Source organism: Pseudomonas sp. MNR3A (genome assembly GCF_009650575.1).
Lineage (GTDB): Bacteria > Pseudomonadota > Gammaproteobacteria > Pseudomonadales > Pseudomonadaceae > Aquipseudomonas > Aquipseudomonas machongensis.
In genome coordinates this window covers 1-57,671 of sequence record NZ_VZZS01000038.1, presented here as the reverse complement: position 1 = coordinate 57,671, position 57,671 = coordinate 1, and the positions used below count along the sequence as shown (strand labels likewise).

The following is a 57,671-nucleotide window of genomic DNA, read 5'->3' as shown; positions in this document are numbered from 1 at the left end:
CCCCGCTGCGCACAGCGGAGCTGATCCATGTGCATGACCGTTACACCCATGAGGTCTACGTGAGCACCTACGAGCGTCGCACGTTGCTCGAAGCTGCCCTGCACAACTTTGCCGATGACATCAGTTTCAACATCAAGAGCGCACTGGCCCTGAAGGGTGATACCGAGATCACCGACATCACGGTGACCGGCACCACCACCCTCGGTGACAGCGAAACCCGAGTGCCCTACCCCCTGGCCTCCAAAGCCTTCAGCATCAAAGCATTGCCGCTTTCACCCGAAGCTTTCGCCAGCACCTGCCGCAATCTCGACCTGGGCCAGCGCTACCAGGAACACCTGCAAGCCAGGTTCAGCACGCCCAATGTCCGCCCTGCCGCGATCAGGCTCTACCAGAGCAACCTGCAACTGGCGGCAGACCTGGCGCGACTACAGCATCGGATCGGCGGCAACGCACGAGATTGCATCCAGCAGTTGCTCGATGACGGATCGGCCTTGCCTTGCCAACAGTTGCAACTGTTCGGCGTGACGTTGCACGAGGCCCTGCTGATCGACGCCGGTGAGGTCGGTCGACTGCTGTATCTCCCAGGTCAGGAAGCCGCCGTCCGTGTCTTCAGCAGTGACCTGGCGCTGGCCGCGCAATTGCAGACCGACCTTTGCGACCCCGCCTTTCGCAAACGCTGCCTGGCGCTGATCGCCAGCGAAGAACGCCTGCAGTTCCTCGATCGTGCCCGGCAGAACCTCAGCAGCGATGCGCACGCGGGCTATGATCAGGCCTGGGCACTGCCTGATGGCGCCGATCTGCACCTGGAGCGGCACGATATCGAAGGGCCGCTGTTCGACTTCCTGTACACCGACCATCTCGCCTGGCTCAAGGCCGAGGCAATGCTGTTCGCGGTGCCCACGGCCCAAGCCGACGAAAAGGCGCGCAAGAAGCGCCTGCAGATGTGGGAGAGCCTGGGCCTGAATGCCCTGATGACCATCGGCATGTTCATCCCCGCAGTGGGCGTACTGATGGTCGCGGTAACGGCCTGCCAACTGCTGCATGAAGTCTACGAGGGCTACGAGGCCTGGGAGGTTGGTGATCGCGACGAGGCGTTCCAGCACCTGAAAGTGGTAGGCCTCAACCTGGCAGTGATCGCCGGGCTGTATGTCGGCGGACAGGTAGTACGCACGCTTACCCGCACACCGTTGCTCGAGAGCCTCGATCCGATCACCCGCGCCGATGGCAGCCAACGCCTCTGGCGCGGCGACTTGACGCCCTACCGTATCCAGGCCTCCGAGACCACGCCGGAGTCCTTGCACATGGACGGCCACCGATATCTGCGGCGCTTCGACGCACAGCTGCAGCGCTGGCGGCTCGTTCATCCTGATGATCCTGACGCCTACCAGCCGCTGCTGGAGCACAATGACGAAGGCGCCTGGCGCGCCGAGCACGAACAACCACGCGACTGGTCACTGGCGACACTGGTGAGGCGCCTGGACAACCGTCTCGAAGCCTTCACCCCGGCGCAACTGGAGCAGGCAGCACGCATCAGCGGCATGGACGAAGCACAACTGCGCCAGGTACACCTGACCCACGCCAAGACCCCACCGCTGCTGGCCGACACCTTGGCACGCCTGCGCGTGCAACGTCAGGTCGCGCAAAACTATCCGACAGCGAGCGCCGCCGAGCGTGACAGGCTGTTCGCCGAAGGCTACGAGGCCAGTGTGCCGGCCCATGTCGACGAAGCGCGGATGCTGCACGACTACCCCAGACTCGGTGCGCCATTGTGCAGGCGCCTGCTCGGCTCGATGACCACGACCGAACAAGCGGCCTGGAGCACAGGGCAAGCCCTCCCCGCACGCCTGGCCAGACTTGCGCAGGGCCTTGAGGCGCAGCTGCCGGTTGTCCGCGGCCTCGAAGGCCTGTACCTGCCCGAGCTGGCCAGCGCGCACAGCGAACGCCTTGCGCTCAAAGCCATGACCGCGCTGAAAGGCTGGCCACAGGATGTGCGCATCGAGCTGCGCGCAGACAGCCCCCATGGGCCTACCCTTGCCGTAGCTGGCAGCCGCTACGCTACGCGCTTGCGGGTCATCATCAAGTCTGCTCAGGGGTACGAGCCCTATCTGGGCGAGCGGCCCGCCCCCACACCCGCCACTGCCGATCTGTGCCAGGCTGCGGTGAAAATACTGTCAGCCACTGAGCGTGCGGCGATGGCGCTTGAGGCCAGCACCGGTGACAGCCTGCGAGCGCGCCTGACAGCCCTGATCGACGCCGACCGCCAGGCCTGGGCCCGGCAACTGCGCCCATTCGGCGACTTCGCCTGGTTACCGCAACAGGGGCTTCGTGGAGGAACGCCGATGGATCCGAACCCTGCACCCGGGATCGAGCCTGAGCCGGCAGTCGTCCCTGCGCCACCTCCCGAACCGATCGACCGGGCGCTTTACCACCAGGTGCAGCAGATCTACCCCGCCATGAACGACGAAGGCGTCGAAGCCTTCTTTGCCGCGAGTCGCGAGCAAGGAGTGAGCCCGGATCAGGCCGTGGCGTCCCTGAACGCGCGGTATCAAGTAGTGACGGCCAACTTCGCTGCCTGGGCCGAGGGCTCACCTGCCCGAACCCAGGCCATGACGCGACTGCTGAACAGCTGGCGCGGCATGAGTCGACAAGCGCTGGGCGAACAGTGGCTGTTTTCGCTGGAGCTGGCCGACCTCGATCTCACCGACGCCGACCTCGCCAGCCTGGAACTACCCCACCACTTCCCGCATGTCCAGCTTCTTGACCTGGCCCGCAATCCGCAAATCAGCACCCTTCCCGCTTCGTTGCTCGAACGCCTGCCCAATCTGCATGCGCTGAGCCTGGAAGCGTGCTCGCTGCAACACTTTCCGCAACTGCGCAACCCGCAAACGCTACGCCTGCTCGACCTGGAGGGAAACAACCTGATCTGGAACGAACAGGCACAGCAAAGGTTGAACGGGATGGTCAACCTCTTGACCCTCGACCTCACCAACAATCCGCTGCAGGCAAGCCCCAACCTGCAGGCTCTGCCCAACCTGGAATCGCTGCTGCTCGGCAATTGCGAACTGACCGAAATGCCCGCTGGCCTGGCGAACATGCGCAACCCGTACATCGTCAATCTGGGCGAAAACCGCTTCACCGAACTGCCGCAGCCACAACCTCTGCCGCGTCCGCTCGCGCAAGTGATGCGGCTGGAAAGCCAATACATGGACGACGGCATGATTGCGCAGCTCAATGCCTACTACGTGCGTTTCGGCGTAGACCTGATGGTCGCCGAGCATGAATACGAAGCCTTGCTGTCCACGGCCAGCGACGAAGACTTCAGCGTCTGGAATCGCCTGCCCCTCCAGTACCGCAGGGACCTGCGGACGCTGATCGAGGATGATCAGTTCAATGCGGCCCCCGAGGCAAACCTCACGGAAATCTGGCGACGCCTTCACCTGATGGATCAGGACGCGATATTGGGCGAGCAAGCGATTGCCGCAGGGGCCGAGCATTTGCTGGAACTGCCTTTCCCACCGGCGCCCGAAGCCGAGCTCGCCGAGTCGCCTGAGCCGCCGTCACCGGAAGAGTAAACACCGTGGCCACCCGTCGGCGCCTGTCGGGCGCCAACGGCTTGGCGATGGCGAATCGTCGCACTTCAACCAGACTGGAATATTTCCGACAGCAGGTGCATGCTCGGCTGAAGCGTTTCACCTGATCAGCTAAAAGTGAGGTGCAGTACCCATGGACCGTCTGCTCGATTCGCTGTTTCCCACCCCAGAAGACATCCCCGAGGCCTGGCGCCTGGGCGAGCCACTGGAGCAACGCGACTATCTGGTGGCAGGGCAGCTCAGGCGCTGGGACGGGCCGCTGGCCACGGTGCGCAGCCCGGTGTGGCTCAAGGAGGGCGATCAGGAACGCCAAGTCGTCCTCGGCAGCGCGCCGCTGCTCGACGCCGACACCGCCCTCACCGCCCTCGATGCCGCGGTGCAAGCCTACGACAAGGGCCGCGGCGTGTGGCCGAACATGCGTGTGGCCGAACGTATCCAGCATGTCGAAGCCTTCCTGGCGCGCATGCGCGAACAACGCAGCGCCGTGGTCAAGCTGCTGATGTGGGAGATCGGCAAGAACCTCAAAGACTCGGAAAAGGAGTTCGACCGCACCTGCGACTACATCGTCGATACCATCAACGCCCTCAAGGACCTGGATCGACGTTCCAGCCGCTTCGAGCTGGAACAGGGCACACTCGGCCAGATCCGCCGCGCACCACTGGGCGTGGCGCTGTGCATGGGGCCGTACAACTATCCGCTCAACGAGACCTTCACCACGCTGATCCCGGCGCTGATCATGGGCAACACCGTGGTATTCAAGCCGGCCAAGTTCGGTGTGCTGCTGATCCGCCCCCTGCTCGAAGCCTTCCGCGACAGCTTCCCGCCAGGAGTGATCAACGTCATCTATGGTCGCGGCCGCGAGACGGTCAGCGCTCTGATGGCCAGCGGCAAGGTCGATGTGTTCGCCTTCATCGGCACGCACAAGGCCGCCAGCGACCTGAAAAAGCTCCATCCGCGCCCACACCGCCTGCGTGCGGCGCTGGGCCTGGATGCCAAGAATCCGGGGATCGTGCTGCCCGAGGTGGACCTGGACAACGCAGTCGATGAAGCCTTGACCGGCGCCCTGTCGTTCAACGGCCAGCGCTGCACGGCACTGAAGATCCTGTTCGTGCACGAGGATGTGGTCGAGCCGTTCCTCGAGAAATTCCAGCGCAAGCTGGCGGCACTCAAGCCAGGCATGCCCTGGGAACCCGGCGTTGCACTGACGCCGCTGCCGGAGCCGGGCAAGGTCGACTACCTCGACGGCCTGGTCGCCGACGCGCAGGCGCACGGCGCGAAAATCCTCAACCCGGGCGGCGGCCAGAGCCGGGGGTCGTTCTTCTACCCCGCCCTGCTGTACCCGGTAGCGCCGTCGATGCGCGTCTATCACGAAGAGCAGTTCGGCCCGCTGGTGCCGGTGGTGCCCTACCGCGACCTGCAGACGGTGATCGACTATGTGCTCGACTCCGACTACGGCCAGCAACTGAGCCTGTTCGGCAACGACCCGCAGACCGTCGGTGCGTTGGTCGACACCTTCGCCAACCAGGTCGGGCGCATCAACCTCAACGCCCAGTGCCAGCGCGGCCCGGACACCTATCCGTTCAACGGCCGCAAGAACAGCGCCGAAGGGACCTTGTCGGTGCATGACGCGCTGCGGGTATTCTCGATCCGTACCCTGGTGGCCACCAAGTTCCAGGAATCCAACAAGACGCTGATCAGCGAGATCATCCGCAATCGCCAGTCCAGCTTCCTGACCACCGACTACATCTTCTAGCCAGCGGCCGCTTAATCGGAAAACGGCATTTGCGCATTCGTCGAAACTGTACAAATATACAGTTTCGACGAATGACCACCTTCCACAGGAGGTATGCGCAATGCCAGCCAAACCCATCCCCGAAGGCCAGCACAGCATCACGCCCTATCTGGGTATCAAGGATGCCGCCAAGGCCATCGCCTTCTACAAGCAAGCCTTTGGCGCCGTCGAGATGTTTCGCCTCGACGGCGCCGACGGTCGCGTCGGTCATGCCGAGCTGAAAATCGGTGACTCCTCGCTGATGCTCGCCGACCCCTGCGACATGGACGGTGGCCTCACCGCCAGCCAGTCGCTGCCAGGGGCTGCCATCGGCTTGCACCTGTATGTCGAGGACTGCGACAAGGTCTATGCACAGGCCGTCGCTGCCGGCGCCACGCCACTGCGAGAGGTGCAGGACCAGTTCTATGGTGATCGCAGCGGCACCTTGAAAGACCCCTTCGGCAACCTCTGGTTCGTGTCCACCCACAAGGAAGACCTGAGCCCCGAAGAGATCCACGCCCGCGCAGCCAAGCTGTTCGGCGGCAACTGAGCGGGCGACGAGTCGCAAGCCGCACGCTTGAAGTTGAAAGCGCCGCGGCTTTGCTTGAAGCTTGAGGCTTGTAGCTCGGAGCTGCTATTGAATGCGAATCATCGAAAAGAACGGCGCGCAGGTGCGCACCCTCACCCCGGCCGAAGAAGAACTGCTGGCCGGGTTTGCCAGTGCCACGCTGGTTGGCCCGCGCCTGCTGCAAGCCAACCAGTGGCTGATGAAGGTGCGCAGTGCCAACCAATGGCTGGCCTGCGATTGCCGCAAGGATGCCCTGCCGGTGCTCAATGTCAGCCTCAACGGCAACACTGGCACCTTGTTCCTGCGCAATAACCCCGACACCCCGGAGCATGCTCCCGGCTGCCCTTTCACCAAGGACGAGCGCGAAGCCATGGAGCGCAGCGAGGACGTACCGCCGCCCGCCGCCTGGCTGCCACCAGACACGCCGCTGCGTCTGCTCGGCGACTTCCACCGCGCCACCACGGGTAACGGAATCGGCGGTGAGGCCGGGGAGCGCCGCGAGCAACAGCGGCTACTGTCGCTGCTGCTGACCTGGATCGAGGCCAGCGGCCTGAACGTCTACGCCACGCACCTGAAAAAGGACCTGACCGCGCAGTTCGCCGAACTGCGCGGCGTCGCTGGCCGCTATCCGCTGCTCGAGCGGGTCCCGGCGAGCAACTACCTGGAAACACGCCTGGACATGAAGCACATGATGATGCTCAAGGCGCGCCTGCGTGAATCCACCGTATTCGGCAACCACCGCCGCCACGGTCTGTTGCTGGACTGCGTCGAGCAGATCAAGGGGCGCAAGCTGCTCAATGCCCGCAGCGAGGACGGTTTCGACTTCCAGGGCCATCACTTGCTCTGGGGCGGCAGCAAGACCGGCGGCCCGCTGCTGGCCCTGGCGCTGTACTCGCCCGCCACTGCCGGCAGCCACTACTACGAACTGATCCATGTCGCCAGCGTACCGGTGCTGTCACGCGTGCACTTGTTCCCGGTATACCGTGACGAGGAGCGCGAACCGCTGAAAGCCCTGGTCTCGCTGATCGACTGGATGGCGGGCAAGGGGGTCAAAGTGCTGATGCGCCGCCCGGTGATCGGCGGCGAGGTGATGGACGAGCTGGTACTGACTTCCGACCAGGACCGCGTGCTGTCGGTGTCGCTGCTGGAAAAGCCGCTCGGCCCGGAGCCCGACACGGAAAACTTCAAGCGCTACGCAGACTTCAAGAGCCCGGAAACCTTCCGCAAGTACGTGGCGGGGTTCTTCATGCGTGAGCGCTGAAGCGCGGCCTTGTGCTGCTTGCCAAGGCCGTCTATTCCTTGAGTCAACTAGAACGCCGCCTCGAAAATCGCTTCGATCTCCCCCTGGCTGGCAGTGCGCGGATTGGTCAGCCCACAGGCATCCTTCAACGCATTGGCCGCCAACACCGGCACATCTTCGCGCTTGGCCCCCAGCTCTGCCAGGCCGGAAGGGATCCCTACCGCCACGGCCAGATGCTCGATCGCCGAAATCGCCGCCCCCGCGCCCTGCTCTGCCGTCAGCCCACACACCTTCACCCCCATGGCCTTGGCCACATCGCGCAGACGCGCGGCGCTGACCTGGGCATTGAAGCGTTGCACATGCGGCAGCAACACCGCGTTGCAGACCCCATGCGGCAGGTCGTAGTAGCCACCGAGCTGATGCGCCATGGCATGTACATAACCCAGCGAAGCATTGTTGAAGGCCATGCCGGCGAGGAACTGGGCGTACGCCATGTTCTCCCGGGCTTGCAAGTCCTGGCCGTCGGCAACCGCCTGGCGCAGGTTGTCGTTGATCAACGTGATGGCCTTGAGTGCACAGGCATCGGTGATCGGGTTGGCGGCCGTGGAGACATACGCCTCGATGGCGTGGGTCAGCGCATCCATGCCGGTGGCGGCGGTCAGGCCCTTGGGCATGCCGACCATCAATGCCGGGTCGTTGACCGACAGGATAGGCGTGACATTGCGGTCGACGATGGCCATTTTCACATGGCGCGATTCGTCGGTGATGATGCAGAAACGGGTCATCTCGCTGGCCGTACCGGCCGTGGTGTTGATGGCGATCAGTGGCAATTGCGGCTTGGCCGAACGGTCCACGCCTTCGTAGTCGCGAATATGCCCGCCGTTGGTTGCGCACAGGGCGATGCCCTTGGCGCAGTCATGGGGCGAGCCGCCACCGAGCGAGATCACACAGTCGCAGCGTTCGCGCTGCAACAGTGCCAGGCCCGCCTCGACGTTGGCGATGCTCGGGTTGGGCTTGGCGCCGTCGAAGATCGCCGAGTCGATGTCGCGCTCGGCCAGTAGCCCGGCGATGCGCTTGGCGACCCCGGCCCTGGACAGGCCTTCGTCAGTCACGATCAACGCCTTGCGCAAGCCGTAGCCGGCAATCGCCGCCATGGCTTCGTCCAGGCAATCGAGGCCCATGATGTTGACGGGTGGAATGAAGAAGGTGCTGCTCATGGCCGAGATCCTCTCAGGTTGTTGTCTGTCTACCCTCGAGGATCTGCCCTAACTGCTGGACGAATGTTGATCCAGGACAAGCCGCCGTGACTGAACGGTCGACATCGCAGGCAAACCGCGATGAGCGGCACTCGTTTACCCCAGAAACAACCGATACGCCGGATTGTCCGTCTCATCCCAGTAGCGATAGCCCATGGCCTGCAGCGCCTGGGGCATGAGGGCCTGCTCGTCGGCTGGCACCTCCAGCGCAGCGAATACCCGTGCCTCGGCAGCGCCATGGTTACGGTAGTGGAACAGGCTGATGTTCCAGTTCTGGCCCAGGCGCTCGAGAAAGCCCAGCAACGCACCTGGGCGTTCGGGGAACTCGAAGCGCAGCACCCGCTCGTCGGCGCTCGGCGCAGCATGGCCGCCGACGGTGTGGCGCACATGCAGCTTGGCCAGTTCGTTGTCGGTCAGGTCGAGTACCTCATAGCCCTGGGCCCGCAAGCTGTCCAGCAGGCCCTCGCGCGGGTCGTGCTGCGGATGGGTTTGCACGCCGACGAACAGCCGGGCTTCCTTGCCAGGGTGGTAGCGGTAGTTGAACTCGGTCACCTGGCGCTTGCCCAGGGCCTGGCAGAACGCGCGAAAGCTCCCCGGCCGCTCAGGGATGGTGACCGCGATCACCGCCTCACGCTGCTCACCGAGTTCGGCACGTTCGGCCACATGGCGCAGGCGGTCGAAATTGATGTTGGCCCCGGAGTCGATGGCGACCAGGGTCTGCCCACGAACGCCGTCTCGCGCCACGTACTTCTTGATCCCGGCCACGGCCAGCGCGCCGGATGGTTCGGTGATCGAGCGGGTATCGTCGTAGATGTCCTTGATCGCCGCGCACAGCTCATCGCTGCTGACGGTGATCACTTCATCGACGAAATGCCGGCACAGCTCGAAACAATGGGCACCGACCTGGGCCACCGCCACGCCGTCGGCAAAGGTGCCGACCTGCGCCAGTACCACTCGCTCGCCAACGGCCAGGGCGGCCTGCAGGCAGTTGGAGTCCTCGGGCTCGACACCGATCACCTTGACCTGCGGACGCAGGTACTTCACGTAGGCGGCGATACCCGCGATCAGGCCACCGCCACCGACCGGGACGAAGATCGCATCCAGGGCGCCCGGGTGCTGGCGCAGGATCTCCATGGCCACGGTGCCCTGCCCGGCGATCACGTCCGGATCGTCGAACGGCGGTACGAAGGTCGCTCCCTGGCGGTCGGCCAGTTGCAGCGCATGGGCCAAGGCATGGGGGAAGCTTTCGCCATGCAGCACCACGTTGCCGCCGCGCGAGCGCACACCGGCGATCTTCAGTTCAGGGGTGGTGGTGGGCATGACGATGGTCGCCGTCATGCCCAGGTGCGCTGCGGCCAGCGCCACGCCCTGGGCATGGTTGCCGGCGGAAGCGGTGATCACGCCACGCTCGCGCTGGACCTGGGACAGGCGCGACAGCCGGGTATAGGCACCGCGGATCTTGAACGAGAAGGTCGGTTGCAGGTCTTCGCGCTTGAGCAACACCTGGTTGCCGAGGCTGGTGGACAGCGCCGGGGCCGCCTGCAGCGGGGTTTCGATGGCCAGGTCGTACACGGGCGCTGCAAGAATGCGCCGCACCTGCTCCGACAGCAGTTGCTGGGGCGTGACGGGGGAACGGGGGCTGACGCTCAGATTGCTCATCGATGACTCCTGGGGTTTGCAGATGCCCAGGAGTCGAGAAGAAAAAACCCGCCTCCAGGGCGGGTTTCGGTGCCAGTGCGCGCTAGCCCGCCAATCCGATAATGGCGGTAATAATAATCAGGCCGAAGGTGCGCACAGGCGAGTAGGTATTCATAGCGTAGGAACTTATCCCGCCAAACCGTAGGAAGTCAACATTCAGCATCGCGCCTGTTGCTGTGCCGACAGCGGCACGTCGAAGACCTTGTCAAAGCCCCACTGGAAGACGAAGGCATAGACGAAGAAGAACACGAACAGGGCCAGGTTGGTGAGCAACGCGCTCCACAGGCTGATATCCAGCCAGAACGCCACCAGCGGCAGCAGGATCAGCACCAGCCCACCCTCGAAGCCCAGCGCATGCAGCAAGCGGCGGAACCAGGTACGGGTACGCTGCGCCTGGCGTGCTTCCCAGCGCTCGAAGGCCCAGTTGTAGCCCATGTTCCAGCTCATGGCGATGCCCGACATCAGGATCGAGAGTATCGTCGAATGAGCCATGCCGGCGTCGAACATCAGCGACAGCGCAGGCGCCACGCACGCCACGGCGATGACTTCGTAGAGAATGGCCTGGACGACCTTGCGGGCCTTGCCTTGCATGGAGCACTCCTTGGCGGAAACGGAAGGAGACGGTACGCCGGTTGAGGCACCGGTTCAAGCACAGGAATCGTGTGGGAAAATCGTTAGGCTGCTTTCTTTTATCCCTCGAGCCAGCCATGATTGCTGCACCGCCCGCCCGCGAACACCGCCATGACCGCCCCAGCCCCAACGCCTGTCAGCACCACCGCCCTGACCCTGCAGATCCTTTCGATCGTCTTCTACACCTTCGTCGCCTTCCTGTGCATCGGCCTGCCCATCGCGGTGCTGCCCGGCCATGTACACGACCAGTTGGGCATGGGTGCGGTAATCGCCGGCCTGACCATCGGCTTGCAGTACCTTGCCACCTTGCTCAGCAGGCCCTTCGCCGGTCGCGTGGCCGATAGCCTGGGCGGCAAGCAGGCGATTCGCTATGGGCTGTATGGCATTGCCGGTTGCGGCGTGCTGACCCTGCTGTCGGCCTGGTCCCTCGCCCTGCCCTCGCTGAGCCTGGCGTTGCTGCTGGCCGGGCGTGTGCTGCTGGGGGTCGCCCAAGGCCTGATCGGCGTCGCCACGCTGAGCTGGGGCATCGGCCAGGTCGGTGCCGAGCACACCGCCCGGGTGATCTCCTGGAATGGCATCGCCTCCTACGGCGCCATCGCCATCGGCGCGCCCGCCGGGGTGGTGATGGTCGGCCAACTGAGCTTCGTCGCCCTCGGCCCGGCCTTGCTGGTGATGGCGCTGCTGGCCCTGTGGGTGCTGCGCGGCCGCCCGGACGTAGTAGTGGTGCGCGGTGAGCGCCTGCCCTTCTGGTCCGCCTTTGGCCGCGTTGCACCCTGCGGCATGGGGCTGACACTGGCGTCGATCGGCTACGGCACCCTGACCACCTTCGTCACCCTCTACTACCTGGAGCAAGGCTGGGTTGGCGCGGCCTGGTGCCTGAGCGCCTTCGGCCTGTGCTTCATCGTCTCGCGGCTGTTGTTCGTCAACGCGGTCAACCGCTTCGGCGGCTACAACGTGGCGATCGCGTGCATGGCCACCGAAGTGCTGGGGCTGACCCTGCTGTGGCTGGCGCCTGCACCGGGATGGGCTTTGGTTGGGGCGGGGCTCACCGGCTTTGGCTTGTCGCTGGTGTATCCAGCGCTGGGCGTGGAGGCGATCAGGCAGGTGCCCAGCGCCAGCCGGGGCGCGGGCCTCGGGGCCTACGCGGTGTTCTTCGACCTGGCATTGGGCCTGGCCGGCCCGGTAATGGGCGCGGTAGCCGTGCACCTGGGGTACGCGTCGATCTTCTGCGTGGCAGCGCTGCTGGCGCTGTCAGGGGTGGGTCTGGTCCTGCTGCTGGCCCGCCGCGCCGACCGCCGCTGAACGCTCGGCGGGCTCCGGGGCTCCCAGCGCCTGGCTGAAGAACGCCGCAGCCTCGCTCTGCAGGCCCCGGTGCACCTGGCGACGGTCGATGCCGTCGGCATCCTTGCACAGCACCGCCATGCGCTGGCGCTGTTCGTCGTCGCAGGGTGCCATGAACACGAAATGCCCAGCGCCAGACAACAGACGGTAGTCGGGCGTGACCGGCAACTTGCGCGCCAGGGCGCTGGCGTTACGGTCGACTGCAAGCAACTGGTCCTGGTCGCCGCTGTAGATCAGTGCGGGCACATGCACGCCGGCCAGGGCATGGCGGCCAAACATCAGGCTCAACGGCGCCATCAGCATCACCGCACCGACACGCGGGTCGGACTGCGGGGTCAACTCGCTGCGGTCGGCGATCAACACACCATGGGTCTTGCAGGCATCGGCATCCATCGGCCGTTCCAGGCAATAGTTGCGCAGTCGCTCAAGGTCTGGCTGGGCGCCCGACAGGATCAATGCGGTCTCCCCGCCTGCCGAGTAGCCGATCACGCCAACCTTGCCCTGGCTGAGGTAGGGGCTGAGCAGGTGATCCGCACGCGCAGCCGTGATCGCGGCGCTGACCTGCAAGGGGCGGCCGTAGAGGTTGCTGAGCTTGCCCAGCCGACTGTGGTCACGAAGGTTGTCGCCCGGGTGGGTGACGGCCACCACCACGAAGCCCTGGCGGGCCAGCGAGGTCGCCAGGTCGTGCAACGCCACCGGGGTGCCGGTATTGCCATGGGAGACCACCAGCAGCGGGAACTGGCCCATGGCGACCGGCGCCTCTTCGGCCACCCGCAGGGTGTAGCCTTCGATGCGCGTAGGCCGCGCCGGGCTGCTGCTGGGATAGAACACCAGGGCCTGCATGGGCTGGGCGTCCACCGGGTCGGCAAGCGTGAGGCGATGCAAGCCGGCCACCCAAGGTGAAGCCTCGGCACGGGCCAGCAGGCCGCCGAGCAGGAGCAACGTCAACAGGGCACGGGTTTTCATCGCGAGCATCTCTCCCCTCGAGGCGGACGAGTAGCATAAGCATAGAAGCTACGCGATGGACGACAGATGAAACATCCATGAAAAAGCCGGCGGTCGCACAAGGCGACAGCCGGCTTTTTCGGGGTTCGATCAGGCTGCGGCGAACAGCTCGTTGGCAATCTGCGCCTGGGCAGCGTCGATGGCCTTGCTGCGATGCTCGGGGCCATACGCCAGGCCGTGGGCGCGGACGATTTCCAGGTCGGTGATGCCGATGAAGCCCAGGAACACCTTGAGGAAGTCTTCATGGCCGACACCGCTTGGCTGGCCCTGGTGCAGGCCACCGGCAGTGGACACCAGCACGACTTTCTTGTCGCCGCACAGGCCTTCCGGGCCCGCTTCGGTGTAGCGGAAGGTCTGACCGGCGACGGCCACGCGATCGATCCAGGCCTTGAGCTGGGTGGGCACGGTGAAGTTGTACATCGGAGCACCGATGACCACGGCGTCGGCGGCGAGGAACTCGGCCAGGGTTTCGGCACTCAGGCGGGCTTCGTGGGCCAGGGCGGCGTCACGGGCTTCTTCGGGGGTGCCGGCGGCGACCAGGGTCGCGGCCGAGAAGTGGCTGATGGCATCGGCAGCGAGGTCGCGGTAGATGACTTCGACGCCAGGATCGGCGGCCTTCCAGGCCTCGACCACTTCGCGGCTCAGCTGGCGGGAGGCGGAATTGTCGCCCAGGATGCTCGAATCGATGTGCAACAGTTTCATGGGACTCTCCTGTGAATGAAGACCGCGACTGTGGGCGATCACGATGGAGAGAATCCTACACAGGCGACGAATAGCTGATTAGTCGGCAAAAATGCGTTAGTTTGTTCCACTGATGGAACAGTGAGATATCCATATGCAAGACCTCAACGACCTCTTCTACTTCGCCCGAGTGGTCGAGGCCGGTGGCTTCGCCGCCGCCGGGCGCCAGTTGGGCATCCCCAAGTCGCGCCTGTCGCGGCGTATCGCGGAACTCGAGGAGCGCCTGGGCACGCGCCTGCTGCAGCGCACGACCCGGCAACTGAAGCTGACCGCCGTCGGTGAACGTTACCTGCACCACTGCCAGGCCATGCTGCTGGAGGCCGAGATGGCCGACGAAGCCGTCGCCAGCATGACCAGCGAGCCGCGTGGACGCCTGCGGGTGTCTAGCCCGGTAGCCCTGGCACATGCCTTTTTACCCGACATCATCAGCCGTTTTCTCGCCCAGTACCCGCTGGTCCAACTGGAGATGGTGCTGCTCAATCGCCGTGTCGACCTGATCGCCGAGGGTATCGATGTGGCGCTGCGGGTGCGCGACCTGGGGGACGAGGACCCGGCCCTGGCCACCCGCCGCCTGCGCCAGGCGCAGATGTACTTGGTGGCAGCACCTGGATTCGCCGACGGGCTCGAGCACCCGTCGCAATTGGTGGGGCTGCCGGTGCTGGGAGCGGCGGATGCCGATCGCCTGGTGCACTTTCGCCTCATCGGGCCTGGCGGTGAGGAGCAGGAGATCGCCCTGGAACCGCGCCTGACCATCGATGACTTCGTTGTGCGCAAGGCCTCGGCCCGCGCAGGCCTGGGCTTCACCGCCCTGCCAAGCAACTATTGCGAAGAAGAACTGCAAAGCGGTGAACTGGTGCACCTGCTGCCGGAGTGGTCACTGCCAGGGGGTTACCTGCAGGCAGTGTATCCGCACCGACGTGGTGTGTTGCCTGCAGTGCGGGTATGGATCGATCACCTGGCGGCCTCGTTCGAGGCCTGTGGAGAGCGTTATGTCTGAACGACGCATGAGCCCCGAGCAGGTGGCAGCGTTCTGCCTGAGCCTGCCCGGCGCGCGGGAGGATTACAAATGGGGCGGAATCCGGGTGTTCTCGGTGGCCGGCAACAAGATGTTCGCCGTGCTTGACCTGCCGGGAGCAGGCTTGATGTTCAAGGTCGCCGACGAGCTGTTTCTCGGTTATTGCGACCGTCCCGGCGTACGGCCGGCGCCTTATCTGGCGAGGGCGCGCTGGATCAGCATGCTGCCTCCCTACCCCATGGGCCGGGAGGAACTGACCGATCTGCTGCAGCGTTCGCACCAGCTGGTGGTGCGACGCTTGCCCAAGCGCTTGCAGGTGGGCTTGTTGGCGGATTGAGGATTGCGTGGCGCTCGCTCAGCCCATCAATCCCAGCCAGCGCCCACCCAGCACCAGGCGATCCAGCCAGAACACCTGGTGCAACGCGACGATTGCCCAGAACACCATCTGGTACGACAGCTTGCGGGTCTTGTGCCGGAACAGTTGCTGCGCGAGCAAGGCCCCCGGCCAACCACCGAGCAGCTCGCTGGCGTGGAGGATTTTCTCGGGCGTACGCCAGGCCTGGGTGCGGGCCTGCCGCTTGTCCTGCCAGTACAACAACAGGCAGATCAGGCTGGCCGCCGGATACAGCGCCAGGGGCAGCCAGGACTGGCCGCTCCAGGCCATCTGCGCCACCCCCACGCCCGGTAGCAGGCACAAGACCAGCAGCACCAGCAACTTCAGGCGCAGGTTGCGCACGCCCTCGCCTGCCTGGCCAGCGTCGCGCCGCCCGGCACTTTGCCCACGTGCCATCAGCCGTGCGCCGTGGCCCAGTCAACCCAGCCGAACTGCCAGGTCGCCAGGATCAGCAGGCCGAAGGCAATGCGGTACCAGGCAAAGACCGCGTAGCTGTGGTTGGCGATGAACTTGAGCAACGCACGCACCGCGATCATGGCGAAGATGAACGACACCACGAAGCCGATGGCGAACACCGGCAGGTCGGCCGGCTGGAACAGGTCGCGGTACTTGTAGCCCGAATACACCGCGGCACCGACCATGGTCGGCATCGCCAGGAAGAACGAGAACTCGGTCGCGGCCTTGCGGGACAGGCCGAACAGCAGGCCGCCGATGATGGTCGAGCCCGAACGCGAGGTCCCCGGGATCATCGCCAGGCACTGCACCAGGCCAACCTTCAGTGCATGGGACCAACGCATGTCATCGACATGGTCGACCTCGATACGGTGATCGCGGCGCTCGGCCCAGAGCATGATGAAGCCCCCCACCACCAATGCCACCGCCACGGTGATCGGATTGAACAGGTACTCATGGATCAGGTCGGCGAACAGTACGCCAAGCACTACCGCCGGCATGAAGGCGATCAGCAGGTTGGCCGTGAAGCGCCGCGCCCTGGGCTGGCTCGACAGGCCGAATACCACTTCGAAAATCTTGCTGCGAAACTCCCACACCACCGCCAGGATCGCGCCCAGCTGAATGATGATGTTGAACGCCATCGCGCGCTCGCCGCCAAAATCGATCAGGTCGGCCACGATGATCTGGTGGCCGGTACTGGAAATCGGCAGGAACTCGGTCAAGCCCTCGACGATACCCAGGATGATTGCCTGGAAGGCACTCCAAAAATCCATCAACTCCCCCAATGGACACTGCTCCTGGCAGCACCCTAGTTCTTTTCGATTACAAATATTCACCGCACGCGCGGCGACGCGTGTTTTACAGCCTTCGTTAGTCACAACACCAGCGAAAAAGTGCGCGGCGGCTAAAGGTTTCATCTTGCGCGGCCGAAATCCTATCAGAGGCCCCGCACGAAGGCTTGCGCGGGATGCAACATGGATTGTCGAGCCCGGCACTTAGCCGTTGGTCGACTGGGTTGCCGGCATCCGGTCATGGTTGGATGCTGCTCATATAAAAAGAACAAGACATGGAGTGACCTTTTGATGAAGACCTTGAGATCGATGTCGATCAGCCGTCGTCTGTGGCTGATCCTGCTCGTGGCCGTCGCCATGCTGTTGGTCCTGGGGCTGCTGATGCTGCGCCAGATCCATGGCGACCTGTACCAGGCCAAGGCGCAGAAGACCCAGCACGTGGTCGAGACTGCCGTGGGCGTGCTCGCCTATTACCAGGGGCTGGAGGCCGCCGGCAGCCTCGATCGGCAAAGCGCCCAGCAGCAGGCGCTGCAGGTGGTGCGCAGCCTGCGCTACGACAAGGATGACTATTTCTGGATCAACGACCTGCAACCGAAGATGGTCATGCATCCGGTCAACGCCAAGCTCGATGGCCAGGACCTGTCGGCGATCCGCGATCCTGACGGCTTTGCCGTGTTCAACGAGATGGTGACCCTGGCCAAGGCCCAGGGCGCAGGTCCGGTCAACTACCGCTGGCCCAAGCCCGGCGCCAGCGAGCCGGTGGCCAAGACGTCCTATATAGAACTGTTCAAACCCTGGGGCTGGATCATCGGCTCGGGAGTCTACGTCGACGACGTCCAGGACGAATTCGCCCGCCAGGTCCGCGAGGCCTCGCTGGTCGGGCTGGTCATTGCCCTGGTGATGGGGCTGGTGGTGTGGCTGATCGCCCGCAGCATCGCCCGTCCGCTGCACGAGGCGGTGCAGGCCATGGGCAACATCGCCAGTGGCGAGAGCGACCTGACCCGCCGCCTGGACACCCACGGACGCGACGAAATCACCCACCTGGGCGAGTACTTCAACCGCTTCAACGGCAAGCTGCAGGGCGTGGTCGGCCAGTTGCAGGGCACAGCCCATGCCTTGGCCCAGTCTGCCGGGCACGTCGGCGACAACGCCGGCAGCGCCCAGCAGCGCAGTGCCCAGCAATCCTTGCAGATGGACCAGGTGGCCACGGCGGTCAACGAGGTCACCTACGCGGTGCAGGATGTGGCGAAGAATGCCGAGCAGGCGGCCGTGGAAATGCGCGCCGCGCAGCAGCAGGTCGGTCAGGGCCAGCAGGCGATCCATGGCAGCCTGCAGCAGATCGACCGGTTGTCGGCGACCATCGATCAGGCCCAGGGGGTGATCCGCGACCTGGCCGGGCACAGCACCAAGATTGGTGGCGTACTGGAAGTGATCCGCTCGATCGCGGAGCAGACCAACCTGCTGGCCCTCAACGCCGCCATCGAGGCCGCCCGCGCTGGCGAGCAGGGCCGCGGCTTTGCCGTAGTCGCCGACGAGGTACGCCTGCTGGCCCAGCGCACGGCGCAGTCCACTGCCGAGATCCAGACCATGATCGAGCATCTGCAGGGCCAGTCGGATGCCGCCGTCCGGGCCATCGACACCAGTAGCGAAGCATCGCGCCAGACCGTCGAACAGGCCCGCGACGCCGGCACCAGCCTTGCAGCCATCGAACAGGCACTGCATACCCTGGCAGCGCTGAACACCTCGATCGCCAGCGCCACCCTGCAGCAGTCCCATGTGGTCGAGGAAATCAACCGCAACGTGCTCGACACCGCGGGCCTTTCGCAACAGACCGCCGAGGCGGCGCGCCAATCCAGCGATGCCGGTGTTGCCCTGGCACGCCTGAGCGAGGAGCTCGAGCAGTTGTTGCGTCAATTCAGAGTCTGACCTCTAGGGGGCGCTACGGCGCCCCTTGTTGCAGAGATTCACCTTCCCCTGCCCTCAAGCTACAATCGCGCCCTTTCCCTTCCGAAGGATCGCCGATGTCCGGCCTCGAACTCTTCGCCGCCGCGCTCGGCGTCATCGCCGTCTGGCTCACGGTCAGGCAGAACATCTGGTGCTGGCCGATCGGCCTGGTGATGGTGCTGCTCTACAGCTGGATCTTCTACGACGTGAAGCTGTATTCGGACATGCTCCTGCAAGTGGTCTATGCCGTGCTCAACCTCTATGGCTGGTGGCAATGGACGCGGCCGGACCGCGTCGAGGACGCGCGCCGGGTATCACGCCTGGACACTGCCACGGTGCTGCGCGGACTGGGCTTGGGCCTGCTGGCGAGCGCCGCCCTGGGGGCCGCCATGGCCCACTGGACCGACGCCGCCCAACCCTGGCTGGATGCAGCGCTGACCGGGTTCAGTCTGGTCGCGCAGGTGTGGATGGCACAGAAACGCCTGCAATGCTGGGCGTTGTGGTTCGTGGTCGATGTGATCTTCGTCGGACTGTTCCTGTACAAGGGCTTGTACCTGACCGCCGCGTTGTACGCCCTGTTCACCCTGATCGCCGTGCGCGGTTGGCTGGAGTGGCGGCGCGATCCGGCGCTGGCCGGCGCATGAAGGTCCTGGTCCTGTGCGGTCCTGAATCCAGTGGCAAGAGCTGGCTCAGTGGCGAGATCCAGCACCGTTTCGGTGGCATCACCGTCGGCGAATACGTACGCCATTTCATCGACACCGAGCAGCGCGATACCTGCTACGCCGATATCCCGGCCATCGCCCGCGGGCAACTGGCCTGGGAGGACGAGGCGCGGGCAGCCTCGCCTTCGCTGCTGATCCTCGATACCCACCTGCTGAGCAACATGTTGTGGAGTCGCGTGTTGTTCGGCGACTGCCCTGCATGGCTGGAACAAGCGCTGCTGGCCAGGCACTATGACCTGCACCTGCTGCTCAGTCCCGAGGGCGTGGAATGGATTGGCGATGGCCAGCGCTGCCAGCCGCGGCTTGAGGAGCGCCAGGCGTTCTTCGATGACAGCCTGCACTGGCTACAACAGCATCGCCAGCCACTGCGGGTCATTGACGGGGACTGGCAGCAGCGCCGCGATGACGCGCTGGCGGCGGTGGCCGAACTCCTGGGGTGAGCCCAGCGGCCCCTCAGCAAGGCGGGACTGTTAACTCACTGATACACCCAATCGCCATCAAACCCCTATTGCCGGGGCCTTCCCCACACTTTCGGGGGAACTGTCACAGCGCTGATACACCCCCTGCGCACCCCGCCAGATCGCCCGTGCTTCGGCCCTTGACGGGCGGCGACCCGGCACCTTGTATCAACGCTGATACAGCAGAAAACCGGCACTGCCACCCCCCTCGCACAACCCACTGATAAATCGGCAAAAAGCAAAACCGGCACGGCTTTCGCTCTCTGTTCTGGCAACGCTCAAGGGCCAGCGCACAGAAAGGGAGCACCGCCGTGGGGAACCAGCACAACACACTGCCTGCACTGCTCGTTCTGGCTTGCCTTGCCGCCACATCGATTGCACCGCCGGTCCTCGCTGGCGGCAACGGGGTGATCGTCCTCAACCGCGATGTCCAGCCGCGTCAGGCTGATCGCCGAACCGGCACGCCAGACCCCTACCCGACCACCGCCAACACCAACGAGTCGGCACGCATCCAGGCCCAGACCAACAACGAACTGACCGATGGCGACTTCGCCAGCGTCGCCAGCGGTTCGACCGTCAGCCGCATCTTCCAGCCCGACAACTCCGGCAATCTGCGCGGCATGGGCACCGCCCAGTCGCAATTGCCCGGCATGCCCGGCGGTTCCGGTGCAGGGGCGTCCGGCGCCAACAGCATCTCCAACACGGTCAACCAGAACGTTCAGCGCGGCATGGCGCCGCTGCAGATCCTGACCCGGGGCCAATGATCATGCAGACCCTCAACCTCTCTCTGCTGTGCCTGGCCCTGGGCTGCAGCGCCAGCGCCTTCGCCGGCTCCCCTGTGGTCGACAACGCCACCCTCGACGCCAGTGGCCGCGCCTACCAGGGCAACCTCAACATCAACCAGGCCGCGGGTGACGCCCTGCAACAGGCCAACGTGAAAGCCATCGCCATCGGCACCGAAGGCCAGGCCAGCACGCAGATCCGCCAACGCAACGACTTTCGCGCCAACAGTGCGCTCGACGCCCACGCCAGCATCAATGGCAATGCCTTCAGCAACGGCAACGGCATGCTGGGCATCAACCAGTCGGCGGGCGCCGCCACGCAGCAGGCCAACGCGGTGCGCATCAGCATCAGCGCAATTGCACAGAGCATCGACGACAGCATTCTCAGCCAGCAGAACGTCTCGCTGGCCAACAGCTCCGACGCAACTGATCACACACCCGGCAGTCGCCAGGTCACGACCAGTGACCAGGCCTTCACCGGCAGCCGTGGCGTGATCCAGTTGAATCAGAGCGCCGGGGTGGGCAACCGAATGGCCAACACCCTGAGCGTCCGGGTCGCAGATTGACCCGATCAGCAACACAACACTTAACAACGAAAATATAAGCGGAGAAACACCATGAAACCAAAAATGGCACTCAAGCCTCTGGTATTCGCCCTCGCTGCGGTCATGGCAGTTGCTGCACAAGCCGGCGGCCGTGGCAACGACAACCACGGCGGCCACAACAACGGCCATAACAACAACGAAAGCCTGCTGCTGTCCCTGCTGGTGAACGCCGGTTCTGCCGCCACCGTTCTGGACACCCAGAACAACTCCGGCAACCGTGTGCTGAACCAGGGCACCCGCAACGATGCCCGCATGGACAACTCGGCCAACGGTTCCCAAGGCAACCTGGGCGCCAACGTCGCAGCCGGCGACGGCAACCAGCAGGACAACGTTGCCGCGATCGCCACCGCCGATGAGAACTTCATCTTCGGCAGTGCCGTGGCCATGGCTCAAGCCACTCAGACCAACAGTGGCAACACCGTCAAGAACTACTCGACCTCCAACAACGCCAACCTCACCGGTTCGGCCAACGGCAGCTCCGGCAACATCGGCATCAACGTGACCGCCGGGGACTTCAACCAACAGAAAAACAACATGGCCATCGCCGTGTCCGGCGGCCGTGTCGCTGCCGCCACCGGTGCAGCCAACCAGAACGTCGGCGGCCTGAACGTCACCAACAAGGCCGACCGTACCTACAGCAAGGAAACCCTCACCTCCACCTTCGCTGCCTACGGCCACTACCAAGGCAATGGTTACGGCTACGTCGAAGACGAAAGCAGCCGCGATCGCCATGGCAACACCCATGTCGACAAGGACCCGCTGAAGTTCCACGAAGAAGGCACCTTCGGCCTGGCCGGCGTTGCCTCCTATCAGGTCCTGACCCCCACCGGCTGGCGCAACCCTGTGACCAACAACGCCAACCTGAGCAACTCGCTCAATGGCGTGTCGGGCAACGTCGGCGCCAACGTCTCGGCCGGCAGCGGCAACCAGCAGACCAACTCGCTGTCCATCGCCGCAGGTTGCAAAGCCTGCATGTAACAGCAGCCGATCGGGGCCCTTCGGGGCCCCTTTCCCTGTCTCTACCCGGTGGAGAAGGTCATGCGCATTGTCCTGCTTGCCACACTCATGTTCCTGGCCGGTCTCGTAGAAGCGGCACAGATGCCGATTGCCGCCTTGCCAGGCGGCACCCTCGTCTACAAGCCGGTGCAGAGCCTGCGTGAGCGGCGCTTCGCCGACCTTGTGCAACAGAAGACCGATTTCAGCTGCGGCGCCGCCGCCCTGGCCACCGTCCTCAAGCAGGCCTACTGGCTCGACGTGGACGAACACCAGGTCATCGAAGGCATGCTCGCCCATTCCGACCAGGACACCGTCAAGGTGCAGGGATTCTCCATGCTCGACATGAAGCGCTACGTCGAAAGCATCGGCATGCGCGCCCGGGGCTATCGGGTCGAACCCGACACCCTGGAAAAGGTGAGCATTCCGGTGATCGTGCTTATGGACATCCGTGGCTACAAGCACTTTGTGGTGCTGCAGCACATCGACAAGGGCTGGGCCTATATCGGCGACCCTGTCCTGGGCCACAAACGCTACAAATTCGATGATTTCCTCAAAGGCTGGAACGGCATCATCTTCGCCGTCATCGGCCCCGGCTACGACAAGGCCAACGCCCTGCTCGACCCGCCGGCACCTCTGACCGCGAAGAACCGCGTCAACGGTTTCTATCCGGTAGAAGACGCGCAACTGATGGAGTTCGGTTTCATCCAGAGCGATTTCTTCTGACGATTACAAGGGGCACGAAGTCCCGGGGAGCAGCGATGAAGACTACCACCTGGCTGGTCGCAGCATGCCTGGCTGCCAGCCTCCCCGCCCACGCCCAGGTGTTCAAGCCCATCGAGGTCAAGGACCAGGAGCTTGCCCAACTGCGTGGGAAGTACGTGATGCCGGGACGGATCATCAGTTTCGGTGTCGTCATGAGCAGCACCTGGCAGAACGCCGCCGGTGATCGCATCGGCGCCACGACGACCCTGCAGGTCCAGCAGAACGTGATCAAACCGCAGTTTTACGTGTCGATGACCGGCGAGAACGGCTCGGGCAACGCCCCTGGCCGCGGCAATGGCCTGGTCAACGGCGGCGCAGGCCTGGTCAACACTACCCAGGGCGTGACCCAGTCGGTGCGCGCGGCCGGCGACAACAACAGCGCCTATAACGATGTCGCCATCAATGTCCGCGAGGCCAGCCAGGTCGCTGATGCCGGCGTACCGCAAGGCCAGGTCCTGGCCGCAGGCACCACCCTGAGCACCAGCAACAACGCCGGCACGCTCAGCGTCTCGAACAGTGGCAGCGGGATCCAGATGGCCATCCAGGCCAACAACAATCAAGGGCAAAGCCTGCAACGCCTGGCCGATGGTGGGCTGCTCCAGGCCACCACCTTGCTGGGCGGCAGCAACGCCGTCAGCAACCTGACACAGCTCAATGTGGTGCTGCGCGACAACCTGCCTTCGGCAGGTGCGCTGAACTGCAATCTTGATCAACTCAAGGGCCTTCGTGTTTCAGGATATTGATCTACGCTTCGTCTCAATCATCGCAGTTGGAAGGGACGGCTAACTTATGCATCGATCGTTGTCATTGGGGGCAGTTGTCTGCCTGGGGACGTTGGTACCATCGTCACTGCTCTATGCAGCCAGTGACCCTCAGGTAGACGCGCTGAAAGCCGAACTGGCTGCGCTCAAGCAGCGCTACGAAGCGCAGCAACAGGCGCTGATGGTGCTCGAACAGCGCGTTCGCCAGGTCGAAGAGCAACCCGCCGCCCCACCCCCCAAGCGCCTGACCCGCTCGCCGGCCTCCGAGCCGCGCAACAACCAGGCGATCGCCGCATCCGGCGGCAGCGGTTCATCCTATGGCGAGTCGCTCAAGGATGATTCGGAGCCGGCGCAGAGTGTGTCCAACCTCTACGACGAAGCCAGTGGCTTCTTCGGTGGCGGCAAGTTCAGCGTCGAGACCGGCATTACCTATGCCCGCTACGATACCCGCCAACTGATCCTCAACGGCTTCCTGGCGCTGGACTCGATCTTCCTGGGCAACATCAACCTGGACCGGATCAAGGCCGACAACTGGACGCTCGACCTCACCGCGCGCTACAACCTCGACAACCGCTGGCAGTTCGACGTGAACGTGCCGATCGTCTACCGCGAGTCGACCTACCAGTCCGGGGGTGTCGGCGGTAACGCCCAGGGCATTTCCGAACGCACCATCACCCGCGACCCAACCCTTGGCGACGTCAACTTCGGCGTGGCCTACAAGTTCCTCGACGAGTCGGAGAACACCCCGGATGCGGTGTTCAGCGTGCGGGTCAAGGCACCGACCGGCAAGGATCCGTTCGGTATCAAGCTGCTGCGCGACACCGAGAACGACAGCCTCAGCTACCCAGAAGACCTGCCCACCGGCAACGGTGTCTGGTCGATCACCCCAGGCATCTCGCTGGTCAAGACCTTCGACCCGGCAGTGCTGTTCGGCAGCCTGTCGTACACCCACACCTTCGAGGATTCGTTCAGCGACGTCAGCTCGACGATCAACCAGAAAGTACCGGGCAAGGTGAAGATCGGCGACAGCTTCCAGATCGGTGCAGGCGTGGCCTTCGCCCTCAACGAGAAGATGTCGATGTCGTTCTCGGTCTCGGACCTGATCGCCCGGCGCTCGCGGATCAAGTCCGCGGAAACCGGCGACAGCTGGGCCGACGTCAAGAGCAGCGATGCCAACGCCGCCTACTTCAACGTCGGCATGACCCTGGCGGCCACCGACAACCTGACCATCGTGCCGAACCTGTCGATCGGCCTGACCGACGATGCACCGGACTTCACCTTCAGCCTGAAATTCCCCTACTACTTCTGATCCATCCAGCCCGGGGGCGCCTCGCGCCCCTGCACTTCAATTGGTAACCAACCTTGTCGCGTCCGGCCTTCCCGTGAGGGGGCTGTTATGATGCAGCACATTTTTGTGACTGTTTCATGGCAAGGAAGGACGTTTCGTGAAGAACATGCTTGGCCATCCCCGCGCTCGGCTCGCCACCCTGGCAGTGCTGGTCGTGGTGATCCCCCTGGCCGCCCGCGCACTGCTGGGTTGGTCCGATCCGCTGGGGTACCTGTCGGACCTGGCGATCGGCATCCTGCTGGTACTGCTGTTGCAGCGCAGCCCCTGGTGGCTGGCGCTGCCGGTGCTGCTGGCATGGGGTGGGCTGCTGGTGGCTTCGGCCGAGCTGGTCAGTGCGGTCGGGCGCCTGCCGAACAGCAGCGATCTGGGCTATCTGTTCGACCCACAGTTCATGGAAAACTCCACCGGCGGAGCCCTTGCTCACCCCTGGCTGCCCTGGACCCTCGGTGCCGGCCTTTTCGTCTGGCTGCTGACCCGCTGGCTGCAGCGCGGCCAATCCGCCCCGGCGTTGCCACGTGCGGCCTGGGCCGCCCCTGCAGTACTGCTCGCCGCGCACTGGGGCAGCGAGCACCTGATACCGTCCGATGCCGACCAGTGGCGTCAGTACAATCTCTCCCATCAACTGCTCTCGGCAGGCACCAGCGACCTGCAACTCAAGGCACAGGCCTGGCTGGGCCACGACCTGACGGTCACACCGCTGCCCAGCGCCGGCCTGACCCAGGCCGACCTCGACGGCCGCAGGCTGTTCGAAGCCCCCGGCAGTGCAAGCAACCTGCTGGTCATTACCCTCGAAGGGATCCCCGGCGCCTATGTGCGCGCCAACCGGCAAGCCCTGCACAGCCGTTTCGATGACGACCTGATGCCCAACCTCAGCCGCTGGGCCGAACGCGGCATGAACACCCCCGATTATGTCCTGCACACCCATCAGACCATTCGTGGCCTGTACGCCATGCTCTGCGGCGATTACGACAAGCTCGCCAACGGCACGCCCAAGGGTGTCGAGCTGCTGACCCAAGACTTGCGCAACCAGGCCTGCCTGCCCGCACAATTGCGCCAGGCCGGCTTCAGCACCCACTACCTGCAGGGCGCCGGCCTGCGCTTCATGGCCAAGGACCGGATCATGCCGCACATCGGCTTCGACTCGGTGCACGGCCTTGAGTGGTTCCGCAACGACAACTACCTCGAGTTCCCCTGGGGCAAGGACGACAAGGCCTTCTTCGAGGGCGCGCTGGGCTATGTCGGTGAGCTGCGCAAACAGCGCCAGCCGTGGATGCTGACCCTGCTCACGGTCGGCACCCACCAGCCCTACTCCGCACCAGACGATTACCTGCAACGCTACGACAGCGCCAAACAGGCGGCGGTCGCCTACCTGGACGACGCCCTGGGCGCGTTCCTCGACACCCTGGAGCGCCAGGGCGTGCTCAAGGACACCCTGGTGGTCATCACTTCGGACGAGTCCCACGGCATCGACGGGGTGCGCCTGGCCTCGTCCTGGGGCTTCAACCTCACCCTCGCCCCCGAGCAGGCGCAGTTGCCGAAGATCAAGCACGGCACCTACGGCCATGTCGACCTTGCCACTTCGCTGCTCGACTACTTCGCGCTGCCGATTCCCGCCGCCCTGGCCGGTCGCTCGCTGTACCGCGACTACGACAGCGGCCGGGAAATGATCTCTTTCACCAACGGCATGCTGCGTTACCACGATGGCCGCGGCACCTTCAGCGAATGCGACTTCCAGCAACGCTGCCGACGCTACGCAAGCGAGGGATTCCTCGCCGACCAGGCGCAGTTCCTCGGCCGCGGCGAAGCCTCGCTGGGGCGCCAGATCACAGCGCTGGCCGGCGTGCTGGACCAATCGTTGCTGCAAACCCCGTTGAACCTGCGCTACCAATTTGGCGGGCCGTCGGCCATTCCTCTGCACAAGCGCATTCGTGATGACTGGGCCGACAATCTGATCGGCGCGCAGTACCTGGAAATGCCCCAAGGTTCGCACACCCGGGTGCGGGTCAAGGTGCGCTCGCTCGACCCTGCCCACCGGGCGCACATCCAGCTCAAGGCCAAGCAGCAGGAACAGGACGTACCGCTGGGGTTGCCCGAGGAGATCCTGGTCACGGCCGACCAGCCGATGGAGCTGGAGTTCGGCTTCGACAACCCCATCGAGCGCAAGGCGTTCTCCTTCCACCTGCTCGGCTATGGCGGGGGTGAAGTGGAAGTCAGCGATTTCAGCGTGATCACCGCCCTGCCGGGAGAAGAGGACGTGATCGAGGAAATACAGGACGACGGCCACATCGCGCAGTCGAGTTGAATCAAAAGCGGGCGTGATCCGTACCGGCATCGCCGTGTCTTTTTCGCGGGCAAGTCGGAGCGCCGAACCGCCGCTCCTGCAGGATTCAGCGGATCTGATGCTTGTGCAGCAAGCGGTAGAAGGTCGGTCGGGACACCCCCAGCACCTTCGCCGCGATGCTCATGTTGTCACTGTGGCGGTTGAGCACATCGCACAGCGCCTGGCGTTCAGCCCGGTGCTTGTAGTCCTCCAGCGTCCCTAGCGGAGCGTCGGCTTCCTCCAGCACCTGCAACCCCAGGTCCTGCGCCTCGATCTGCCGCCCCTCGGCCAGCACCAGTCCGCGACGTACACGGTTGGCCAGTTCGCGTACGTTGCCCGGCCACTCGTGGCGCCCCATGGCCGCCAGGGCATTGTCGCTGAACGAACGCGGCCGTCGCCCGGTTTCCAGGCTGTAGAAATGCGAGAAATGGCTGGCCAGCATCGACAGGTCACCGTGGCGGTCGCGCAGAGGCGCAGTCACCACTTGCAGAACATTGAGCCGGTAGTACAGGTCTTCACGAAACCTGCCACGCTCGATCGCCTGCTCCAGGTCCACGTGGGTCGCCGCCAGCACCCGCGCATCCACCGGAATCGGCTGGCTGCCGCCGACGCGCTCGATGTGCTTTTCCTGCAGAAAACGCAGCAGATTGGCCTGCAACTCCAGAGGCAGATCGCCAATCTCGTCGAGGAACAGCGTACCGCCGTGCGCCGCCTCGATACGCCCGACCTTGCGTTGATGCGCGCCGGTAAAGGCACCTTTCTCGTGGCCGAACAGCTCGGACTGGATCAGATGCTCGGGGATGGCCCCGCAATTGATGGCGATGAATGGCTTGTCATGCCGCTGCGACTGACGATGCAGCGTACGCGCCACCAACTCCTTGCCGGTGCCGCTCTCGCCACGGATCAGTACGGGCGACTCGGTCGGCGCCAGCTTGCCGAGCAGCTTGCGCAACTCGCGGATGGGTCGGCTCTCGCCGAGCAGTTCGTGCTCGGGCTCATCGACCCGCACTGCCCCCTTGCCCCGCAGGCGCGCCATGCCGAACGCCCGCCCGAGGGTGACCTGCACCCGGGAAACATCGAATGGCAGGGTATGGAAGTCGAAGAACCACTCACAGACGAAATCGCCGACGTTCTGCATGCGCAACTCTTCGGCGCTGAGCACGGCGATCCATTCGGTATTGCTGCGCTTGATCAGATCCTTGACGGCATCCTGGTGACGCAGGTGCGAGGCCTGCAATCGCAACAGGCCGACGTCACAAGGATGTTCGAGCGCAGCGCCCAGGGTGCAACTGCGCACATCCCAACCGGCGCCCCGCAGGCCCGGCAGTAGACGGTGGCAATCGTCGCAGGGGTCGACAATCAGCAGACGGCGTTGGGATGCAGGTTCAAGCATGACCTATCCTTGGCGCCAATTTTCAGTTTTTTAATTAGAAACAGTAAGTTGCGGCGCCCGAATTAACAGTAGCAACGAACCTGACGGTGCCCACTACCGTTTGTCTGCCAAATGCCGTCACACAAAGCGAACCTGGAATTTTTGCCAATAACCGGCGTCACAGGCGGCACATACAACGGATAACTTTTACCGTTATAAAAAAATTTTCGACTGCCATGTGACTTCACCCACGACCCGGAGCATCAGTACCAATAACCCCGCGCTGCAATCGTTCATTTCTTTACCCTGCGCGGACACACATTTGCTGTTTGGGACTACAAGAGAGACCGAACCATGAATGCCCCGCTCCGTGTCAACGAAGCACTGCTGATCGCCGACCACGCCTTCGAACCCTTCCAGTGCGTTGCCTGGGATGCACCCAACGGTACTGGTGAACTGAGCCTGGCAGTGATCGACCGGACCAGCACCCGCATCGGCAGCAAGCAGGTATCCTCGCGCATCTATTCGGACCCTGCACAATGGGCCAGCCTGATCGAGGAAGTCCGCGCCGAGCTGTTCGAAAAAGGCTACGACCTGCAACCCTGGTCCATGCCCAAGGCATAACTTGCCGTCGCACAGGTGCGCGTCTTGTCGCGCACTTGTGCAACTTTCCCCCTGCCGCTTCGGCAACTTTCAGTTTGTGCGACTTATTGTCGCGCGCCCACTTTATTCAACAACGTTGAACTGCTCGACATGCTGGTAATCCGCCTGCAGTTGCGCAGCGAGTTGCCGTGCCCGCCCCAGGCGCACCGGCGCCGTCTCGATATCGACCAGCACGCAGGCACAGGGCATCGGCTGCACAGGCTTCCAGCGTTGCAGGCGCCCGTCGGTCAGCACCAGGCAGCGCTGTACCTCCCCGGGGTGCGCTTTGCCGCGGCGCAGCAACCACTGGCGCGCCTCTTCCAGGGCCGCGAGCAACGGCGTGCCGCCTCCCGCCCCGAGCGCCCGCAGCCACGGCTGAAGCGCAGCCGAGGCCTTCAGGCCATGACGCTGCCACTGAGGCGTGCTGCCGCTGGCGGTCAGCAACGCCAGGCGCGCACGCTGGCGGTAGGCCTGGTCGAAGAAGGTCTCCAGCAACCCCTTGGCTTGCGCAAGGGATTGGTGGCGGCGGGTTGACGCCGACGCATCGACGATCACCAACCACAGTTCCGGCGCTTGCCCACGGCGTTGCTGCCAGCACAGGTCCTCGACACGGCGCGGCCGCCCCTTGAGCAGGGTCGGCAGCCAGGCGACCCGACCGTCAGCGGCTGCACGGGCGCGTCCACGGCTGGCACCTGTCAGTTTTCCGGCACGGGGCCTGGCATCCGCCGCTGAACCACTTCGTGCGCGGATGCTCAGGGCTTTTTTGCCCAGTTCGGCACCTCACGCCGGGCACCTGCGCTCACCGGTTGTGCCTCCATTGCCCCCCAGTCACCTTGTCCACTCGGGTCTTGCGGCTGCTGGCCGCCCTGAGGTGGCATGTTCGAGCCAGCGGGCGGCTCTGCGCTACGGCGGCGATGGCGCAAGGCAAATTCGGCCACAGCCTCTACATCTTCCTCGCCGATGGCCGCAGCACCGCGCCACGCGGCATGGGCGCGTGCCGCCCGCAACCAGACCAGGTCGGCACGCAGGCCATCGACACCCGCAGCGAAACAACGCTCGGTGATCCAGGCCAGCGCCTGGTCGTCCAGGGCGATGGCCGGCAGGCGCTCACGCGCGTGCTGGCAGCGGTCGCGCAACTGCGCCTGGGCCGCTGCCCACTGCGCGCAGAACGCCTCGGGGTCGCTGTCGAATGCCAGACGGCGGCGGATGATCTGCTGACGGTCGTTCGGCTCAGGCGTGCCTTCAAGGGCAATGTTCAAGCCGAAACGGTCGAGCAACTGCGGACGCAGCTCGCCCTCTTCCGGATTCATGGTGCCGATCAGCACGAAACGCGCCGAGTGACGGTGCGAGATGCCGTCGCGCTCGACACGGTTGGTGCCGCTGGCCGCCACATCCAGCAGCAGGTCCACCAGTGGGTCGGGCAGCAGGTTGACCTCATCCACATAGAGCACCCCACCATCCGCCTGGGCCAGCACGCCCGCCGAGAAGCGTGCCTTGCCCTGCCCCAGCGCAGCATCAAGATCCAGAGTACCGACCAGCCGCTCTTCGGTCGCGCCCAGCGGCAGGGTCACGAAAGGGCCTGCGCCGAGCAGGTCGGCCAGGCCCCGGGCCAAGGTGCTCTTGGCCATGCCACGCGGACCTTCGATCAGCACACCGCCGATCTTCGGGTCGATGGCGGTCAGGCACAGGGCCAGCTTGAGGTCTTCGGCACCGACCACGGCGGCCAGGGGGAACTGCAGGGGTTCGGTCATTTCAGGCTTCTTCCTCGCCGTCGAGCAACTGCTGCTCGAGGGCCTCGCGGTAATCGCCCGGCGCCTGCCACAGACCACGCTGCTGGGCTTCCAGCAACCGTTCGGTCAGATCGTGCAAGGCGTGCGGGTTATGCTCGCGCATGAATGCTCGGGTCGCCGGATCGAGCACGTAGGCATCGGCCAGCGACTGGTAATGGTGATCGTCAATCAGGTGAGTAGTGGCATCGAAGGCGAACAGGTTGTCGACCGTCGCCGCCAGTTCGAAGGCACCTTTATAGCCGTGACGCTTGACCCCGTCGATCCATTTCGGGTTCAGCGCACGCGCACGGATCACCCGGTTCAGCTCCTCCTTGAGGGTGCGGATACGCGGGCGATCGACCTGGCTGTGGTCGCCGTGGTAGCTGGCGACCGTGGCGCCGGCCAAAGTTTCGGCAGCCGCGAGCATGCCGCCCTGGAACTGGTAGTAGTCGTTGGAGTCGAGCAGGTCGTGCTCGTGGTTGTCCTGGTTCTGCAACACCGCCTGGACCTGCCCCAGGCGCTGGGCGAACTGGGCCCGTGCCGGCGTGCCTTCATCGGCAGCACCATAGGCATAGCCGCCATGGTTGAGGTAGACCTCGGCCAAGTCGGCGCGCCCCTGCCAGAGGCGTCCGTCGATGGCGTTCTGCACACCCGCGCCATAGGCACCCGGCTTGGCGCCGAACACCCGCCAACCCGCCTGACGCGTGGCCTGCTCGGCATCGACACCCTGCGCCAGCAGCGCCGCGCGCTCGGCACGCACGCGGGCAGCCAGCGGGTTGAGGTCGTCCGGCTCATCCAGCGCCGCCACGGCCTGTACCGCCGCGTCGAACAGGCGGATCAGGTTGCCGAAGGCATCACGGAAGAACCCCGACACGCGCAAGGTTACATCGACCCGCGGGCGATCGAGCAGGCTCAGGGGCAGGATTTCGAAGTCATCGACCCGCTGGCTGCCGGTGGCCCATACCGGCCTCACCCCCATCAGCGCCATGGCCTGGGCGATGTCATCACCGCCGGTGCGCATGGTCGCCGTGCCCCAGACCGACAGCCCGAGCTGGCGCAAGTGATCACCATGTTCCTGCAGGTGGCGCTCGAGGATCAGGCTGGCCGAGGCAAAGCCCAGGCGCCAGGCGGTGGTGGTGGGCAGGTTGCGCACATCCACGGTATAGAAGTTGCGTCCGGTGGGCAGCACGTCCAGACGTCCGCGACTGGGTGCGCCGCTGGGGCCTGCCGGCACAAAACGCCCGGCCAGGGCCGCGAGCAGGCCGTCGATCTCGGCGGCGCCACAGGCATCCAGGTTCGGCGCGACTTCGTCGGCGAGTGCCTGCAGCACGGCATGCACCGCCTGCCATTGCGTGGTATCGGGTGCTGCCAGGCGCCCTTCGATCAGGGCCAGGGCGAGCATCTCCAGACGTTCACGGGTATCACCCTGGGTGCGCCACAACGCAGCATCCAGCGCCTGCAGCAGCTCGGGACGCGGCCCTTGCCAAGCCTGGCCAAGGTCGCAGTCCAGCGGGTCGAACGCCAGTTCCAGAGCACGTGCCAGTGCGCGCAGCAGGCTGGCATTGCCACCGCGGCCGTCACCACGATCGACCCGCAGCAGCGCCAGCAGCGTATCGCTGCGCAGGCGCCCCTGCGGCGACTGACCAAAGACATGCAAGCCATCGCGAATCTGCGACTCTTTCAAGTCGCACAAATAAGTGTCCAGGCGCGGCAGCCAGACAGCCGCATCGTCCAGTTGCCCTTCGAGCTGCAGGTCACGGTCGATATGGTTGGCCTTGACCAGCTCGAGAATGTCGCGCTGCAGCTCGCGGGCGCGGCGCGGGTCGAGCAGTTGCGCCTCGTAGTATTCGTCGGCCAGCTGCTCCAGATGCCGCAGCGGCCCGTAGGTTTCGGCGCGGGTCAGCGGCGGCATCAGGTGATCGATGATCACCGCCTGGGTGCGGCGCTTGGCCTGGGCACCTTCACCGGGATCGTTGACGATGAACGGGTAGATGTTCGGCAGTGGGCCGAGCAGCGCATCCGGCCAGCACTCGGCGGACAGTCCGACGCCCTTGCCGGGCAGCCACTCCAGGTTGCCGTGCTTGCCGACATGGATCAGCGCATCGGCGGCAAAGCCGTTGCGCAACCAGAAATGGAACGCCAGGTAGCCGTGCGGCGGCACCAGGTCCGGGTCGTGATACACCGCGCTAGGGTCTACCTGGTAGCCCCGGGCCGGCTGGATGCCGACGAAGGTCAGGCCGTAGCGCAGACCGGCGATCATCATCCGGCCGTTGCGGAACATCGGGTCTTGCTCGGGCGAGCCCCAGCGTTGGCGCACTGCCTGCTGGTTGGCCTCGGGCAGGCAGGCGAAGGCCGCGAGGTAGTCGTCCAGGGACAGGCTTTGGGCACAGGGACGCTGGTCGAGGTGGTCCAGGTCGTTGGTCACGCCGCCGAGCAGTTCGTGGATCAGCGCCGTGCCCGTCTGCGGCAGGCCCGCAACCGGGTAGCCCTCGGCCTGCAGGGCATGCAGGATGTTGAGCGCGGCGCCCGGCGTGTCGAGCCCTACGCCATTGCCGATACGCCCGTCGCGGGTCGGATAGTTGGCCAGCACCAGCGCCACACGCTTCTGGGCATTGGGCAGTCGCGCCAGCTCGACCCAGCGCCGCGCCAGTTCGGCGACGAAATCCATGCGTTCGGGATGGGCCTTGTAGCAGACCACATCGGACTGGCTGCGCTCGCTGCGCCAGGCCAGGTCCTTGAAGCTGACCGGCCGGGTGATGATGCGCCCGTCCAGCTCCGGCAAGGCGATGTGCATCGCCAGGTCGCGCGCGCCCAAGCCCTGCTCGCTGGCTTCCCAGCCGGGCTGGTTGTCCTGGGCGCAGATCGCCTGCAACACCGGCACGTCGCGGCGCAGCGGGCGCAGGTTGGGCCGCTCCGGGCTGGACAAGGCAAAGCCTGTGGTGTTGATCACCACCTCGGCGCCGACCTCGTCGAGCCACGCCTCGACCTGTTCCAGACAGGCCGACTCCTTGAGGCTGGCGACTGCGATCGGCAATGGGTTCAGCCCTGCCGCCTGCAAGCGCTGGCAGAACACATCGATGAACGCGGTGTTGGCGGCCTGCAGGTGCGAGCGGTAGAACAGGATCGGCGCCACCGGATGCTCCGGGTGCCACTCGGGGAACCAGTCTTCAAGCCCTGCACTGGGCTTGCCGGGGTGGTAGACCGTGGTGCGCGGCAGCGGCTGGGGTTCGTCCCAGGCATAGTCGCGCCCCAGCCACTGACTGGCCAGGCAATTGAACAGGTTGACCGCATTGGCCTTGCCGCCCTGGCGCAGGTAGTGCCAGAGCCGCTCGGCCTGCTCGGTCGGCACCGTGCCCAACTGCGTCAGCTCAGGGTCGGGGCGGTCATCGCCGGGCACCAGGATCAACTGCACGCCACGCGCCGCGAGTTCGACCAACTGTTCTACGCCATAGCGCCAGTAGCCGACACCGCCGTGCAGCGACACCAGGATCACCTTGGCGTGACGCAACACCTCATCGATGTAAAGGTCGACGGAGGCGTGGTTCTGCACCTGCATGGGGTTGGCCAGGCGCAGGCTGGGGAAATCGTCCGGCAACTGCTCGGCGGTTTCGGCGAGCAGTGCCAGGTGAGAGTCGCCGCTGCAGAGAATCACCAGCTCGGCGGGCGTCTGGCCAAGGTCGGCAATGCTGTCGTCCGGCACGAAGCCGCCGGGCTGGGTCCGCAGCAGGTGCATGGATCAGGCGCCCAGGGCCTGGCGCAGGCGCGCTTCCAACTGTGCCGCGTCGAGGTCCTGACCGATCAGCACCAGACGGGTGATGCGCGGCTCGTCGCTGCGCCAGGCGCGGTCGAAGTGCTTGTCGAAGCGCGTGCCCACACCTTGGATCAACAGGCGCATCGGCTTGCCGGGGATCGCGGCAAAACCTTTGGCACGCAGGATGCCGAACTCGGTGACCAGTTGCGTCAGGGCATCGAGCAGCAGGCTTTCGTCCGCTTCAGGCAGGTCGATGGAGATGGAGTCGAAGGCGTCATGATCATGATCGTCATGATCGTCGCCGTCGTGGTGCGAATCGTGGTGGGTGCGACGGCCATCGATATGCACTTCGGACTCGGCCCCTACGCCCAGCAACACATCCAGCGGCAGGCGACCGCTGCTGGCCTCGATCACCTTGACGGCCGGCGGCAGTTCTTCGGCGACTTCGGCGCGGACCTTGGCCAGGCCCTCGGCGTCGATCAGGTCAGCCTTGTTCAGCACCACCAGATCGGCACTGGCCAGCTGGTCGGCGAACAGCTCGTGCAGCGGGGATTCGTGGTCCAGGTTGGGGTCCAGCTTGCGCTGGGCGTCGACCTGGTCCGGGTAGGCGGCGAAGGTGCCGGCGGCCACGGCCGGGCTGTCGACCACGGTGATCACCGCATCGACGGTGCAGGCATTGCGGATTTCCGGCCACTGGAAGGCTTGCACCAGCGGTTTGGGCAAGGCCAGGCCACTGGTCTCGATGAGAATGTGGTCCAGGTCACCGCGACGGGCGACCAGCTCACGCATCACCGGGAAGAACTCTTCCTGCACGGTGCAGCACAGGCAGCCGTTGGCCAGCTCATAGACGCGGCCGTTGGCCTCTTCCTCGGTGCAGCCGATGCTGCACTGCTTGAGGATTTCGCCGTCGATACCCAACTCGCCAAACTCGTTGACGATGACCGCGATGCGTCGCCCCTGGGCGTTGTCGAGCATGTGGCGAAGCAAGGTGGTCTTGCCCGAGCCGAGGAAGCCGGTGACGATGGTGACGGGAAGTTTGGCCAGTGTTTTCATGTGGCGATGCCCTTGGCAGCAATGGTGCGGGCATGCGGGACGAAAGCCGCGGCCGACCGGCCGGACTCGCTCGCCACCGGATCACCCCGCCCGGTTGAAAGTCGAAAACGTTGCGAGGCAGGTCTCCTGGCTTGCACTGCACGACGTCCAGCCGTCAGGGCGACGCCTTCCCGCGCGTGGGCGCAGTGGCTATGTCGAACCTGTTCAGTGCTTACAGTTGCGGGGGCAGCCGCGGCTTGTACCGCGTTCCCGTCTTAGCTCCGGCAGCGCCGGAGAACCTCGAAGCGGCAAGGCTACGCAGTGGTGCGCAGGTGGTCAACCGTCTGACGCTGATCGGAGCCTTCAGATGCCATCCCCGGCCAGCAGCTCGGTCAGCACCTGCGCCAGGGCCTTGACCATCACGTCGGCCGTTGGCCGGTGGACGATGACGATCTCGTAGCTGTCAACCTCCGGCAACCCTTGCGCCGCCCCCAGCACCCGGTGCTCGGCGGTGGCCGCGCGCGGCGGCAGCAGGCTCACGCCCATGCCGTCGGCCACCGCGGCCTGGATCCCGGACAGGCTGGAGCTGGTGAAGCTGATTCGCCAGCGGCGGCCCATGCCTTCGATGGCATGGATCATGTCTTCGCGGTACAGCCCGCGCGGCGGAAAGGTGACCAAAGGTACCGGGTCAAGCTCGAAGGCCGGCATGCGCACGCTGTCGATCCATTGCAGGCGTTCGGGCCAGCAGGACACGCCCTCGCGGCTGTTGCGCCGCTGCTTGAGCAGCACCAGGTCGAGTTCGCCATTGTCGTAGGCCTGGCTCAGGTCGCGGCACAGACCGCTGGTGACTTCCAGCTTGACCTGCGGGTGCAGGCGGCTGAACGCCGACAGCGCATTGGTGGTTCGCCCGCCGACGAAATCTTCGGGCACGCCAAGGCGCACGGTGACGCCAACCATGGCCCCGGCCAGGGCCTCGAGCATCTGGTCGTTCAGCGCCAGCATGTGCCTGGCATAGCCAAGCAGCGTCTGCCCGGCGTCGGTGGGCAGCACGTCGCGATTGCCACGCACCAGCAGGCGATGGCCGACCATCTCCTCGAGGCGTCGCACCTTCTGGCTGATGGTCGACTGGGTCGAATGCAGGCGCGCTGCAGCCGTGGTGAAGCTGCCGCAATCGGCGACCACGACGATGGCGCGCAACAGGTCGAGGTCGAACAGAGCCCTATTCGGTTTTACGCTGATGGACATGAGGGTATTCGGTTTTCAAATGACGAGCCTGACTTCTAGCATGGCCCTTCACGCCGGGCAACGTTGATGCATTCGGAAATCCACTACCGGTCATCCAGATAATTCGTTTCAGTCGCCGGCAACTTTTTCCCTAGGATGAGGTTTTGCCTCAGGAGCCCCACGCATGCGCCACACCCTCGCCGCCTGCCTGCTGGCCTTCACCTGCCTTGCCGCCCACGCCGAGACCACCTCCATGGATACCCGCCTGCTTTATGCCGCCCAGCGCAACGATGCACCTGCCATCCGTCGCTTGCTCAAGGAACCACTGGCGCTCGACAGCCGCGATGGCCAAGGGCGCACGCCCCTGCTGGCGGCGACCCAAGGCAACCATATCGACGCGGCCAAAGTGCTGATCGAAGCCGGCGCCGATGTCAACGCCAAGGACAACATCCACGACAGCCCCTACCTGTATGCCGGTGCCCGCGGTCTGAACGAGATCCTGCGCCTGACCCTGGCCCACGGCGCCGACCTCGCCAGCACCAACCGCTACGGCGGCACCGCGCTGATCCCGGCGGCCGAGCGTGGTCATGTGGAAACGGTGCAGATACTGATCGACGCGGGCGTGGACGTGAACCACCTCAACCGGTTGCACTGGACCGCCTTGCTGGAGGCAGTGATCCTTGGCGACGGCGGCCCGCGCCATGTGGACATCGTGCGTCGGCTGCTGGCGGCAGGCGCGGACCCTGCGATTGCCGACAAGGATGGCGTGACGGCGCTGGAGCATGCGCGGGCACGCGGGTATGCCGAGATGGTGGCGTTGCTGGAGCGTTGATGAAGCGCTGGTCGGTGGTAGGTGAAAGACAGTTGGCTCGCACGGGTAACACCACCGTATTCAGAAGCTATGGGGCCTGTTGTGGGAGCGGGCTTGCCCGCGAAAAATACTCCGCGCTGCCTGGCACGGGCTACGCCCGTGTTCGCGGGCAAGCCCGCTCCCACAGGGGGATTGGGCTGGACTTTAAATTTTGAGGGAGACAGTTGCTACACCTCCTCGTACGGCAAGCCCACATAATTCTCGGCAATGTTCACCAGGCCGGCCTCGGACGACAGGAAGTACTCCCGGTCGGCCTCCTGCATCTTCTGGTCCCAGGCATCCTTGTGCTCGCCAAAATCATGCAGCAGCTGGGTCATGAACCAGCTGAAACGCTCGCCCTTCCAGACCCGCCGCAGCGCCAGCGGTGAGTAGCGCTCCAGCAAGTCGGTGCGACCTTCGCGGTAGACCTTGACCAGGATGCGATACAGGTAGTTGACGTCCGAGGCTGCCAGGTTCAGGCCCTTGGCCCCGGTCGGTGGCACGATATGCGCCGCATCCCCCACCAGGAACAGGTGCCCGTACTGCATCGGCTCGACCACCAGGCTGCGCAGCGGCGCGATGCTCTTTTCCAGCGCGGGGCCGGTGACCAGGCGCGCGGCGACGTCCTCGGGCAGACGCGCCCTGAGTTCGTCCCAGAAACGCGCATCGGGCCAGTTCTCCACCCGCTCGTCCAGCGGCACCTGCAGGTAGTATCGGCTGCGAGTGGTGGAGCGCTGGCTGCACAACACGAAACCACGGTCATGATGCGCATAGATCAGCTCGTGGTTGACCGGCGGGGTATCGGCCAGCAACCCCAGCCAACCAAACGGATAGACCCGCTCGTACTGCTTGAGCACGCCCTGTGGAATGCTCTGGCGCGAAACGCCATGAAAACCGTCGCAACCCGCGATGTAATCGCACTCGACGCGGTGCAACTGGCCGTCCTTCTCGTAGGTCACGTAGGACCGCTCGTCCTTGAGCCCGTGCGGCTGCACGTTGCTCGCGCCATACACGATCGGCGCCCCGCTCTGCTCGCGGGCCTGCATGAGGTCGCGGGTGACTTCGGTCTGGCCGTACACCATCACCGTCTTGCCGCCGGTCAGGGCCTTGAGGTCCAGGCGCTGGCGGCGCCCTGCCACCAACAGTTCGACACCCTCGTGCACCAGCCCCTCACGGTCCATGCGCGCCGATACCCCGGCCTCGCGCAGCAGGTCAACGGTGCCCTGCTCCAGCACACCGGCGCGGATACGGCCAAGCACGTACTCAGGGGTCTGGCGTTCGAGAATGAGCGTGTCGATGCCCGCCTTGTGCAGCAGTTGACCAAGCAGCAGGCCAGAAGGGCCGGCGCCAATGATTGCAACCTGGGTTTTCATTGTTGTTGTCTCGCCTTGTCGATGCCGTACTGGCGGCAGCCGGCATACGTTATTCGGGTTAGCCCCTGCATTTTTACTGGCGCAAAAAGCTGAAAAGGTGTCATATCCGATGGAAAATCTGCACTTTTCAAAATTCCGTGCGATCAGCGCACAGGTGTCCCGACCATGAAATTCTCCCTTCCCGGCGTACCGCTGTTTCAGCTCTATGGCGAGAACCACGCCTGGCCCGGCACCGATCTGCTGCACTGCGAATCGATCCCCGCACGCAGCCGCCTGCACCACTGGGAAATCAAGCCGCACCAGCATGCCGAACTGTTCCAGTTGCTCTACGTGCAGCGCGGGCACGCGCTGGTGGAAATCGAAGGTCGACGCAGCGAGATCCACGAGGCGGCGATCCAGGTGGTACCACCGCTGACGGTGCATGGCTTTCGCTTCAGCGCCGACATCCAGGGCCATGTACTGACCTTCGGTACGGCGCTGGTGGCCGACCTCGAGCAGCGCCTGGGTGCGCCACTGGCGGTGCTGGCATCGGCGGCCTGCTACCCGCTGGGCCGCGACCGCACGCGCCTGCGCGGGCTGATCGACACCTTGCAGCAGGAGTACCAGGGCAGCGCACCCGCTCGCGCCGCCATGCTGCAGGCGCTGGTGACCGCCCTGATGGTGTGGATCAGCCGCCAGCAACTGGGCCAGGCACCGCGCAACCGCGACGAGCGCGACCGCCACCTGCTCGGGCACTACCTGCGCCTGGTCGAAGCGCATTACCGCCAGCACCTGTCGGTCGATGAGTTCGCTGCACGGCTGGGCATCACCAGCCTGCAGCTCAACCAGCTGTGCCGCGCGCTGAGCGGGCAGACCGCGCTGCAGGTGATCCACCAGCGCCTGCTGCTCGAAGCGCGGCGCAACCTGACCTACACACGCATGAGCATCGGCCAGTTGTCCGACAGCCTGGGTTTCAGCGATCCCACTTACTTCGCACGCTTCTTCAAGCGCCTCAGCGGCCAGACGCCCAATGCCTACCGACGCAGCGGCACTGCGCAATCACCTTGACGTATACGTCAACCTGCCTTTAGCTTACTCACATTCCACCCCCGAGCCCGAGCATGAGCAGCCAGACCTACAGCATCTCCGACCTGTCCCGCGAGCTGGACATCACCACCCGCGCCATCCGCTTCTACGAGGAACAGGGTCTGCTGAGCCCCGAGCGTCGCGGCCTGGAGCGCATCTATTCGGCGCGTGACAAGGTGACGCTCAAGCTGATCCTGCGCGGCAAGCGCATCGGCTTCTCGCTGGCCGAATGCCGCGAGCTGATCGAGCTCTACGACCCCAGCGGCGGCAACCTCAAGCAGCTCACCAGCATGCTGGCCAAGATCGCCGAACGCCGCGCGCAACTGGAGCAGCAGATGCTCGATATCCAGCAGATGCACTTGGAGCTGGACACCGCCCAGGAGCGCTGCGAGCAGGCGCTGGCCGCCACCCTGAACAATAACCGCTGATTCGCCACAGGAACCCCGCCATGTCATTGCCCGCACACGTGCGCCTGGTCGAAGTCGGCCCGCGCGACGGCTTGCAGAACGAAGCCCAACCCATCAGCGTCGCCGACAAGGTGCGGCTGGTGGACGACCTCACCGACGCCGGGCTCTCCTACATCGAGGTGGGCAGTTTCGTCTCGCCCAAGTGGGTGCCGCAAATGGCTGGATCGGCCGAGGTGTTTGCCGGTATCCGCCAGCGTGCCGGGGTGACCTACGCAGCCCTGGCGCCGAACTTGCGCGGTTTCGAGGATGCACTGGCAGCCGGGGTCAAGGAGGTGGCGGTGTTCGCCGCGGCGTCCGAGGCGTTCTCACAGCGCAACATCAATTGCTCGATCAGCGAGAGCCTGCAACGCTTCGAACCGATCATGGACGCCGCGCGCGAGCACGGTATCCGGGTGCGCGGCTATGTATCCTGCGTGCTCGGCTGCCCTTATGAAGGCAAGGTCAGCGCCGAGCAGGTCGCCCCGGTCGCCCGGGCCCTGCACGACATGGGCTGCTACGAAGTGTCGCTGGGCGACACCATCGGCACCGGCACCGCCGGCGATACCCGGCGCCTGTTCGAGGTGGTCTCGGCGCAGGTGCCGCGCGAGCAGCTTGCCGGCCACTTCCACGACACCTACGGCCAGGCCCTGGCCAATGTCTATGCCAGCCTGCTCGAAGGGATCAGCGTGTTCGACAGCTCGGTGGCCGGGCTCGGCGGCTGCCCCTACGCCAAGGGCGCCACAGGCAACATCGCCACCGAAGACGTGCTGTACCTGCTGCAAGGCCTGGGCATCGAGACCGGTATCGACCTGGACAAACTGGTCGCCGCCGGCCAGCGCATCAGCGACGTGCTGGGGCGTGCCAACGGCTCGCGGGTGGCACGGGCGCGCAACGCCCGCTGACGCTCGCCCGGGGCGGCGAGCGCCGCCCTGCTTGCCTCACTCATCGAACTGTGACAATCCCGACCATCAGGATTATGCTCTGCGGGTATGTCCTCCAGTCTCAATATGTGAGCGCCGAATATGAAAATCGATGACATGGACGCCTTCGTGGCCGTCATCCGTTGCCAGTCGACCAACCTTGCCGCCGAAGCGCTGCAACTGACCCAGCCGGCCATCACCCGGCGCGTGCAGAACTTCGAGGAAGACCTCGGCGCCACCTTGCTCGACCGCAACACCAAGCCACTCAAGCCCACGCCCATGGGCCTGCGTGTGTACGAGCAGTGCAAGGCCATCCTGCGTGAAATCGACGCCCTGCGCGAACTGGTGGCCAACGATGGCGCGCCGTCCGGCACCCTGCGCCTGGGCGTGCCGCAGACACTGGGCGATGTGGTGCTGCTCGAGGCCCTGGCGCAGATCCGCCAGGCCTACCCTGAGCTGCGCACCCAGGTCACCAGCGGCTGGGGCAGCAGCCTGATCGCGCGCATGGAAAACGGCGAGCTGGATGCCGCTGCCGCCCTCTTCCCACCGGGCAAGATCTTCCCCGAGGGCATCGCCAGCCATTCCATCACGCGTATGCCGTTGCGGGTGGTCGCGGCCAAGGGCAGCGCCGGCAAGCGCAGCTACAAGTTGCGCGACTGCTATACCCGCGGCTGGGTGCTCAACCCCGATGGTTGCGGCTTTCGCGCCGGGCTGCAGCGCGCATTGAGCGAACAGGGGTTGTCACTGTCGATCAACCTCGAAACCTTCGGCACCGAGTTGCAACTGGGGCTGGTCGCCAACGGCCAGGGCCTGGGCCTGGTGCCCGAACCGCTGTTGCTTGCCAGTCGCCATCGAGACCTGCTGGACATCGTCAACGTCAGCGATTTCAAGCCGCAAGTCGACCTGTGGCTGTTCCATCCACGCTACTTGGGCAACCTCCAGGAGCCGGTGGAGCTGTTCGGCGCCGTGGCAGGCACCCGCCTGAACAGCGCAGCGAGCTGACCCGGCTAAATGATCACCTTGCATAAAAACAAAAAAGATAATTCTTAAAACGAATAATTAGCATAGAACCAAAAAGACTTTTACAGCGTTGCGCCAGACGCCTACGGTCCTGTTCACACCGTACTGCTTGCACTGGAGCACCGCATGAGTTCACTGTCCGTCGTACCTCCCAGCCAGGAGGCCGTGCGCCTACGGGTCAGCGCCGAGGAATGGGAGGTGCGGGTCAAGCTCGCCGCCGCCTATCGCCTGGCGGCCCTGTTCCGCTGGACCGATCACATCTACACGCATTTCTCGGCACGGGTTCCCGGCCCGGACGAGCACTTCCTGATCAACGCCTTCGGCCTGCTGTTCGACGAAATCACCGCGTCGAACCTGGTCAAGGTGGATGTCGACGGCACGATCATCGACGACCCGCTGGGCCTGGGCATCAACCAGGCCGGCTACGTCATCCACAGCGCGATCCACCGCGCCCGCCCCGACCTCAAGGCCGTATTGCACACCCACACCCGCGATGGCGCGGCGGTGTCTGCCCAGCGTGACGGCCTGCTGCCGGTCTCCCAGCATGCGTTGGCCTATTACAGCCGCGTGGTGTATCACGACTACGAGGGCGTCGCGCTGGACCTGGATGAACAGCAGCGCCTGGTGGCCAACCTGGGGCAAAGCAATATCCTGATCCTGCGCAATCACGGCTTGCTCACCGGCGGCATCAGCGTCGAGCATGCCTTCCGTGAGCTGCACGGCCTGGAGCGCGCCTGCAACATCCAGATCGCCGCCCAGGCCGGTGGCAACGACCAGCTGCAGTACACCTCCCCGGCGGCGATTGCCAAGGTGCATGAGCAGTCGAAGCGCTTTTCCGACGGGCTTGGCGAAGGGATCCAGCGGCACTGGGATGCGTTGATCCGGCAACTGGATCGCGAGGGGCGCGATTACCAAAACTGACCACAGCACCTCCTGCGGCAGCGGGCATGCCCGCTGCGCTTACCTCAGCCCTCGCGCCAACGCCACGCAGCGGCGCGCCAGCACATCGGTCGGGTCCACCAGTGCCACCTGTACCCCGTCGATGGGGAAGCCATCGGCCTGGGCCAGAATCAACGGCAATTCGGTACAACCCAGGATCAACACCCGCGCGCCCTGCCCGACCAGTTGCCCGGCGCCTGCCAGCAGGTCTTCCCGACACTGCCCTTCGGTAAACCCCGCCTTGACGCCTTCCTCACCATAGATCGCACGCATCACCCGCGCCTGCGCCGCATCGTCCGGCACCAGCAACGACAGGCCGACGCGTTCGGCCGCCGCGTGATAGACCCCACTCTGCAACGTGCCCGAGGTCGCCAGCAGCCCCACCCGCACCTCACGACCATAGCGGTGCAGAATGAAATCGATGGTCTCGCTCAGCATGTTGACGATCGGCACCGCCAGATGCTCCTGGATCCGCTCGACATAGGCATGCGCGGTGTTGCACGGGATCGCGATGGCATCGGCGCCCTCCTCTTCCAGGCGGCGGCAGGTCGAGTACATCGCCACGGTCGGGTCGGCCTCCTGGCGCAGTAGGTTGGCGGTGCGATCGGGAATCTGCGGGTTCTGCTCGACCACCATCCTGATATGGTCCTGGTCACGCCCGGCCGGAGTGTTCTTCACTACCTTGCCCATGAAATCCACGGTCGCCGCCGGCCCCACGCCACCGACGATCCCCAGCTTGAACGGCGCAAGGCTGGGCACCGAATCGGTGGCGCTGGCGAAGTCGGCATACACCTGGTTGGCATCGATGCAGTGAATGCCACGGCGCATCAGCTCTGGCGCCAGCAACGACAGCTCGGTCATGCCCGGCAGCAACAGCGTCGCGCCCTGGCCCTCGAGCTCCAGGCAAACCTGATGCAGCAGCTCCAGCGCCACCCCATCCAGATGTCCGGCCTTGATGCCTGCAGGCCCGTACACCGCCTCCATCAACGCCGCCTGTTGCACCGGCGAGGGATGGATCAGTTCGTAGTCGTCGGCAAGATGCCGCTCGAACAACCCCGAGGCACGCACATAGTCCGAAGCCAGCACCCCCAGGCGCGCGCCGGGCGGGGCGATGTGCGCCACATGGGCCTTGAGCGCCGCCATCAGGTCGACGATGGCGATCTGCAGCTCGGCGCGCAGTTCGTCGATGAAGGTATGGCTGGCGAAGCACGGCACCAGCACGGCGTCGGCACCGCTGTCGGCATAGCCCTGGCAGACCTGGAACACGTAGAGCTTGCGCGAGGTCATGCTCGCGCCCGCGCTGAGCGGCAACGCCAGGTCCTTGAAGGGGTGCTGCTCGAACAGCAGGTGGTAGCGGCCCTGTTCGGCCAGCAGGGGCTGGCTCTTGAGCAGCTTGAGGAACAGATCGCCACCGGCCAGCGAGCCGAGGCCGCCGATGATGCCGAGGGTGCGCGCGTTGGCGGTCTTGCGTGGGCTTATCATGGGACGGTCCGGATCAGGCGTGGGTGGCAGGTTTCAGCGCAGGTTCGACAGGCGTCGGGGCATCCTCATGGCGCCGTTCGAGGTCGGCGATCACCGCCGTGGCGATGCTGTTGCCCACCACGTTGGTCGCGGTACGGCCCATGTCGAGGAACTGGTCGATGGCCAGGATCAGCAATAGCCCGGCCTCGGGCAGGTGGAACATCGGCAGCGTCGCCGCGACCACCACCACCGAGGCCCGCGCCACACCGGCCATGCCCTTGCTGGTGACCATCAGGGTCAACAGGATCAGCACTTGCTGGGTAAAGCTCAGCTCGATGTTGTAGGCCTGGGCGATGAACATGATCGCGAAGGCCTGGTACATCATCGAGCCGTCGAGGTTGAACGAGTAGCCCAGCGGCAGGACGAAGCTCGACACACGCTTGGGTGCACCGAATTTCTCCAGCGCATCGATGGTCTTGGGGTAGGCCGACTCGCTGCTCGCAGTGGAGAACGCCAGCAGCACCGGCTCGCGGATCAACTTGCCCAGGGTGAAAACCGGGCGCCCGAGGAAGCCGTAGCCCACCGCGAACAGCACCATCCACAGCAGCAGGATGCCCAGGTAGAACTGGCCGATCAGCTTGCCGTAGTCGAACAGCAGGCCAATGCCCTGGGTGGTGACGGCGGCGGCCAGCGCGGCGAAGACGCCGACCGGGGCGAACATCATCACGTAGTCGGTGATGCGGAACATCACCTTGGCAAGCTCGTCCACCAGCTCGCCGATACGGGTGTTGCCACGTTGCTTGACGAACGCCAGCGCCAGCCCGAAGAACAGCGAGAACACCACGATCTGCAGGATCTCGTTGTTGGCCATGGCTTCGGCGATGCTGCGCGGGAACACATGGCTGATGAAGGTCTTGAGTCTGAAGTCCCCGGCGTTGACCGCCACAGCGCTCACTGCCTGGCCCGATTCCACGCTCAGGTTCAGGTGGGCGCCAGGCTGGAAAAGATTGACCAGCAGCATGCCCAGGGCCAGGGAGAACACCGAGGCGCTGACGAACCAGATCATCGAGCGCAGGCCGATGCGTCCCACCGAGCCGGAATTACCCAGGCTGCTGATCCCTGCGACCAGGGTGGCGAACACCAGCGGGGCGATGATCATCTTGATCATGCGCAGGAAGATGTCGGTGACCAGGCTGAAGTAACCGGCAATCTGCTTGGCGGCGTCCGCGGAGCCTGCGTAGGTGTTGCACAGCCAGCCGACGACGATGCCGAGCAGGATCGCCACGGCGATGTAACGGGGTAGTTTCTTGTTATTCATCTCGACCTCTGTCTGTCGAATGGGGAGGGACAGCAACAGGCTACGACGCACGGTCGGGGCAGTTGATGAGGATGCGCGATGGGTTCATGCGTAATTCGCATAGTTGTCGAATGGCGGTGAATTCGCGGCGAAGCGAGGATAAAATCCGGCATTGAACCGCCCCACTAACCTGTAGCAGCGGCGGTTCGCCGCTGCGACTTGTCCCACGATTGGGCGCGCAGCGGCCATAACACCGGACACCGAGTCACATCAGAAAGACCTCGGTTGCCTGGCTTGCGGCCGCTACGCGCCCGATCGCGGGACAAGCCCGCTCCCACAGGGTGCGGCTGCAGAATCTACGCACCAACCACAGGCCCACCACCATGCAGACCAAATGGATCGATGACCTGCTGGCCATCGCCGAGACCAAGAGCTTTTCCCGCGCGGCCGAGATCCGCTGCATCACCCAGTCCGCGCTGTCGCGACGCATTCGCTCGCTGGAGGAATGGGTCGGCGTCGAGCTGGTCGACCGCAGCACCTATCCGGTGCAACTGACCGCCGCCGGCAAGACCTTCTGCGACGAAGGCCGAGACGCGCTGTCGATCTTCCATGACCTGCGCTCGGCGCTGCGCCGTGGCGAGCGCATGCCCGGGCGCTCGATCCAGGTGGTGGCCGGGCACACCCTGTCGATGACCTTCCTGCCCACCTGGTTCGCCGGTTTCCAGCGCCGCTACGGCTACTTCAATGCGCGGGTGCTGGCCGCCAACGTGCAGGAGGCGGTCATCGCCCTGGCCGAAGGCAGCTGCGACCTGATGATCGGCTACAGCCACGCGCGTGCACCGATCATCCTCGACCGTGACAAGTTCGTCGGCCTGCGCCTGGGCAGCGATGCCTTCTTCCCGGTGTCGGCGCCCGACGCAGATGGGCGCCCGCTGTTCGCCCTGCCGGGGGCAGCGGGCAAGCCCATCCCCTACCTCGCCTACACCTCTACCTCGTTTCTCGGGCGGGTGGTGGATGTGCTGCTGCAGGGCAACGCGCAACCTCACCTCAAGCGCTTCTACGAAGCCGACATGGCCATGCACCTGATGCGCATGGCCCGCGAAGGCTATGGCATCGCCTGGCTGCCGGAGTCGGCGGTCGAGGAGGAACTGGCCAGCGGTCGGCTGGTGCGCGCAGGCGGGGACGAGTGGAGCGCGGAACTGGAAATCTGGTCATTCCGCTCGATCGGCAACAGCAACCCGACCATGCTCGAGCTGTGGAAGTCGCTGGAGCACGACCTGCGCTGAAACGCTGCCGGGGCCCTTGCGGCCCCGGCTTCAAGTGCATCGACGGGCGATCAGAACTTCAACTGCCATTGCCCCATCACGGCGTGATTACGCGCATTGCTGCCCAACTCGCCGTTGTAGCCCAGGCCCACACTCTGCCGTGCACTGAGTCCCAGCTCCAGCCCGGCCTCGACGACCAGGCTGTCACGGTCCAGCGCACTGCCCTGGACGCTGAACGCATCGCCGCCGGCCAGGAACGCCTGGCGCGTGCGGGTGTCGAGGTTGCCATAGGTGTGGCGCCAGCCCAGGCTGGCGCGGGGCGTCAGGCTCATGCCGTTGTCCAGTTGCCCCAGGTGTGCGATGCGCACGCCGAAGGTACTGGTGACGTTGTCCTGCGTGTCGGCATCCACCGCCAACGCAGCATCGCCGCCCTTCTCGCGGTAGCTGTCGCGGTGATAGCGCTGGTAGCCCAGGTTGGCGAAAGGCTCGGCACTCAGGCGCCCGCTGCCCAGGGCATAGCCCAGCTCGGCGAAGGCCTGCTGGCTGTCGGCATCGTAGTTGCCCTTCAGGCGCTCATCGAAGCCATCGAAGGCCACGCTGCGCTTGCTGTCGCCGTCATGGCTGCTGTACGCCGCGCCCAGGCGCAGGGCCAGCGGGCCACTCTGGCGTTGGGCGTAGACGCCGGCATGCCAGCTGCGCACCTTGCCGTCCAGGCCGCTGGCGTCCAGACGGGTGCGCGAGTAGCCGCCCAGCACGCCCAGGCGCCAGTCGCTGCCCACCGCCCAGTCCAGGCCCATCACCGCGCCGCCGGTGCGCTGTTCCAGGCTGCTGGCGCCGTGGCTGCCATCGACCTTGCCGTAGCTGCCCAGCGCCTGGCCCCACACTCGCCCCTGGGCGTTCGGGTCGTTGAGGTTGCGCACGCCCTGGGGCAGGCCGGTGGCAGCGAGCACCGGGGTGTCCTGCTGATCCAGGCCCACCAGCAACCCGGCATTGCTGCCCATCGACTGCAAGGCGCCGAGCATGGTGCTGCCCACCTGGGCGCTACCGGCCAGGGTGGCCGCAGCGAGGTTGGCGGTGTTGCTGCCCGACAGCTGCTCGATGGCATTGCCTGCGCTGGCGTTCGAGGTATTGAGCAGCGCACTGTACAGCGCACTGCCGCTGCCCAGGCTGGCCAGGCTGCGCGCCGCAACGCCAGCGTTGGCGCTGCGGGCGAACTGGTCGAAGGCGACATCGTTGCGGGTGTAGGTCAGGCCCACCGACTGGCTGCTATAGCTCAGTTTCGGGGTGAGGAAGGCGTAGTCACTGGTGACCTGGCCAAAGGTGCCGTTGATCGCACCGGCGTTGAGCACGGTGTACTGGCTCTGCCAGGGATACTGGCCAGGCGTCGGCTGGATGCGCAGGGTGGCACCGCCCAGATTGGCGGTACCGGTGACGGTGATCGGCGCGCTGCTGCCGTCGGCGTTGACGCCATAGACCAGGCTGGCGCCCGAATCGAACTTCAGGTCGCCCTTGACCGTGGCCACGCCCAGCCCGGTGTTGGTCAGCATCGTGCCCCTGACGTCGAGGCCACCGACCACACCACCGCCCGCGTAGGTCGCCCCCCGGTCTACCCGCAAACTGCCGAGCACGCTGCCCTGGTTGACCAGCGCCGCGCCCTGGGTGATCTCGCCACCCTGGCTGAAATCGTTGACGCTGCTCAGCGTCCAGGTGCCCCCGGAGACCAACAGCTTCTCGAAGTTGGCGCTGTTGCCGAACTGGCCACTGCCCTCGAGCTGCAGCGTATCGACGCCATCGCCCGCATCCACCAGGCCATTGAACACCCCACCGGTACGCACGATCAGGCGGTCGTCGCCGCCGCCCATGCTCAATGCCAGGCCGTTGCCGCCGCTGATGGTGCCGCTGTTGATCACGGTGTCATCGAAGTTGCCGATCAGCTTGATGCCGAAGCCACGCTCACCACGAATGGTGCCGGCGTTGTCGATGGTGGTGGCGCCGACACCCGAACCTTCGGCACCGTCGTCCACCAAAATACCGTTGTCGACGCTGCGGATCAGGCCGGTGCTGGTGTTGGTGACCGTACCGCCGCCCATGGCGATGCCTTCGCTGCCGTTGGGCCTCCCGCCGCTGTCCACGCCCTTGGCGCCCAGGCCCTGGATGGTGCCGGCGTTGTAAATGTGGCCGATCAAGTCGATATCGACGCCATCGCCATCGCCATTGATCTTGCCGTCGGCGATGGCACCGGTGATGGTGCCCCAGTTGTACACAGTGCCGGTACCGTCGGAGCCGAAGCCCGAGCCGTTGCGCCCGGTGACGCTGGCACCGGCATAGTTGTAGAGGGTGGCGTCGGTCTTGAGGTCGATGCCGTGACGGTCAGCACTGATGCTGCCGTAGTTGTACACGGTGACGCCGGTCGAAGTGCCGATCTTGATGCCGTCGTATTTCTGGTCCAGGCCCTTGGCATCCTGGGGCGCGGTGTCGGTATAGATACGCCCGTAGTTGGTGATGGTGGCGTTGGAGCCGGTCTTGATCGCGTCGTTGCCCACGGCGTGGATCACGCCGCTCGCCTCGTTCACCAGGGTGGTGCTGAAGCCTGGGTTGTTGAGGGCCTCCAGATCGATGGCCTGGCCATCGGTGATGGACTCGATGGTCCCGGCGTTGCTGATCTTGAGGCTGCCGCCCGCGCTGGGGTTGGTCTGGAAACGGATACCGTCGTTGGTACCCTGGATCAGCGCCCCGGCACGGTTGGTGATGACGAAGAAGCTCTGGTCGGTGCCGCCATCCTTGGTATCGATACCACGGGCCACGGTGGAGCGAATGATCCCGGCATTGTCGACGCTGACCGTGGTGCCACTGGTCTGCTTGGGCAGGATCACCCCGTCGTCGGCACCCGAGACGATGCTGCCGGTCGGCGTCACCTTGAGCGTGTCGCCCTTCTTGAGTTCCAGCGTGCTGGTACTGGCATTGCCAACCTGGTAATCGGTGGCGTTGGCGGCCAGGGCAGCACTGGCCAGGGCGACACACAGGGCCAGACGGTGCGGCGTGAAATGCATGTTGGGGCGACCATTGTGATTGTTGATGGCCGGCCAATATGGCTATCAGATATTACCGTTTGATTGACAACCTGCGCCGACCGCCTTCAACCAGCGCCCCACTTCGGCATAAATCCCCTCCACGGCCTCGACCATCCCCTGCATCCGCAGGAAATCGTGGGTCAGTGCCTCTTCCACTCGCCACTGCAGCGACACGCCGGCCTTTTCCAGCGCATGCGCCCAGGCAACACCTTCATCGAGCAACGGATCATGCCCGGCCAGGGCCATCCAGGTGGGCGCCAGCCCTTCGAGCGTCGTCAGGTGCAACGGCGACACCCGCCAATCGAGGCGCTGCGATGCGTCACGCACGTAATGCCGGTAGAACCACTCCAGGGTTTCGCTCTCGAGCAGGTAACCCTCGGCATATTTCCCATGGGACGGCCGCTGGCAGCTGATGTCGGTGACCGGATAAAACAGCAACTGCGCCAACGGACGCAACAGCGCCTCCTCCGGCTGCTGCGCGGCCATAGCGGCGACGACGATGGCCAGGCTGGCCCCGGCGCTGTCGCCACTGACCACCACCCGGCGGGCATCCAGGCGCTGCGCCTCGCCGTGTTCCACCAGCCAGCGGGCACTGGCCAGGGCATCGTCCGCAGCCGCCGGGAAGGGTGCTTCCGGCGCCAGGCGGTAGGCTGGCGCGAGTACCGCAAAATCGCTGCACATCGCCAGGCGGCGACATACCGCATCGTGGGAGTCCAGGCTGCCGACCACATAGCCGCCACCGTGAAAATACAACAGCACCGGCTGCAGACCGTCCACCGGCGACTGCCGACGGTACAACCGTGCCGACAGCGGTTGACCTTCGCCATCCACCATCTGCAGGTGCTCGACCTGCAGGTCATCAGGCGGGCTCGGGTCGAGCACCTGGGAGCTGCGTTCGAATTCGGCGCGGGCCTGCTCGACGCTCATCTGGTGCATGGGTTGGCTGGCACCGGTCAGTCGGCCCAGTTCGACCAGTTCGAGAAAACCGGCCAGGTCAGGATGCAGAGACATTGGGAAAATCCTCGGAAGACGCGATACGGGCGCCCGCCTTAACGGCGGGCGCCCGAGGTTTCAATGACTGAACGTCGGTGCCAGGCTGTCGCGCAGATCCGCCAGTACGCTGGGGTGCTGCAGCAATTCGAAGTGCCCTGCCGCCAACACCGCACTGGCCTGGCACTGCCCAAGCGCCGCCTCGAAACTGGCACGCTCGCGACTGCCGACGCCTTCGCCCCACCAGCAGCGCGCCTCGGCCGCCACCGCAGGCAGGCTTTGCAAGGCTTCACCCAGGGCTTTCAAGCGCATGGCCACGACGAAGGTGTGGGCCAGGTCCTGTGCCTCGATCCGGGCATACACCTGCGAGGTGCCGCCCTGCTCGCGCAATTGCCCGATCTGCACCGCCAACGCATCGGCGTCCAGTTGCGTCAGCGTTGCGGGGTCGAGCGCCGCTGCGGGCGCATCGCCCAGGGTGACCGCCACGAAACCGTGGAAGTCGTCACGCCAGTCGCCGCCCGGTGCGGCCAGCCCCGGCAGGTAACTGTCCACCAACCCCAGCAGGCTGACTTCGCGGCCAAGCCGGATCAGCTCGGCGGCCACCAGCACCGCCAACGGCCCACCCAGCGACCAGCCCAACAGCCGCAGCGGCCCTTCGGGCTGCTTGCGCAGCACGACCTGGGCGTAGTCGCCGGCCATTGCCGCCAACGAGCTGTCCTGCCACTCGCGGTCCAGCAGCATGCGGCATTGCAGGCCATAGACCGTGCACTGCCCATCCAGGTGGCGGGCCAGCGGCTCGTAGTCGAACACCGTGCCGAAGCCGGCATGCAGGCAGAACAGCGGCGAGCTGCCGTCGACGATACGGTTGAGCGCCAACAGCGGATCCGGCGCCTGCAGCTTGCGTTCGCTGCCGCACAGTTGGGCGATGGTCGGTTTGCTCATGATGTCGCGCAGCTTCAGGCTCAGGCCCAGCTCAGGTGCCGCACGGACCTTGCCCAGCACCTTGAGCACGCGCAGCGAGTCGCCGCCCAGTTCGAAGAAGTTGTCGGTGATCCCGACCTGGTCGAGCTCCAGCACTTCCTGCCAGATACGCACCAGCGCCAATTCCTGCGGGGTGCTGGCCGGCACGTGCTCACGCGCCTTGAACTGCGGGTCAGGCAGGGCCTTGCGGTCGAGCTTGCCATTGGCGCTCAGCGGCAGCGCCGCGAGCAGGATGATCTGTGCCGGGACCATGTAGTCCGGCAGCTCATCGGCCAGGTGCGCACGCAGGCTTTCGGCCAGGTTGTCATCCGCCTCGGCCACCACGTAGGCGACCAGTTGCTTGCTGTCATTGACCTCCCGCGCGACCACCACGGCATCGCGCACCTCGGCCCGCCCACGCAGGCGCGCCTCGATCTCGCCCAGCTCGATACGGAAACCGCGCACCTTGACCTGGTTGTCGAGGCGGCCGAGGTAGTCGAACACGCCATCGGCACGACGGCGCACCAGGTCGCCAGTGCGGTACAGACGCCCGCCTGCCTCTGCGAACGGGTCACAGACGAAACGCTCGGCCGTCACGTCCGGACGTTGATGGTAACCCCGCGCCAGGCCTTCACCGCCGATGTAGAGCTCACCGGCAACCCCGTCCGGCACCGGATTGAGCGCAGCATCCAGCACATATAGGGTGCGCTCGCCGACGCGGGTGCCGATCGGTGCGTACACCGCCTCGCACGGTTCGCTGGCTGCGACACGCCAGAGCAACGGCGTGACCACGGTTTCGGTCGGGCCGTAGCCATTGGTCAGCGCCTGCGGGCGCAGGTTGCGGCGCACCAGGTCGTAGTTGGCCTGGGCCACCGCATCGCCACCGAAGCAGTAGATGCGCACTGCCGGCGGCTCGCGGCCTTCGGCGTACTCGGCCAGTTGCTGCAGGTAGGCCGGCGGGAAGCAGGCGATGTCGATGCGCTCGGCATGCAGCGCTTGCCAGGTCTGTTCAGGCGTCCACAGCTCGCCCGGGCGGATCACCAGGCAGCCACCATTGCTCAGGGTCGACAGCCAGCGCTCCTGGGCGCCGTCGAAGGCGAACGACATGAACAGCAGCTCGCGGGTGCGCGCGTCCATCTCGTAGCGCTCGGCAATCGCCGCGCAATGCATGGCCAGTGGCCCGTGGGTCACCGCCACGCCCTTGGGCTTGCCGGTCGAACCCGAGGTGTAGATCAGGTAGGCCAGGTTGTCGGGCGACACCGTCGCGGCGCCACGGGTGATGCCCGCAGCATCGAGGTCAAGGCTGTCGAGGGGCAGCCAGTTCACCCCCTCGCGCTGCGGCAGGCGTGCCTGCACGCTGTGCTCGGTGAGGATCAGGGCAGCGTTGCTGTCTTGCAGGATCCAGTCCAGGCGCTCGCGGGGGTAGTCGATGTCCAGCGGCACGTAGGCGCCACCGGCCTTCATCACCGCGTAGAACGCCACCACCATGTCCACCGAGCGCTGCAGGGCCACGCCCACCCGCACTTCCGGGCCGACACCTTGCGCCACCAGCAACTCGGCCAGGCGGCTGGCCCGCTGTTCGAGTTGGGCGTAGGTCAACTGGCGACCGGCACACACCAGCGCGACCTGCGTCGGACGCTCACGGCTGTGGCGGGCGATCTGCTCGCCCAGCAGCGCCGTCGGCGCCTGTCCGCCCAGGCGGTTGGCCTCGAGCAACTGGCGCTGTCCGGCCTGATCGAGCAAACCGAGATTGCCAAGCCGGGCCTGCGGCTGGTCGAGCATCGCCTGCAGCAAGGTCTCGAAGCTGGCGAGGATCTGCTCGACGCTGGCCGGCGTGAAACGCCCGACCAGATAGAGGAACTCGATCTTCAGGGTCGTGCCCAGGTGCACCGCCAGGTCCATGGCGTAGTTGGTCACGTCACGCGTGCTCACCTGGCCGAACTGCAACTGCTGGTCCTGGGCCTGGGCCAGGCGCTCGTCCACCGGGTAGTTCTCGAACACGATGATGCTGTCGAACAGGCCACCGGCGCCCTGCCCGGCCCAGCGCTGGATATCGGCCAACGCCGTGTGCTCGTGGTCGCGCACCTCCAGGTTCCAGGCCTGCAGGGCCTGCAGCCATTGGTCCAGCGGCTGCTGGTCGGACAGGGTCTGGACGATCGGCAAGGTGTTGATGAACAGGCCAAGCATCTCACCCGAGCCTGCCAACTCCGCCGGGCGCCCGGCCACCGTGGCGCCGAAGCACACGGTCTGCTGCCCGGTATGGCGCTGCAACAGCAACAGCCAGGCCGCCTGCACCAGCGTGTTGGGGGTCACCCGCAATTGCTGGGCGACCTCGCGCAGGCGTTGGGTGCGTGCGGCATCCCAGTCCAGGTACAGCGCCGCATGGCCTTCAGCCTGCGCATCGGCCGGCAACGGCAGGCTGCTGCTGAGGCTGGTCGGCCCCTCCAGGCCTGCCAGGCGCTCGCGCCAGAAGGCTTCCTGGCGCGCCGCCGGCTGCGCGCGCAACCAACCGATATAGTCGCGGAAATGCCCGCGCTTGGTGGGCAGCGGATGCCCGGCATAGCACTCGAAGACCTCGCCCATCAGGCGCGAATTGGACCAGCCGTCCATGAGGATATGGTGGCTGGTCCAGATCAGTTGGGTGGTGTCGTCATCCAGGCGCACCACGCTCAGGCGCGCCAGCGGCGCCTCGAGCAGCTCGAAGCCACGTGCACAATCCTCATCGGCCAGCGCCTGCAAGGCGCCTGGCTCGACGGTGCGCTCGCGCCAGTCCAGGCAGCGCGCCGGCAGGCTGCCCTGGCGGTAGACCACCTGCAGCGGCTCGGCCAGGTGGCTGGCGGTCCAGAAGCCGGTACGCAGGATCTCGTGGCGCGCCACCACCTGCGCCCAGGCGGCGATGAACGCCTCGGCGTCGAGACCCTTGACCTCGATGCTGGTCTGGTTGATGTACAGGTTGGCCGCCGATTCCTGGGTGTGGAACAGCATGCCCAGCTGGGTCGGCGATAGCGGGTAGATGTCCTCGACCTGCTCCAGCAGGCCGGGGAAGCGCTCGAGCTGGGCCTGATCGAGCCCGCACAGCGGGAAGTCCGAAGGCGTCGCGCCGCGCACCGGCAGTTCCACGCAGTGGCGCACCAACGCGCCAAGCTGCTCGATGTAGCGCTCGGCCAGGGCCTGGATCTCGTCGGAGGCGAACTGCGCTCGGCTGAAGATCCAGTTCAGGCTCAGCTCGCCGCCATACAACTGGCCATTGACCGTCAGCCAGTTGCCCAGCGGTGCATCCTCGCCCTGCTCCGCCCCCGCAGACTCGTTTGCCGGGGTGAACAGCGCACCGTCGTCCACGGCGAAACTGCCGTCGAACTGGCCCAGGTAGTTGAAGGTCACCCGCGGCTGCGGCAATGCCGCGAGCAGCGCACGCACCTGCGGCTCGCCGTAGTAACGCAGCGCCCCGAAACCGACGCCGCGATGCGGAATGGCGCGCAGTTGCTCCTTGACCTGCTTGATCGAGGCCCCCAGCTCGGCAGCCGGCGTCAGGCACACGCTGAACATCGAACTGAACCAGCCGACGGTACGGGTCAGATCGATGTCGTCGAACAAGGCTTCGCGCCCGTGCCCTTCCAGTTGCACCAGGGCGTGCTCGTCACCGGTCCAGGCCACCAGGGTGCGCGCCAGGGCCGTCATCAACAGGTCGTTGATCTGGGTGCGATAGGCCGCAGGCGCCTGCTGCAGCAATTGTCGGGTCAGGGCCGCGTCCAGGCGCACCTGCACCGTGGCGGCGTCGCGATTGAGCAAAGGTTGCGTCGGCGCGGCTACAGGCCAGTGCACCTGCACCTCGCGCAGACGCTCCCAGTACGCAAGCTCCGCCTGGCCCTGCTCGCTGTGCGCATAGCTTTCCAGGCGCTCGGCCCAGGCCTTGACCGAGCTGGTGCGTGGCCCGAGGTCCGGTGCCTGGCCAGCCAGGCTCTGCTGGTAGGCGCTTTGCAGGTCGTCGAACAACACCCGCCACGACACGCCATCGACCACCAGGTGGTGAATCACCAGCAACAGGCGCTGGCTGTCGTCGGCAAGGGTGACCAGCACGGCGCGGACCAGCGGGCCGTCGGCCAGGTCGAGGCTGCGCTGCACCCGCTCACCCAGGGCTTGCAGGGCGTCGGGCTGTATCCCCTCGACCCGCTCCAGCAACGTACCGACCGTGGTCACCTCACGGAATTGTGCCTGCCACTGCCCGTCCACCTCGGTGAAGCCCAGACGCAGCGCGTCATGCTGCACCAGCAGCGCCTGCAAGGCGCGCTCCAGGGCATCGGCGTCCAACGCCCGGGTCGGCTGCAGCAACACCGATTGGTTCCAGTGTGCGCGCTGCGCCAGCGGCAAGGCGAAGAACGCCTGCTGGATCGGCAGCAGCCCCGCCCGGCCAGTCACCGGCCCCTGCTCGGCCTCCTGGCCCCCGGCCTCGATGCGCACTGCACCGGCCAGGCCCTGGATGGTCTGGTGGCGGAACAAGTCCTTGGGGGTGAAGCGGATACCGGCCTGCCGCGCGCGGCTGACCACCTGGATGGAGATGATCGAGTCGCCACCCAGTTCGAAGAAGTTGTCGTTGACCCCGACCTGCTCCAGCTTGAGCACGTCCTGCCAGATCCCGGCGAGGGTCTTTTCCACGGCGCTCTGCGCCGCGACATAGGCCTGTTTCGACTGGCCGACCGCAGGGTGCGGCAGCGCACGACGTTCCAGCTTGCCGTTGGGGCTCAGCGGCAGTTGCTCGAGCAGCAGCAGGTGCACCGGCACCATGTAGTCCGGCAGCACCGCGCCCAGGCGCTCTCGCAGCGTGGCGCGCAAGGCCTCGGACGCCGCGTCGTCCGCCACTGGCGTGCTTGGCACCAGATAACCCGCCAGTTGCAGGCCACCGGCACCCGGCACCGCCAGCACCACCGCTTCGCGTACTTCGTTCTGCTCCATCAGCCGTGCTTCGATCTCGCCCAGCTCGATGCGCAGCCCGCGAATCTTCACCTGATGGTCGATACGCCCCATGTACTCGATCA

Annotated in this window: 44 protein-coding genes, 1 pseudogene and 1 riboswitch (1 of these 46 running past the window's edge); of the genes and pseudogenes, 26 read left to right on the top strand and 19 right to left on the bottom strand. The window is 65.3% G+C overall.

Annotation, left to right across the window (positions count from 1 at the left end):
• The 4 genes from F6X62_RS23980 to F6X62_RS23965 all read left to right on the top strand — a co-directional run.
• A protein-coding gene (locus tag F6X62_RS23980) for a leucine-rich repeat domain-containing protein (protein ID WP_153774911.1) crosses the window boundary here: on the top strand, positions 1-3,572 show its 3' portion. 313 nt of this gene lie to the left of the window's left edge; the window shows 3,572 of its 3,885 coding nt (coding positions 314-3,885); its start codon lies beyond the left edge, outside the window; its stop codon occupies positions 3,570-3,572.
• A gap of 151 nt (positions 3,573-3,723) precedes the next feature.
• Positions 3,724-5,343, top strand: coding sequence for an NADP-dependent glyceraldehyde-3-phosphate dehydrogenase (locus tag F6X62_RS23975; protein WP_153774910.1), 1,620 nt, complete (start codon positions 3,724-3,726; stop codon positions 5,341-5,343).
• 100 nt (positions 5,344-5,443) lie between these two features.
• A complete protein-coding gene (locus F6X62_RS23970) occupies positions 5,444-5,911 on the top strand; it encodes a VOC family protein (RefSeq protein ID WP_153774909.1) in 468 nt (155 codons plus the stop codon).
• A 91-nt stretch (positions 5,912-6,002) separates the two neighbouring features.
• Positions 6,003-7,190 carry a hypothetical protein gene (locus F6X62_RS23965; protein WP_054893945.1) on the top strand — a complete coding sequence of 396 codons (1,188 nt, stop codon included), beginning with the start codon at positions 6,003-6,005 and terminating at the stop codon, positions 7,188-7,190.
• Positions 7,191-7,237: 47 nt separating this feature from the next.
• On the opposite strand, the gene yiaY is transcribed toward F6X62_RS23965, so the two are convergent.
• The 3 genes from yiaY to F6X62_RS23950 all read right to left on the bottom strand — a co-directional run bounded on the left by yiaY (position 7,238) and on the right by F6X62_RS23950 (position 10,714).
• The gene (gene yiaY, locus F6X62_RS23960) at positions 7,238-8,386 is read right to left on the bottom strand and encodes an L-threonine dehydrogenase (RefSeq protein WP_063544488.1); all 1,149 of its coding nucleotides are present in this window, start codon (positions 8,384-8,386) and stop codon (positions 7,238-7,240) included.
• Positions 8,387-8,521: 135 nt separating this feature from the next.
• Positions 8,522-10,084 (bottom strand): threonine ammonia-lyase, biosynthetic, encoded by a 1,563-nt coding sequence (gene ilvA / locus F6X62_RS23955; protein WP_153774908.1) that lies wholly within the window; start codon positions 10,082-10,084, stop codon positions 8,522-8,524.
• Between the two features lie 195 nt (positions 10,085-10,279).
• A complete protein-coding gene (locus tag F6X62_RS23950) occupies positions 10,280-10,714 on the bottom strand; it encodes a PACE efflux transporter (protein ID WP_054893942.1) in 435 nt (144 codons plus the stop codon).
• A 150-nt stretch (positions 10,715-10,864) separates the two neighbouring features.
• On the opposite strand from F6X62_RS23950, the gene F6X62_RS23945 reads away from it, so the two are divergent.
• Complete coding sequence (locus tag F6X62_RS23945; protein ID WP_063544484.1) at positions 10,865-12,055, top strand: MFS transporter; 1,191 nt, start codon at positions 10,865-10,867, stop codon at positions 12,053-12,055.
• Here the strand turns inward: F6X62_RS23945 and F6X62_RS23940 are convergent.
• Positions 12,005-13,060, bottom strand: coding sequence for a dienelactone hydrolase family protein (locus F6X62_RS23940; RefSeq protein WP_153774936.1), 1,056 nt, complete (start codon positions 13,058-13,060; stop codon positions 12,005-12,007). The genes F6X62_RS23945 and F6X62_RS23940 overlap by 51 nt on opposite strands.
• Positions 13,061-13,189: 129 nt before the next feature.
• Positions 13,190-13,801, bottom strand: a complete 612-nt coding sequence (locus F6X62_RS23935) for an FMN-dependent NADH-azoreductase (protein WP_153774907.1) — start codon at positions 13,799-13,801, stop codon at positions 13,190-13,192.
• Between the two features lie 133 nt (positions 13,802-13,934).
• Between F6X62_RS23935 and F6X62_RS23930 the strand changes: the two genes are divergently transcribed.
• Together F6X62_RS23930 and F6X62_RS23925 are read left to right on the top strand one after the other, a co-directional pair.
• On the top strand, positions 13,935-14,837 hold the full coding sequence (locus tag F6X62_RS23930; RefSeq protein WP_153774906.1) for a LysR substrate-binding domain-containing protein: 903 nt from the start codon (positions 13,935-13,937) through the stop codon (positions 14,835-14,837).
• Positions 14,830-15,192, top strand: coding sequence for an MmcQ/YjbR family DNA-binding protein (locus tag F6X62_RS23925; protein WP_054893937.1), 363 nt, complete (start codon positions 14,830-14,832; stop codon positions 15,190-15,192). The genes F6X62_RS23930 and F6X62_RS23925 overlap by 8 nt, the downstream gene beginning before the upstream one ends.
• 18 nt (positions 15,193-15,210) lie before the next feature.
• On the opposite strand, the gene F6X62_RS23920 is transcribed toward F6X62_RS23925, so the two are convergent.
• The gene (locus F6X62_RS23920) at positions 15,211-15,645 is read right to left on the bottom strand and encodes a DUF1294 domain-containing protein (protein WP_054893936.1); all 435 of its coding nucleotides are present in this window, start codon (positions 15,643-15,645) and stop codon (positions 15,211-15,213) included.
• Complete coding sequence (locus F6X62_RS23915) at positions 15,645-16,475, bottom strand: undecaprenyl-diphosphate phosphatase (protein ID WP_153774905.1); 831 nt, start codon at positions 16,473-16,475, stop codon at positions 15,645-15,647. The genes F6X62_RS23920 and F6X62_RS23915 overlap by 1 nt, the downstream gene beginning before the upstream one ends.
• A gap of 201 nt (positions 16,476-16,676) precedes the next feature.
• On the opposite strand from F6X62_RS23915, the pseudogene F6X62_RS25740 reads away from it, so the two are divergent.
• The 11 genes and pseudogenes from F6X62_RS25740 to F6X62_RS23865 form a co-directional block, all read left to right on the top strand.
• A pseudogene (locus F6X62_RS25740) lies at positions 16,677-17,546 on the top strand (cache domain-containing protein); the annotation flags it as partial.
• Positions 17,547-17,684: 138 nt separating this feature from the next.
• Positions 17,685-18,419, top strand: coding sequence for a methyl-accepting chemotaxis protein (locus F6X62_RS25735; protein WP_371926329.1), 735 nt, complete (start codon positions 17,685-17,687; stop codon positions 18,417-18,419).
• A gap of 95 nt (positions 18,420-18,514) precedes the next feature.
• A complete protein-coding gene (pnuC, locus tag F6X62_RS23905) occupies positions 18,515-19,081 on the top strand; it encodes a nicotinamide riboside transporter PnuC (protein ID WP_054893933.1) in 567 nt (188 codons plus the stop codon).
• A complete protein-coding gene (locus F6X62_RS23900; RefSeq protein ID WP_153774903.1) occupies positions 19,078-19,599 on the top strand; it encodes an AAA family ATPase in 522 nt (173 codons plus the stop codon). Before pnuC ends, F6X62_RS23900 begins: the two co-directional genes overlap by 4 nt.
• Positions 19,600-19,928: 329 nt before the next feature.
• The gene (locus tag F6X62_RS23895; protein ID WP_153774902.1) at positions 19,929-20,381 is read left to right on the top strand and encodes a hypothetical protein; all 453 of its coding nucleotides are present in this window, start codon (positions 19,929-19,931) and stop codon (positions 20,379-20,381) included.
• Positions 20,382-20,383: 2 nt separating this feature from the next.
• Positions 20,384-20,965, top strand: coding sequence for an adhesin (locus tag F6X62_RS23890; RefSeq protein WP_153774901.1), 582 nt, complete (start codon positions 20,384-20,386; stop codon positions 20,963-20,965).
• Between the two features lie 51 nt (positions 20,966-21,016).
• Entirely contained in the window at positions 21,017-21,982 is a 966-nt protein-coding gene (locus tag F6X62_RS23885; RefSeq protein WP_054893930.1) for a hypothetical protein, read from the top strand.
• A 60-nt stretch (positions 21,983-22,042) separates the two neighbouring features.
• The gene (locus tag F6X62_RS23880) at positions 22,043-22,723 is read left to right on the top strand and encodes a C39 family peptidase (RefSeq protein ID WP_153774900.1); all 681 of its coding nucleotides are present in this window, start codon (positions 22,043-22,045) and stop codon (positions 22,721-22,723) included.
• Between the two features lie 35 nt (positions 22,724-22,758).
• Positions 22,759-23,505 (top strand): hypothetical protein, encoded by a 747-nt coding sequence (locus F6X62_RS23875; protein ID WP_054893928.1) that lies wholly within the window; start codon positions 22,759-22,761, stop codon positions 23,503-23,505.
• A gap of 46 nt (positions 23,506-23,551) precedes the next feature.
• Positions 23,552-24,832, top strand: coding sequence for a transporter (locus tag F6X62_RS23870; RefSeq protein ID WP_054893927.1), 1,281 nt, complete (start codon positions 23,552-23,554; stop codon positions 24,830-24,832).
• A gap of 145 nt (positions 24,833-24,977) precedes the next feature.
• Positions 24,978-27,173, top strand: a complete 2,196-nt coding sequence (locus F6X62_RS23865) for an LTA synthase family protein (RefSeq protein WP_371926328.1) — start codon at positions 24,978-24,980, stop codon at positions 27,171-27,173.
• Positions 27,174-27,258: 85 nt separating this feature from the next.
• Here F6X62_RS23865 and F6X62_RS23860 read toward each other — a convergent pair whose 3' ends face one another.
• The gene (locus F6X62_RS23860) at positions 27,259-28,584 is read right to left on the bottom strand and encodes a sigma-54 dependent transcriptional regulator (protein ID WP_125930165.1); all 1,326 of its coding nucleotides are present in this window, start codon (positions 28,582-28,584) and stop codon (positions 27,259-27,261) included.
• Between the two features lie 333 nt (positions 28,585-28,917).
• Between F6X62_RS23860 and F6X62_RS23855 the strand changes: the two genes are divergently transcribed.
• On the top strand, positions 28,918-29,187 hold the full coding sequence (locus tag F6X62_RS23855) for a hypothetical protein (RefSeq protein ID WP_054893924.1): 270 nt from the start codon (positions 28,918-28,920) through the stop codon (positions 29,185-29,187).
• Positions 29,188-29,289: 102 nt separating this feature from the next.
• Here the strand turns inward: F6X62_RS23855 and F6X62_RS23850 are convergent, their stop codons facing one another.
• From F6X62_RS23850 to F6X62_RS23830, 5 genes are all read right to left on the bottom strand, one after another.
• On the bottom strand, positions 29,290-29,904 hold the full coding sequence (locus F6X62_RS23850) for a VWA domain-containing protein (RefSeq protein ID WP_054893923.1): 615 nt from the start codon (positions 29,902-29,904) through the stop codon (positions 29,290-29,292).
• 53 nt (positions 29,905-29,957) lie between these two features.
• Positions 29,958-30,956, bottom strand: a complete 999-nt coding sequence (locus F6X62_RS23845) for an ATP-binding protein (RefSeq protein ID WP_153774898.1) — start codon at positions 30,954-30,956, stop codon at positions 29,958-29,960.
• A gap of 1 nt (position 30,957) precedes the next feature.
• Entirely contained in the window at positions 30,958-34,707 is a 3,750-nt protein-coding gene (gene cobN / locus F6X62_RS23840; protein WP_153774897.1) for a cobaltochelatase subunit CobN, read from the bottom strand.
• 3 nt (positions 34,708-34,710) lie between these two features.
• Complete coding sequence (gene cobW / locus F6X62_RS23835) at positions 34,711-35,778, bottom strand: cobalamin biosynthesis protein CobW (protein ID WP_054893920.1); 1,068 nt, start codon at positions 35,776-35,778, stop codon at positions 34,711-34,713.
• Between the two features lie 98 nt (positions 35,779-35,876).
• Positions 35,877-36,075, bottom strand: a riboswitch (cobalamin riboswitch).
• Positions 36,076-36,120: 45 nt separating this feature from the next.
• Complete coding sequence (locus tag F6X62_RS23830) at positions 36,121-37,002, bottom strand: LysR substrate-binding domain-containing protein (protein WP_054893919.1); 882 nt, start codon at positions 37,000-37,002, stop codon at positions 36,121-36,123.
• Positions 37,003-37,165: 163 nt separating this feature from the next.
• Between F6X62_RS23830 and F6X62_RS23825 the strand changes: the two genes are divergently transcribed.
• Positions 37,166-37,813 carry an ankyrin repeat domain-containing protein gene (locus F6X62_RS23825; protein WP_153774896.1) on the top strand — a complete coding sequence of 216 codons (648 nt, stop codon included), beginning with the start codon at positions 37,166-37,168 and terminating at the stop codon, positions 37,811-37,813.
• A gap of 206 nt (positions 37,814-38,019) precedes the next feature.
• Here the strand turns inward: F6X62_RS23825 and pobA are convergent, their stop codons facing one another.
• Entirely contained in the window at positions 38,020-39,204 is a 1,185-nt protein-coding gene (pobA, locus tag F6X62_RS23820) for a 4-hydroxybenzoate 3-monooxygenase (RefSeq protein WP_153774895.1), read from the bottom strand.
• Positions 39,205-39,369: 165 nt separating this feature from the next.
• On the opposite strand from pobA, the gene F6X62_RS23815 reads away from it, so the two are divergent.
• From F6X62_RS23815 to F6X62_RS23795, 5 genes are all read left to right on the top strand, one after another.
• Entirely contained in the window at positions 39,370-40,251 is an 882-nt protein-coding gene (locus tag F6X62_RS23815; RefSeq protein WP_153774894.1) for a helix-turn-helix domain-containing protein, read from the top strand.
• A gap of 53 nt (positions 40,252-40,304) precedes the next feature.
• On the top strand, positions 40,305-40,697 hold the full coding sequence (locus tag F6X62_RS23810) for a MerR family DNA-binding transcriptional regulator (protein WP_054893249.1): 393 nt from the start codon (positions 40,305-40,307) through the stop codon (positions 40,695-40,697).
• 20 nt (positions 40,698-40,717) lie between these two features.
• A complete protein-coding gene (locus tag F6X62_RS23805) occupies positions 40,718-41,617 on the top strand; it encodes a hydroxymethylglutaryl-CoA lyase (RefSeq protein ID WP_153774893.1) in 900 nt (299 codons plus the stop codon).
• A 120-nt stretch (positions 41,618-41,737) separates the two neighbouring features.
• Positions 41,738-42,637, top strand: a complete 900-nt coding sequence (locus tag F6X62_RS23800) for a LysR family transcriptional regulator (protein WP_125930170.1) — start codon at positions 41,738-41,740, stop codon at positions 42,635-42,637.
• 144 nt (positions 42,638-42,781) lie between these two features.
• Positions 42,782-43,576 carry a class II aldolase/adducin family protein gene (locus tag F6X62_RS23795; RefSeq protein ID WP_153774892.1) on the top strand — a complete coding sequence of 265 codons (795 nt, stop codon included), beginning with the start codon at positions 42,782-42,784 and terminating at the stop codon, positions 43,574-43,576.
• Between the two features lie 39 nt (positions 43,577-43,615).
• Here the strand turns inward: F6X62_RS23795 and F6X62_RS23790 are convergent, their stop codons facing one another.
• Positions 43,616-45,076 carry an aspartate/glutamate racemase family protein gene (locus tag F6X62_RS23790; RefSeq protein WP_153774891.1) on the bottom strand — a complete coding sequence of 487 codons (1,461 nt, stop codon included), beginning with the start codon at positions 45,074-45,076 and terminating at the stop codon, positions 43,616-43,618.
• Positions 45,077-45,089: 13 nt separating this feature from the next.
• Complete coding sequence (locus F6X62_RS23785) at positions 45,090-46,373, bottom strand: dicarboxylate/amino acid:cation symporter (RefSeq protein WP_153774890.1); 1,284 nt, start codon at positions 46,371-46,373, stop codon at positions 45,090-45,092.
• A gap of 362 nt (positions 46,374-46,735) precedes the next feature.
• On the opposite strand from F6X62_RS23785, the gene F6X62_RS23780 reads away from it, so the two are divergent.
• The gene (locus F6X62_RS23780) at positions 46,736-47,638 is read left to right on the top strand and encodes a LysR substrate-binding domain-containing protein (RefSeq protein WP_153774889.1); all 903 of its coding nucleotides are present in this window, start codon (positions 46,736-46,738) and stop codon (positions 47,636-47,638) included.
• Between the two features lie 50 nt (positions 47,639-47,688).
• Here F6X62_RS23780 and F6X62_RS23775 read toward each other — a convergent pair whose 3' ends face one another.
• The 3 genes from F6X62_RS23775 to F6X62_RS23765 all read right to left on the bottom strand — a co-directional run.
• A complete protein-coding gene (locus F6X62_RS23775) occupies positions 47,689-50,667 on the bottom strand; it encodes an autotransporter domain-containing protein (RefSeq protein ID WP_153774888.1) in 2,979 nt (992 codons plus the stop codon).
• 45 nt (positions 50,668-50,712) lie between these two features.
• Positions 50,713-51,699 carry an alpha/beta hydrolase gene (locus F6X62_RS23770; protein ID WP_153774887.1) on the bottom strand — a complete coding sequence of 329 codons (987 nt, stop codon included), beginning with the start codon at positions 51,697-51,699 and terminating at the stop codon, positions 50,713-50,715.
• Between the two features lie 60 nt (positions 51,700-51,759).
• Positions 51,760-57,671: non-ribosomal peptide synthetase (locus F6X62_RS23765; protein ID WP_153774886.1), on the bottom strand; the 5,912-nt coding region annotated here is incomplete at its 5' end.

Bases quoted from the DNA above. Each gene is read 5' to 3' on its own strand.
- F6X62_RS23975 (WP_153774910.1), top strand. From the start codon at position 3,724: ATGGACCGTCTGCTCGATTCGCTGTTTCCCACCCCAGAAGACATCCCC.
- F6X62_RS23970 (WP_153774909.1), top strand. From the start codon at position 5,444: ATGCCAGCCAAACCCATCCCCGAAGGCCAGCACAGCATCACGCCCTAT.
- F6X62_RS23965 (WP_054893945.1), top strand. From the start codon at position 6,003: ATGCGAATCATCGAAAAGAACGGCGCGCAGGTGCGCACCCTCACCCCG.
- yiaY (WP_063544488.1), bottom strand. From the start codon at position 8,386: ATGAGCAGCACCTTCTTCATTCCACCCGTCAACATCATGGGCCTCGAT.
- ilvA (WP_153774908.1), bottom strand. From the start codon at position 10,084: ATGAGCAATCTGAGCGTCAGCCCCCGTTCCCCCGTCACGCCCCAGCAA.
- F6X62_RS23950 (WP_054893942.1), bottom strand. From the start codon at position 10,714: ATGCAAGGCAAGGCCCGCAAGGTCGTCCAGGCCATTCTCTACGAAGTC.
- F6X62_RS23945 (WP_063544484.1), top strand. From the start codon at position 10,865: ATGACCGCCCCAGCCCCAACGCCTGTCAGCACCACCGCCCTGACCCTG.
- F6X62_RS23940 (WP_153774936.1), bottom strand. From the start codon at position 13,060: ATGAAAACCCGTGCCCTGTTGACGTTGCTCCTGCTCGGCGGCCTGCTG.
- F6X62_RS23935 (WP_153774907.1), bottom strand. From the start codon at position 13,801: ATGAAACTGTTGCACATCGATTCGAGCATCCTGGGCGACAATTCCGCC.
- F6X62_RS23930 (WP_153774906.1), top strand. From the start codon at position 13,935: ATGCAAGACCTCAACGACCTCTTCTACTTCGCCCGAGTGGTCGAGGCC.
- F6X62_RS23925 (WP_054893937.1), top strand. From the start codon at position 14,830: ATGTCTGAACGACGCATGAGCCCCGAGCAGGTGGCAGCGTTCTGCCTG.
- F6X62_RS23920 (WP_054893936.1), bottom strand. From the start codon at position 15,645: ATGGCACGTGGGCAAAGTGCCGGGCGGCGCGACGCTGGCCAGGCAGGC.
- F6X62_RS23915 (WP_153774905.1), bottom strand. From the start codon at position 16,475: ATGGATTTTTGGAGTGCCTTCCAGGCAATCATCCTGGGTATCGTCGAG.
- F6X62_RS25735 (WP_371926329.1), top strand. From the start codon at position 17,685: ATGGACCAGGTGGCCACGGCGGTCAACGAGGTCACCTACGCGGTGCAG.
- pnuC (WP_054893933.1), top strand. From the start codon at position 18,515: ATGTCCGGCCTCGAACTCTTCGCCGCCGCGCTCGGCGTCATCGCCGTC.
- F6X62_RS23900 (WP_153774903.1), top strand. From the start codon at position 19,078: ATGAAGGTCCTGGTCCTGTGCGGTCCTGAATCCAGTGGCAAGAGCTGG.
- F6X62_RS23890 (WP_153774901.1), top strand. From the start codon at position 20,384: ATGCAGACCCTCAACCTCTCTCTGCTGTGCCTGGCCCTGGGCTGCAGC.
- F6X62_RS23885 (WP_054893930.1), top strand. From the start codon at position 21,017: ATGAAACCAAAAATGGCACTCAAGCCTCTGGTATTCGCCCTCGCTGCG.
- F6X62_RS23880 (WP_153774900.1), top strand. From the start codon at position 22,043: ATGCGCATTGTCCTGCTTGCCACACTCATGTTCCTGGCCGGTCTCGTA.
- F6X62_RS23875 (WP_054893928.1), top strand. From the start codon at position 22,759: ATGAAGACTACCACCTGGCTGGTCGCAGCATGCCTGGCTGCCAGCCTC.
- F6X62_RS23870 (WP_054893927.1), top strand. From the start codon at position 23,552: ATGCATCGATCGTTGTCATTGGGGGCAGTTGTCTGCCTGGGGACGTTG.
- F6X62_RS23865 (WP_371926328.1), top strand. From the start codon at position 24,978: ATGCTTGGCCATCCCCGCGCTCGGCTCGCCACCCTGGCAGTGCTGGTC.
- F6X62_RS23860 (WP_125930165.1), bottom strand. From the start codon at position 28,584: ATGCTTGAACCTGCATCCCAACGCCGTCTGCTGATTGTCGACCCCTGC.
- F6X62_RS23855 (WP_054893924.1), top strand. From the start codon at position 28,918: ATGAATGCCCCGCTCCGTGTCAACGAAGCACTGCTGATCGCCGACCAC.
- F6X62_RS23845 (WP_153774898.1), bottom strand. From the start codon at position 30,956: ATGACCGAACCCCTGCAGTTCCCCCTGGCCGCCGTGGTCGGTGCCGAA.
- cobN (WP_153774897.1), bottom strand. From the start codon at position 34,707: ATGCACCTGCTGCGGACCCAGCCCGGCGGCTTCGTGCCGGACGACAGC.
- cobW (WP_054893920.1), bottom strand. From the start codon at position 35,778: ATGAAAACACTGGCCAAACTTCCCGTCACCATCGTCACCGGCTTCCTC.
- F6X62_RS23830 (WP_054893919.1), bottom strand. From the start codon at position 37,002: ATGTCCATCAGCGTAAAACCGAATAGGGCTCTGTTCGACCTCGACCTG.
- F6X62_RS23825 (WP_153774896.1), top strand. From the start codon at position 37,166: ATGCGCCACACCCTCGCCGCCTGCCTGCTGGCCTTCACCTGCCTTGCC.
- pobA (WP_153774895.1), bottom strand. From the start codon at position 39,204: ATGAAAACCCAGGTTGCAATCATTGGCGCCGGCCCTTCTGGCCTGCTG.
- F6X62_RS23815 (WP_153774894.1), top strand. From the start codon at position 39,370: ATGAAATTCTCCCTTCCCGGCGTACCGCTGTTTCAGCTCTATGGCGAG.
- F6X62_RS23810 (WP_054893249.1), top strand. From the start codon at position 40,305: ATGAGCAGCCAGACCTACAGCATCTCCGACCTGTCCCGCGAGCTGGAC.
- F6X62_RS23805 (WP_153774893.1), top strand. From the start codon at position 40,718: ATGTCATTGCCCGCACACGTGCGCCTGGTCGAAGTCGGCCCGCGCGAC.
- F6X62_RS23800 (WP_125930170.1), top strand. From the start codon at position 41,738: ATGAAAATCGATGACATGGACGCCTTCGTGGCCGTCATCCGTTGCCAG.
- F6X62_RS23795 (WP_153774892.1), top strand. From the start codon at position 42,782: ATGAGTTCACTGTCCGTCGTACCTCCCAGCCAGGAGGCCGTGCGCCTA.
- F6X62_RS23790 (WP_153774891.1), bottom strand. From the start codon at position 45,076: ATGATAAGCCCACGCAAGACCGCCAACGCGCGCACCCTCGGCATCATC.
- F6X62_RS23785 (WP_153774890.1), bottom strand. From the start codon at position 46,373: ATGAATAACAAGAAACTACCCCGTTACATCGCCGTGGCGATCCTGCTC.
- F6X62_RS23780 (WP_153774889.1), top strand. From the start codon at position 46,736: ATGCAGACCAAATGGATCGATGACCTGCTGGCCATCGCCGAGACCAAG.
- F6X62_RS23775 (WP_153774888.1), bottom strand. From the start codon at position 50,667: ATGCATTTCACGCCGCACCGTCTGGCCCTGTGTGTCGCCCTGGCCAGT.
- F6X62_RS23770 (WP_153774887.1), bottom strand. From the start codon at position 51,699: ATGTCTCTGCATCCTGACCTGGCCGGTTTTCTCGAACTGGTCGAACTG.